41 protein-coding genes, 1 tRNA gene and 1 riboswitch (1 of these 43 running past the window's edge) are annotated in these 57,671 nt (G+C 71.5%); of the genes, 16 read left to right on the plus strand and 26 right to left on the minus strand.

What is annotated here, in order from left to right; all coding sequences use genetic code 11:
• Window positions 1–479: 479 nt before the first annotated feature.
• Window positions 480–3,032: an MMPL family transporter gene (locus tag BCD48_RS47940; RefSeq protein ID WP_083419920.1), complete on the minus strand. Its 2,553-nt coding sequence runs from the start codon at window positions 3,030–3,032 to the stop codon at window positions 480–482.
• A 792-nt stretch (window positions 3,033–3,824) separates the two neighbouring features.
• On the opposite strand from BCD48_RS47940, the gene BCD48_RS39720 reads away from it, so the two are divergent.
• The gene (locus tag BCD48_RS39720; RefSeq protein WP_071053564.1) at window positions 3,825–5,228 is read left to right on the plus strand and encodes a hypothetical protein; all 1,404 of its coding nucleotides are present in this window, start codon (window positions 3,825–3,827) and stop codon (window positions 5,226–5,228) included.
• Window positions 5,229–5,370: 142 nt separating this feature from the next.
• On the opposite strand, the gene BCD48_RS39725 is transcribed toward BCD48_RS39720, so the two are convergent.
• The 10 genes from BCD48_RS39725 to fbaA form a co-directional block, all read right to left on the minus strand.
• Window positions 5,371–6,282, minus strand: a complete 912-nt coding sequence (locus tag BCD48_RS39725) for a phosphoribosylaminoimidazolesuccinocarboxamide synthase (RefSeq protein WP_071053565.1) — start codon at window positions 6,280–6,282, stop codon at window positions 5,371–5,373.
• Between the two features lie 28 nt (window positions 6,283–6,310).
• Window positions 6,311–7,618, minus strand: coding sequence for an adenylosuccinate lyase (gene purB / locus BCD48_RS39730; RefSeq protein ID WP_071053566.1), 1,308 nt, complete (start codon window positions 7,616–7,618; stop codon window positions 6,311–6,313).
• Entirely contained in the window at window positions 7,615–8,154 is a 540-nt protein-coding gene (purE, locus tag BCD48_RS39735) for a 5-(carboxyamino)imidazole ribonucleotide mutase (protein ID WP_071053567.1), read from the minus strand. The genes purB and purE overlap by 4 nt, the downstream gene beginning before the upstream one ends.
• Before the next feature lie 103 nt (window positions 8,155–8,257).
• Entirely contained in the window at window positions 8,258–9,619 is a 1,362-nt protein-coding gene (gene purD / locus BCD48_RS39740) for a phosphoribosylamine--glycine ligase (RefSeq protein ID WP_241842353.1), read from the minus strand.
• A 207-nt stretch (window positions 9,620–9,826) separates the two neighbouring features.
• Window positions 9,827–10,756 carry a hypothetical protein gene (locus BCD48_RS39745; protein ID WP_241842349.1) on the minus strand — a complete coding sequence of 310 codons (930 nt, stop codon included), beginning with the start codon at window positions 10,754–10,756 and terminating at the stop codon, window positions 9,827–9,829.
• Window positions 10,757–11,086: 330 nt separating this feature from the next.
• Complete coding sequence (locus tag BCD48_RS39750) at window positions 11,087–12,370, minus strand: adenylosuccinate synthase (RefSeq protein WP_071053569.1); 1,284 nt, start codon at window positions 12,368–12,370, stop codon at window positions 11,087–11,089.
• A gap of 323 nt (window positions 12,371–12,693) precedes the next feature.
• Window positions 12,694–13,122, minus strand: a complete 429-nt coding sequence (locus BCD48_RS39755; protein WP_071053570.1) for a DUF3151 domain-containing protein — start codon at window positions 13,120–13,122, stop codon at window positions 12,694–12,696.
• Window positions 13,123–13,451: 329 nt separating this feature from the next.
• On the minus strand, window positions 13,452–14,201 hold the full coding sequence (locus BCD48_RS39760) for a transglycosylase family protein (RefSeq protein ID WP_071053621.1): 750 nt from the start codon (window positions 14,199–14,201) through the stop codon (window positions 13,452–13,454).
• A gap of 19 nt (window positions 14,202–14,220) precedes the next feature.
• Window positions 14,221–14,375, minus strand: a riboswitch (cyclic di-AMP (ydaO/yuaA leader).
• Between the two features lie 644 nt (window positions 14,376–15,019).
• A complete protein-coding gene (locus BCD48_RS39765; protein ID WP_071053622.1) occupies window positions 15,020–15,694 on the minus strand; it encodes a transglycosylase family protein in 675 nt (224 codons plus the stop codon).
• Between the two features lie 1,843 nt (window positions 15,695–17,537).
• Window positions 17,538–18,566, minus strand: coding sequence for a class II fructose-bisphosphate aldolase (fbaA, locus tag BCD48_RS39770; protein ID WP_071053571.1), 1,029 nt, complete (start codon window positions 18,564–18,566; stop codon window positions 17,538–17,540).
• A 460-nt stretch (window positions 18,567–19,026) separates the two neighbouring features.
• On the opposite strand from fbaA, the gene BCD48_RS39775 reads away from it, so the two are divergent.
• The 4 genes from BCD48_RS39775 (at window position 19,027) to BCD48_RS39790 (ending at window position 23,677) form a co-directional block, all read left to right on the plus strand.
• Complete coding sequence (locus BCD48_RS39775; RefSeq protein ID WP_083419922.1) at window positions 19,027–19,722, plus strand: DedA family protein; 696 nt, start codon at window positions 19,027–19,029, stop codon at window positions 19,720–19,722.
• Between the two features lie 483 nt (window positions 19,723–20,205).
• Entirely contained in the window at window positions 20,206–21,444 is a 1,239-nt protein-coding gene (locus BCD48_RS39780; RefSeq protein ID WP_071053572.1) for an NAD-dependent epimerase/dehydratase family protein, read from the plus strand.
• On the plus strand, window positions 21,441–21,983 hold the full coding sequence (locus BCD48_RS39785; protein WP_241842350.1) for a GNAT family N-acetyltransferase: 543 nt from the start codon (window positions 21,441–21,443) through the stop codon (window positions 21,981–21,983). The genes BCD48_RS39780 and BCD48_RS39785 overlap by 4 nt, the downstream gene beginning before the upstream one ends.
• Before the next feature lie 626 nt (window positions 21,984–22,609).
• Window positions 22,610–23,677: a nucleotidyltransferase domain-containing protein gene (locus tag BCD48_RS39790; protein WP_071053573.1), complete on the plus strand. Its 1,068-nt coding sequence runs from the start codon at window positions 22,610–22,612 to the stop codon at window positions 23,675–23,677.
• Window positions 23,678–23,981: 304 nt separating this feature from the next.
• On the opposite strand, the gene BCD48_RS39795 is transcribed toward BCD48_RS39790, so the two are convergent.
• Window positions 23,982–26,237, minus strand: coding sequence for an MMPL family transporter (locus tag BCD48_RS39795; protein WP_083419923.1), 2,256 nt, complete (start codon window positions 26,235–26,237; stop codon window positions 23,982–23,984).
• A 397-nt stretch (window positions 26,238–26,634) separates the two neighbouring features.
• On the opposite strand from BCD48_RS39795, the gene BCD48_RS39800 reads away from it, so the two are divergent.
• From BCD48_RS39800 to BCD48_RS39810, 3 genes are read left to right on the plus strand one after another with little or no spacing between them, the layout of a single operon-like run.
• Window positions 26,635–27,072 (plus strand): hypothetical protein, encoded by a 438-nt coding sequence (locus BCD48_RS39800; protein WP_071053574.1) that lies wholly within the window; start codon window positions 26,635–26,637, stop codon window positions 27,070–27,072.
• Window positions 27,072–27,869 carry a hypothetical protein gene (locus BCD48_RS39805; RefSeq protein ID WP_071053575.1) on the plus strand — a complete coding sequence of 266 codons (798 nt, stop codon included), beginning with the start codon at window positions 27,072–27,074 and terminating at the stop codon, window positions 27,867–27,869. Before BCD48_RS39800 ends, BCD48_RS39805 begins: the two co-directional genes overlap by 1 nt.
• A 14-nt stretch (window positions 27,870–27,883) precedes the next feature.
• A complete protein-coding gene (locus BCD48_RS39810) occupies window positions 27,884–28,846 on the plus strand; it encodes a hypothetical protein (protein WP_071053576.1) in 963 nt (320 codons plus the stop codon).
• Window positions 28,847–29,149: 303 nt separating this feature from the next.
• On the opposite strand, the gene BCD48_RS39815 is transcribed toward BCD48_RS39810, so the two are convergent.
• Window positions 29,150–30,139, minus strand: coding sequence for a pseudouridine-5'-phosphate glycosidase (locus BCD48_RS39815; RefSeq protein ID WP_071053577.1), 990 nt, complete (start codon window positions 30,137–30,139; stop codon window positions 29,150–29,152).
• Window positions 30,140–30,455: 316 nt separating this feature from the next.
• Here BCD48_RS39815 and BCD48_RS39825 point away from each other — a divergent pair, with 316 nt between their 5' ends.
• Entirely contained in the window at window positions 30,456–31,223 is a 768-nt protein-coding gene (locus tag BCD48_RS39825; RefSeq protein ID WP_131804203.1) for a hypothetical protein, read from the plus strand.
• A gap of 137 nt (window positions 31,224–31,360) precedes the next feature.
• Here BCD48_RS39825 and clpB read toward each other — a convergent pair whose 3' ends face one another.
• The 7 genes from clpB to BCD48_RS39860 form a co-directional block, all read right to left on the minus strand.
• On the minus strand, window positions 31,361–33,994 hold the full coding sequence (gene clpB / locus BCD48_RS39830; protein ID WP_071053580.1) for an ATP-dependent chaperone ClpB: 2,634 nt from the start codon (window positions 33,992–33,994) through the stop codon (window positions 31,361–31,363).
• Window positions 33,995–34,179: 185 nt separating this feature from the next.
• The gene (locus BCD48_RS39835; protein ID WP_071053581.1) at window positions 34,180–34,653 is read right to left on the minus strand and encodes a helix-turn-helix domain-containing protein; all 474 of its coding nucleotides are present in this window, start codon (window positions 34,651–34,653) and stop codon (window positions 34,180–34,182) included.
• 201 nt (window positions 34,654–34,854) lie between these two features.
• Window positions 34,855–35,520 carry a heat shock protein transcriptional repressor HspR gene (locus tag BCD48_RS55200; RefSeq protein ID WP_083419924.1) on the minus strand — a complete coding sequence of 222 codons (666 nt, stop codon included), beginning with the start codon at window positions 35,518–35,520 and terminating at the stop codon, window positions 34,855–34,857.
• A 133-nt stretch (window positions 35,521–35,653) separates the two neighbouring features.
• Complete coding sequence (gene dnaJ / locus BCD48_RS39845) at window positions 35,654–36,814, minus strand: molecular chaperone DnaJ (RefSeq protein WP_071053582.1); 1,161 nt, start codon at window positions 36,812–36,814, stop codon at window positions 35,654–35,656.
• Window positions 36,815–36,976: 162 nt separating this feature from the next.
• A complete protein-coding gene (gene grpE, locus BCD48_RS39850; protein ID WP_071053583.1) occupies window positions 36,977–37,723 on the minus strand; it encodes a nucleotide exchange factor GrpE in 747 nt (248 codons plus the stop codon).
• Window positions 37,720–39,552, minus strand: coding sequence for a molecular chaperone DnaK (dnaK, locus tag BCD48_RS39855; RefSeq protein WP_071053584.1), 1,833 nt, complete (start codon window positions 39,550–39,552; stop codon window positions 37,720–37,722). The genes grpE and dnaK overlap by 4 nt, the downstream gene beginning before the upstream one ends.
• Before the next feature lie 526 nt (window positions 39,553–40,078).
• A complete protein-coding gene (locus BCD48_RS39860) occupies window positions 40,079–41,308 on the minus strand; it encodes a nuclease-related domain-containing protein (protein WP_071053625.1) in 1,230 nt (409 codons plus the stop codon).
• Window positions 41,309–42,358: 1,050 nt separating this feature from the next.
• Here BCD48_RS39860 and BCD48_RS39865 point away from each other — a divergent pair.
• The 5 genes from BCD48_RS39865 (at window position 42,359) to BCD48_RS39885 (ending at window position 49,197) form a co-directional block, all read left to right on the plus strand.
• Window positions 42,359–44,590 (plus strand): (Fe-S)-binding protein, encoded by a 2,232-nt coding sequence (locus BCD48_RS39865; protein ID WP_071053585.1) that lies wholly within the window; start codon window positions 42,359–42,361, stop codon window positions 44,588–44,590.
• A gap of 242 nt (window positions 44,591–44,832) precedes the next feature.
• The gene (locus BCD48_RS39870; protein WP_071053586.1) at window positions 44,833–45,723 is read left to right on the plus strand and encodes an ABC transporter ATP-binding protein; all 891 of its coding nucleotides are present in this window, start codon (window positions 44,833–44,835) and stop codon (window positions 45,721–45,723) included.
• A gap of 1 nt (window position 45,724) precedes the next feature.
• Window positions 45,725–46,594, plus strand: a complete 870-nt coding sequence (locus BCD48_RS39875) for an ABC transporter permease (protein ID WP_071053587.1) — start codon at window positions 45,725–45,727, stop codon at window positions 46,592–46,594.
• 410 nt (window positions 46,595–47,004) lie between these two features.
• Window positions 47,005–48,147 (plus strand): ABC transporter substrate-binding protein, encoded by a 1,143-nt coding sequence (locus BCD48_RS39880; protein WP_071053588.1) that lies wholly within the window; start codon window positions 47,005–47,007, stop codon window positions 48,145–48,147.
• A 147-nt stretch (window positions 48,148–48,294) separates the two neighbouring features.
• On the plus strand, window positions 48,295–49,197 hold the full coding sequence (locus BCD48_RS39885) for an IclR family transcriptional regulator (protein ID WP_071053589.1): 903 nt from the start codon (window positions 48,295–48,297) through the stop codon (window positions 49,195–49,197).
• Between the two features lie 189 nt (window positions 49,198–49,386).
• On the opposite strand, the gene BCD48_RS39890 is transcribed toward BCD48_RS39885, so the two are convergent.
• Entirely contained in the window at window positions 49,387–51,756 is a 2,370-nt protein-coding gene (locus BCD48_RS39890) for a glycoside hydrolase family 65 protein (RefSeq protein WP_071053590.1), read from the minus strand.
• Complete coding sequence (locus BCD48_RS39895; protein ID WP_083419925.1) at window positions 51,753–52,637, minus strand: beta-phosphoglucomutase family hydrolase; 885 nt, start codon at window positions 52,635–52,637, stop codon at window positions 51,753–51,755. Before BCD48_RS39895 ends, BCD48_RS39890 begins: the two co-directional genes overlap by 4 nt.
• A 127-nt stretch (window positions 52,638–52,764) precedes the next feature.
• Between BCD48_RS39895 and dcd the strand changes: the two genes are divergently transcribed.
• Both dcd and BCD48_RS39905 read left to right on the plus strand, forming a co-directional pair.
• Entirely contained in the window at window positions 52,765–53,361 is a 597-nt protein-coding gene (gene dcd, locus BCD48_RS39900; RefSeq protein ID WP_071053591.1) for a dCTP deaminase, read from the plus strand.
• A 272-nt stretch (window positions 53,362–53,633) separates the two neighbouring features.
• Window positions 53,634–54,335 carry a hypothetical protein gene (locus tag BCD48_RS39905; protein WP_071053592.1) on the plus strand — a complete coding sequence of 234 codons (702 nt, stop codon included), beginning with the start codon at window positions 53,634–53,636 and terminating at the stop codon, window positions 54,333–54,335.
• Between the two features lie 167 nt (window positions 54,336–54,502).
• Here BCD48_RS39905 and BCD48_RS39910 read toward each other — a convergent pair whose 3' ends face one another.
• The 4 genes from BCD48_RS39910 to nirB form a co-directional block, all read right to left on the minus strand.
• Window positions 54,503–55,255, minus strand: a complete 753-nt coding sequence (locus BCD48_RS39910; RefSeq protein WP_071053593.1) for an SDR family NAD(P)-dependent oxidoreductase — start codon at window positions 55,253–55,255, stop codon at window positions 54,503–54,505.
• Window positions 55,256–55,622: 367 nt separating this feature from the next.
• Window positions 55,623–55,693: transfer RNA gene (locus tag BCD48_RS39915), tRNA-Gly, on the minus strand.
• A gap of 175 nt (window positions 55,694–55,868) precedes the next feature.
• Window positions 55,869–56,294 carry a Rieske (2Fe-2S) protein gene (locus tag BCD48_RS39920; RefSeq protein ID WP_083419926.1) on the minus strand — a complete coding sequence of 142 codons (426 nt, stop codon included), beginning with the start codon at window positions 56,292–56,294 and terminating at the stop codon, window positions 55,869–55,871.
• Window positions 56,291–57,671: the 3' portion of a nitrite reductase large subunit NirB gene (nirB, locus tag BCD48_RS39925; protein WP_083419927.1), read on the minus strand. Its footprint extends 1,277 nt past the window's final position; the window shows 1,381 of its 2,658 coding nt (coding positions 1,278–2,658); its start codon lies beyond the right edge, outside the window; its stop codon occupies window positions 56,291–56,293. The genes BCD48_RS39920 and nirB overlap by 4 nt, the downstream gene beginning before the upstream one ends.

Below are 57,671 nucleotides of genomic sequence, written 5' to 3' on the forward strand. Positions count from 1 at the left end.
ATGGCCGCCGGCGGAAGGTGCGAGACGTTCGCAATGGTCTCGTTCTTGACCTTTCCGTCTTCCCGGAAGGTACGCCGCACCAGATGCGACACGTACTCCCGCGGCTCGCCGGCCGCGTTCGTCTGCCGACTGACAATCCGGTCCACGTGCATAGCACCCGTTTGCCTCGCCACGAGTCGATGATCCCATCCAGCAAGATCCCGATCAAGCAACCTACTGACTACACTTCGGACAACACAGGCCAAAGTGCCAGGCTGTGCGCGTAGCGATCTTCGAGCACTCGCAAGTTCGGGCTAGGACAGGGCTAGATCCCGATCAGTCGGGTGCTGCCTGTCGCGACTGGTAGCCAATCGGTGGGGACCCCGCGGACAGCTCGGTGCAGAAGCAGGAAGTCTGAGACACCGCGAGATGTCTTGCGGGACATGGCTGTGCCCGCCCTGCCGCGGGGGTCGGCAGGGCGGGCACAGGATCGGGGCTGGCTAGTGGGTGCGGGAGTGGGCCGGGAGTTGGCGGGTCTGCTGGGTGGGAAGGGTGGTCGCGGGGAACTCGTCGGTGTCGGTCGCGGCCGTGGGGGTGGAGCCGGCCTTGGGGCGCCAGACGCGGTCGCCGAGCAGGGTGAGCATGGCGGGCATCAGCAGGACCCGGATGACGGTCGCGTCGATGAGGATGGCCGAGCCGAGGCCGATGCCCAGTTGCTTCATGCTGACCTGGGACAGCGTCGCGAAGATCGCGAAGACTGCGACCATGATGACCGCCGCGCTGGTGACCACGCCGGCGCTGCGGCGCAGGCCGGCGAGCGCCGCCGACCGCATGTCCAGCCCGGCCTCGCGGGCCTCGCGGACCCGGGAGAGCAGGAACACCTGGTAGTCCATCGACAGGCCGAACAGGATCACGAACAGCATCAGCGGCATCCAGTTGGCGATGCTGCCGGTGGCCGTGAAGTTGAGCAGGCCGTCCGCCCAGTGATGCTGGAAGATCAGCACCAGCAGGCCGTAGGCCGCGCCGACGGAGAGCAGGTTCAGGCCGACCGCGAGGGTCGCGACGATGGCGCTGCGGAACGCCGCCAGCAGCAGCGCGAAGGCGAGCAGCAGCACGAATCCGATCACCAGCGGGGTGCGCCCGCCGAGCTGGTCGTTGAAGTCCAGCGAGCCGGCGGCCATGCCACTGACGTCAGCACGCGCACCGGGGGCCTTCTCGATCGTCGCGGGCACCAGGTCGTCGCGCAGCGTGTGGACCGCGTCCATCGACGCGTCGTCGGTGCCGCCACCGGCGATCGGCATGAGCACGCGGGCGACCGTCTTGTCGGCGCTGACGTCGACGACGACGGGCTCGAAGGCGACCTTGCCCGCGACGGCCCTCGACCGCAGGTCGTCGATCGCCGCGGTCACGGGCGCCGAGGTGACGTCGGGCGCGGACACCACGATCACCGCGGGCGTCGGCCCGCCGGGGAAGGCGGTGGTGAGCCGCTGGTAGGTCTTCATGACCGGGATGTCCTTGGGCAGGTCGTCGAGCCCCTGCTCCGCGGTGTGCATGCTCAGCATGGGCAGGGCGAGCAGGATCAGCAGGCCACCGGTCACGGTCGCGACGATGCCGGGGTGGCGCATCAGCCGGTCGAGCAGGCGGACCCGGCCGTTCTTCCCGGCCGCGTCGAGGAGTGCGGCGCGCTCGGCCTGGGCCACCCGCTCGGCGTGCTCCGCGGCGACGGCGGCGCCGAGGACCTCCGTCAGAGCCGCGTCCGCGATCTCGCCGGACTGCCGCTTCGAGTGACGCGCGGTGCGCCGCGCCGCCCGCCGGGCCCGCCGGGAGCGGGGCGCGTCCGGCGCGGCCGGGCGCTTCCACGGCAGCCGGCCGAGCTCGACCCGGTCACCGAGGAGGGACAGCAGCGCGGGCAGCACGGTGACCGAACCGAGCAGCGCGACCAGGACGACGATCATCGTGCCGACCGCGATCCCGGTGAAGACGCTCATCCCGGTGATCATCAGGCCGGCCAGCGACACGGCGACGGTCAGGCCGGAGACCAGCACGGTGTGACCGGAGGTCTCGGACGCGATCGCCAGCGCCCGCTCGGGGCCGTGGCCCTTGGCACGCTCCTCGCGTTCGCGGCGGATGTAGAACAGCGCGTAGTCGACGCCGACGGCGAGCCCGATCAGCAGCATGACCGACGTCGCGATCTCGTTGGTCGGCATCAGGTGGCTGACGAACGCGACGACGCCTAGCGTGCCGACGAACGCGGTCATCGCCAGCGCGACCGGTATCAGCGCGGCGATCAGCGCGCCGAACACGATCAGCAGGATGGCGATGGTCACCGGGATGGCGGACCACTCGGCGCGCTGGAAGTCCTTGCCCATCGTCTCGTCGAGGGCCTTGTCGGCGCTCGCCTGGCCGAACTGCTCGACCGTGAGCCCGCTGTGGGCGGCGGCGACCGAGGCGACGGTGTCCATCACCGGCTCGATGCGGTCGGTCGCGGTGTCGGGGTCGCCGGTGAGCTCGAAGGTCACCAGTACGGACCGGCCGTCCGCGGAGACCAGGCCGCGGTCCTCGGTGGCGCCCTGCGCGGCGATCGGGGCCCGCACGTCGGTCACCTCACTGGTGGCCGAGATCCGCGCGATGACATCGGCGATCGTCGCCCGAACCTCCTGGTCGGCCAACGGGCCGCCTGTCGGCGCGGTCGGGAGCTGGATGAGGACGTTCTCGCTGTCGCGGTCGACGAAGCCGGCGTCGCGCAGGGTCTGCTCCGCGCGGCCGCTCTCGCCGAGGCTCATGTCCTCGTCCTTGAGGGTCTTCGTGCCGATCATGCTGCCGATCATGATCACAGCGACGACGGCGAGCAGCCAGCCGGCGACGGCGAACTTGCGGTGCCGCACGCTCCAGCGCGCGGCCCTGGCGGCGATGTGGTTGGCGTGACCGTCGGCGTTGACGCGGCCCGCGTCACCGCTCGGCCGGCGGGTGGACCCGGCGGCGGAGCGCGCCAGGGCCTGGGCGGAGTGATCGGCCCGATGGCCGTCGGGGTGGTGGGAAGCGCGACTGGGCATGCGTCAACGTTCCCGGAACGGGCACGCAAGGTCACTGGAGCGAACCGCCGACCCTGGGGTCAGGCCAGCCTGTGGGCCATGGTGGGTCACCACCGCCGGTTGGGGGTGGGGCCAGCCCCACCCCCAGCCCGGCGCGCCGGGTGACGGGCATCCGCGGCCGGGCCCGTGACCAGCTCTTTCGGCCGGCGCACCCGACGCGCGGGCGACGACGCGAGTGCGCCTGCCTCAGGGGCAGGAAGGCGCCGCCCAGCTGCGATCGCCCGCCCCAGACGGGTGTCAGAACGCCGACAGACATCCCATCGGCTCGGATGTCCAGCCGCGCGGTGGGCCGCGACGCCGTTCCATCGACCAGTAAGCGCAACTCAGCCACAACTGGTGACAGCGCATCGGCGCGGTGCCAGCCCAGCCATGTCGTCAGCCCGGTCCCAGCTCTACCACCGCCATATGCCAGGGCCCGGCACCACGCGGGGAGGGCGCTCAGCGCCCGACACGGGGCGAGCGCGCCCAGCGCCTCGCCCCGACAAGTGGCTGGCGGCGGCCGCTCCTGCCTCGGTAACGGCCGAGCCGTGCGTGTCGATCCTTCAGAAGGCCGATCCTTCAGAAGTTCGACGGGTAGCCGCCGGCTAAGCCCCGTCCGCCGTCGGCGGGTGGCCCACAGCGCTTCCCCCGGCGGCCTGGAACCGGGGGCTCGGACCGGTGGGGCGGTGAACGTGCCTGTTCCAGCGGTGGGTACAGTTTCTGTACTTGGCAGGGCTGGGGGTGCCTGGTAATCCCGTGACGAAAACTGCGACTGTGTTCCGATGGAACGACTTCCCGCGGCGCGACCGGTTCTGGCTCGAGGTCGAGAGCACCTTCGCGGTCGCGACGGGCCCGGCCGAGATGCCGTCGGTCGAGGCCGTGCGCGCGGTGGTCCGGCATCTCGCGGCGATCGATCCGGCCAGCCGGTTCACGCGTCGCATTGATGCCGTCAGGGGGGCCCGTGTTCCCATTCCGTTCGCGCGGCGCGAGCGGTTTCTGTCGGCCGTCGTCGTCGGCCTTGACGACAGCCCGGCGGCTGTGGGCGAGCCCGCCGAGGATTCCGGTCCCCTGCTCGCCCGCCTGGCCGAGATCTGCGAGGAGGGTCTCGGTGACCTTCCCTTCCGGATCTTCGTCGGCCAGCGCTGCTCGTTCTTCGTGTTCTCCCATCTCCTCGGCGACTACACCTGCCTGAAGTTCTGGGCGGGCGTGCTGCGCCACGCGCTGGAAGGCAGCCGTCCGGTCGACCTGGTGGAAGGCGGGACGCGGTACCCGCTGCCACGTGCCCTGGGCGAGACCTACGGCCGTCGGCCGGCCCTGCTCAGGGGCCTCGCGGCGTCGATGCGTGAACAGCACGGCGTCCCAGCCAGCCGGCTAGGTTTCCTGGGCGGCGAGCAGTCCGAGGTCGGTGAACGGCGACCGGCCCGTGCCGCGGCGGGGCCGCGCTCGGCGGCCGGGGGCGTGGGCAGGCTGGTCGAGCGTTCCAAGGCGGGCTACATGGCCGCCCTGCGCGAATGGCGGGACCTGTACGCCCCTGGCGTGTCCGTGAACAGCGTGCTGTTCGCGGCGACTATCGCCGCGTCGGACGCGGCTGGGCTCGCCCGGCCCGACGACGGCGTCCACCTCCCCTGCGACCTGCGGCGCTATCTGCGGGCCGGCGCACCTGACTTCGGCAACTTCGTGGAACGGCTGACCATCTGGCCGGACGACCCGTCGTCACCGGAATCGCTCGGAGCGGAGCTGCGCCGGGCGACCGAGGTGGGCCAGCCGCTCGCCAGGCACGCCATCCAGATCGCGAAGACCTGGCTGCCCCAACCGCGTGAGGCCGCCGCCGTCCAGACCACCGCCGCCGTCCAGACCACCCCGGCGCCGACGTCGCCTGACCTGCGGCCGTGGCTGGTCAGCTGGGGCCGGGTGCCCGAGCTGGAACGTCTCCGGTGGCTCGCCCCGCCGGAGGGACGTTTCTTCGCCAACGCGCGCTCCGGTGGCAAGGACGAAGGCATCTCCTTCATCTACGTCGACCTCGAGGGCGTGCTGCACGTGCGGGCGCAGTTCGACGAGCGACACCACGACCCGGCGCTCGTGAGCCAGGCGTTGAGTCTCCTGTGCACCGACCCGATCAAGGTACTGGACGGCGGTTCCCGCCGGCGGACTCGCTCGGGTGAGGCAGGCGTCGCGTAGGCACGGGCAGGCCCGGTGTCTGGTTGGCGCCTTCATGGCGATGGCTCGGGCCGAAGCCCGAGCCATCGCCATGCTCGCCCCATCGCTGTGCTTGTCGTCACCGTGGCGAGAGACTGACAGACAGGTCAGTGACGCTCCTTGCTCAGGAGGTCGACAGGTAGTCGTCGAACGAGATGCCGGTAAGACGCTCGTACGCCTCGACGTAGCGCGCCCTGGTCGACGCGATGACGTCCGCCGGCAGCTCGGGAGCCGACGTGTCGCGGTCCCAGCCCGAGTTGACCAGGTAGTCCCGGATGAACTGCTTGTCGAACGACGGCTGGGCGCCGCCGGGCGACCACAGGTCCGCCGGCCAGAACCGGGACGAGTCCGGGGTGAGCACCTCGTCGCCGAGCCGCAGCACGCCGGCCGAGTCATGGCCGAACTCGAACTTCGTGTCGGCGAGCAGGATGCCGCGTTCGGCCGCGAGGTCGCTCGCCCGGCCGAAGATCTGCAGGGTGAGCTTCTCCAGCTCGGCGGCGAGCTCGTCGCCGACCCGGCTCGCCGCGTCGGCGCGGCTGATGTTCTCGTCGTGCTCGCCGATCGGCGCCTTCGTCGACGGCGTGTAGATCGGGTGCGGCAGCTTCGAGCCGTCGACGAGGCCCTCGGGCAGCGGATGGCCGCTGACGGCGCCGGTGCGTCGGTAGTCCTTGAGCCCGCTGCCGGTCAGGTAGCCGCGGGCGACGCACTCGATCAGGGCCATGTCCAGCCGGTGGCACAGCATCGACCGGCCGCGCAGCTGCTCCCGGTAGGGAGCGAGCTCGGCCGGGTACTCGTCGACGTTCGAGCTGATGACGTGCGACGGAACGAGATCGGCGAGCTGGTCGAACCACCACAGCGTCAGGCCGGTCAGCACCGCGCCCTTGTCGGGGATCTCCGTCGGCAGGATGACGTCGAACGCGGAGATCCGGTCGCTCGCGACCAGGAGCACCGCGTCCTCTCCGACGGCGAACAGCTCGCGGACCTTGCCCGAGCCAAGGTGGGTCAGCCCGCCGAACTCCTCATGCGTAAGTGGCATGATCTCTCCAGGTTCCTGGCTAACGCCGTCAGCTCAGCGCCGCGAGTCGGTCAAAGACAGGGGCCAGCCGCTCGACGTAGCGTTCGGGGCGGCTTACCTGGCCGAGGCGGGCTTCGTCGAGGGGCAGGCCACGGTCGGCGGCGTGCTTGCGCAGCGTCTCCCGGAACGGGACGCCGGTCTGCCAGGTCTCCATCGCGGCGGCCTGGGTGATGGCGTAGGCGTCCTCCCGGGACAGGCCGGTCTCGACCAGTTCCAGCAGCACGGCGGAGGTGTAGACCAGTCCGCCGGTGGCGTCGAGGTTCTTGCGCATCCGGTCGACGTCGACGACCAGGCCGGTCACCAGCCGGGTTGTCAGGTTCAGCAGGTAGTCGACGCCGGCGGACGCGTCCGGCAGCGCGATCCGCTCCGTCGAGGAGTGCGAGATGTCCCGCTCGTGCCACAGCGGCACGCCCTCGAGGACGGGGACGTACTGGGCACGCACGATCCGGGCAATCCCCGCGATCCGCTCGGACATGATCGGGTTCTTCTTGTGGGGCATCGCGGACGAGCCTTTCTGGCCCTTTCCGAACGGCTCGGACAGCTCACGCACCTCGGTGCGCTGCCCGTGCCGCACCTCGAGGGCCACCGCCTCGCACACCGTCGCGATGCCGGCCAGCGCCGCCACCCAGCTCGCTATCCCATCGCGCAGCACCACCTGGGTGGCCACCGGCGCCGGGGTGAGGCCCAGCTTGTCGGCGACGTAGCGCTCCACGTCCGGGTCGATGTTCGAGTACGTCCCCACCGCTCCGGAGATCTTGGCGACGGCGACGTCGGCGCGGGCGGCGCGCAGCCGGTCGCGGCAGCGGGCGACACCGAAGGCCAGGTCCGCGACCCGGTGGCCGAAGACCGTCGGCTCGCCGTGGATGCCATGGGTGCGCCCGACCCGCAGCGTTGACCGGTGCGCGAGCCCCAGGTCGCGCAGCGCCGCGACCAGCGCGTCCGCCTTGGCGAGCAGGATGTCGGTCGCCTCGACCAGCTGACAGGCCAGCGCCGTGTCCAGCAGGTCGGACGACGTCATCCCGAAGTGGACGTAGGCGGCGGCCGAGCGGGGCTCGGTCTGGTCGGCCCAGGCGGTGAGGAACGCGATCACGTCGTGCTGGGTGACGGCCTCGATCTCGGCGACCGCCGGCGGCGTCGGGGCGGGCGCGGCCCGGACCGGCTCGACCGCGTCAGCGGGAATGCGCCCCGCGGCGGCGTGCGCCTCCATGACGAGCACCTCGACCTCGCACCACAGCTCGTACTTGTGCGCCTCCGACCAGACCCGGCCCATCTCGGGCAGGGTGTAGCGCTCGATCATGCCGACGCGCCGGCGGGCGAGGCGGCCGCCGCGACGCGGGCGAGCCCGTCCGCCGCGGCACGCTCGAAGTCGTCCTTGTAGGTGACGAGCTTGCCGGCGAGCTCCTGGTCCGAGAGCGCCAGGATCTGGACGGCGAGCACGGCCGCGTTGGTGGCGTTGTTCAGGCCCACCGTGGCCACCGCGACGCCCGGCGGCATCTGGGCGATGGCGAGCATCGAGTCCATCCCGTCGAGCGCGCCCCCGGAGATCGGGACGCCGATCACCGGCAAAGTGGTGAGCGCGGCGACTGTGCCCGGCAGCGCCGCGGCGAGCCCGGCGCCGGCGATGACCACCTGGATGCCGCGGCTGCGCAGGCCCTCCACCCAGTCGGCCAGCGTGCGGGGCGCGCGATGCGCTGAGAGCACGGCCTCCTCGTGGGCCACGCCGAACCGCGCCAGGGTCGCGCCGGCCTTGCTCATCGTCTGCGCGTCCGACGCGGACCCGTAGACGACCGCGACCCGTGAACGGGCGGTGGGGGATTCGGGGGGGCTAGACATGCTGCTCACTTCGCTCCTCGTCGTCGGGGAGGACTCCGGTTCGACCACCGGCACGTACTCCCGGGCGGCTGTACTGCTCGGGACTGCTCGGGGCGATGGCCGCCTAACCAGGCTCACCCGGCCCGACCGGCCCACCGGACACGCCCGGCCCACGCGGGCCGTCGGCCGGCCCGGGCTGGTCGGTCCGCTGGGTGACCGAGCCGGCGCGGCGGACGTCCGCGGCGTGGCGCAGCCGCGCCGGGTCACCGATGTCGGTCCGGTAACGCGCGCCGGGCAGCGAGATCCGGCTGACGGCCTCGTACGCCGATCCTCGCGCGGACTCGAGGTTGGAACCGATCGCCGTGACGGACAACACCCGCCCGCCGGCCGAGACCACCCGCCCGTCCGCGTCGAGCCTCGTCCCCGCGTGCAGGACGTCCACCCCGGTGAGCCTCGCGGCGGCATCGAGGCCGCGAATCGGGTCGCCGAGCCGCGGCGTGCCCGGGTAGCCGGCGGCGGCGAGCACCACGGTGACCGCCGCGCCCGACCGCCACACCGGCGGGCGGCGGCCCGTCAGCACGTCGGTCAGCGGCGTGGTGAGCAGCGCGAGGATCGCCTGCGTCTCCGGGTCGCCGAACCGGGCGTTGAACTCGACCACGCGCGGCCCGCGCGCGGTGAGTGCCAGGCCCGCGTAGAGCAGGCCCGCGAACGGGGTGCCGCGCCGGGCCATCTCGGCGACCGTCGGCCGGATGACCGTGGTGACCACCTGGCCGGCCAGCCCGCGTGAGGCCCAGGGAAGGGGAGCGTAGGCGCCCATCCCGCCGGTGTTCGGACCGGTGTCGCCGTCTCCGATCCGCTTGTGGTCCTGGGCGGGCAGCAGCGGCACCACGGTGCCGTCCTCGGTGACGACCGCGAACATCGACACCTCCGGGCCGTCGAGGTACTCCTCGATCACCACTCGGTCGTCCGGCCCTTGGAGGCAGCTACGGACGGCGGTGACGGCGGCGTCGCGGTCCTCGGTGACCGTCACCCCCTTGCCGGCGGCCAGCCCGTCGTACTTGACGACGTAGGGCGGGCCGAAGGTGTCCAGGTCGGCGAGCGCCGGCTCGACCTCGGCGTGGTCGCGGGCCGCGGCTGTCGGCACGCCCGCGGCCCGCATGACGTCCTTGGCGAACGCCTTGCTGCCCTCCAGCCGCGCCGCGGCGGCGGACGGCCCGAAGCACGGCAGGCCGCGGGCGCGCAGCTCGTCGGCGGCGCCGCCGACGAGGGGGACCTCCGGGCCGATGATCGTGAGCTCGGCGCCGACGGACTCGGCGACGGCGGCCACCGCCTCCGGGTCGGCGACGTCGAGCGGGCGGGGCTCGGCGATGTCGGCGGTGCCGGCGTTGCCGGGCGCGCAGACGATCGAGCCGACGCGGGGGTCACGGGTGAGCGCCCGGCACAGCGCGTGCTCCCGCCCGCCCGAGCCGACCACAAGGACCTTCATGCCCACGCCGCCACCTCTGGGAGCACCCGGCCAGGCGGTCGTGGGCGTCGTACGCCGTGCGTCATCGGTCCGTCGGTCCTTTGCCAGTCGGGGTGCGGCCGCCGCGGGCCGCCCCTGGGGACCGGTGACGCTGGTCGGCGGGGGACCTCAGGCCCGCGCCGCACCATACCCGGAAACCGACCTGTCCCCTGATTCCCCGACGCTCGCCTAAAGCCCGATTCCCGCCCTCCAGAGCAGCCGGGCCATCCCGTCTACCAGGTGGAGGGCACAGCGGCGGGCGTCGACCTCGGCCATGCCCTCGACGATCGACGGCGCGTCGACCGGCCAGACCCGCACCTGCCGGCCGACCACGGTCAGCGGGGCCGGCAGGTCCCGGCCCTCGAACGTCCGGCCGCCCGGCTCGACGAACAGGTGCAGCGACCGGCCGGCCGAGGGGAAGCTCTCACACCGCCAGTAGAGCAGCGGCCACGCCGTCAGCTGGCTCCTGCCGTGCCAGTGGCTGGGCGGCCCGCCGGCCGGGGGGCGCCGGTCATGGCGGTCGGCGCCCCGCGGGGGGTTCCCGGGGCTCCTCCTGGACCGGCGAAGGCCGGGGTTCCTGTCGGATGGGCGGGGCCGGTCCGGCGGGTCGGCCGGCTGGTCCGCCGGCGAGTCGGTGGCCGAACGGGCCGCTCCCGCCGGATCGACGAGCCCGAGCGGGATGGCCAGGTCGTCGGCGGTGCGCAGCGCGGCGCGCGGCCGGCCCTCGGCGCGATGCCTGGCTCCCGCCAGCCGCGGAACGTCCCGCACCACCCGCATCGTCACCGGAGGCATCAGCTCCGCCTCGGCGCACAACCTGAGGAACGTGGCCAGCTGCGCCTCGACATGGGTGGCGATGGCGGCCGAACGCTCCCGACGCTCCGCCTCGGCCCGCTGGGCGCTGCGCACCCAGTGGCTGCCGCGCAGCAGGACGTCGGTGAGCGCGTCGGGCAGCGCCTCGCCCGTCGGGGAGAACCCGACCGGCCACGCGTCGGCATCCACGTCCGCGCGGTAGCTGCCCGGCCTGACCTGCCAGAAGAGCTCCGCCGGCCCGGCGGGGACCCTGTCACTGGTCCGGGCGGGGCCGATCCCGCCTTGACGGCCGTCGATGGGGGCCAGCACTGCCGGCGTGCCGGAGGTAGGCCTGAAGCTGGCTTCCCTCCGTGCTTCCGGCGGTCCTGGAGTGGGTTGCGGCTCCTCGGACGGGCGGGCGACCACGTGATCCACCTCCCGGCGACTGCGCAGCGTGACCAAGGAAGCGTGACCCGTCACGGGCCGTGCCGCAACCGGGCGGGCGTGGCGCTGGTGATCCGTCAGTGATCCTGGGGACAACGGCCCGCCGGGCGTGCGAAGGAAGATCATTTTCGCACGCCCTTTGGCCCTCTAGTGATCCTGGGGACAACGGCCGCCGGGCGTGCGAAGGAAGATCATTTTCGCACGCCCTTTGGCCCGTTAGAGGAGGTCGCGTAGGACGAGTGTCTGGTCGCGGCCGGGGCCGACGCCGATCGCGGAGATCGGGGCGCCGGACATCTCCTCCAGCGCCCTGACGTAGTCCCGCGCCTCGGGCGGGAGCTGGTCGAACGAGGTGGCGCCCGAGATGTCCTCGTGCCAGCCGGGCAGCTCCTTGTAGATGGGCTTGGCATGGTGGAACTCGGTCTGGGTCATCGGCATCTCGGACATCCGCGTGCCGCCCACGTCGTAGGCCACGCACACCGGCACCCGGTCGAAGCCGGACAGGACATCCAGCTTTGTCAGGAACAGGTCGGTGAGCCCGTTGACCCGCACCGCGTAGCGGGCGATGACCGCGTCATACCAGCCGGTGCGCCGGGCGCGGCCGGTCGTCACCCCGAACTCGCCGCCGACGCGGCGCAGCTCGTCGCCGACCTTGTCGTCGAGCTCGGTCGGGAACGGGCCCGAGCCGACCCGGGTGGTGTAGGCCTTGATGATCCCGATCACGCGGGTGATCCGGGTCGGGCCGATGCCCGCGCCGGTGGCCGCGCCGCCGGCGGTCGGGTTCGACGAGGTGACGAACGGATAGGTGCCGTGGTCGACGTCGAGCAGGGTGCCCTGCGAGCCCTCCAGCAGGACGACCTTGCCGGCGCGCAGCGCCGAGTCGAGCACAAGCCCGGTGTCCGCGATGTGCGGGCCGAGCTGCGCGGCGTAGTCCAGGTACTCCTCGACCACCACGTCAACCTCGATCTTGCGGCGGTTGTACACCTTGGCGAGCACCTGGTTCTTCTCGCGCAGCGCCAGCTCGAGCTTCTGGCGCAGGATGCCCGGGTCGAGCAGGTCCTGCACGCGGATGCCGGTGCGCGCGACCTTGTCGCCGTAGGCCGGGCCGATGCCGCGGCCGGTCGTGCCGATCCGGGCCTTGCCGAGGTAACGCTCGGTGACTCGGTCTAGGGCCCGGTGATGCGGCATGATCAGATGGGCGTTCGCGCTGATCATCAACCGGGATGTGTCGATACCACGGGCGCGGAGCCCAGCCATCTCCGACAGCAGCACGCCGGGGTCGATCACGACACCGTTCCCGATCACCGGGATGCAGTCGGCACGCAGGATTCCGCTGGGGATGAGGTGCAGGGCGTACTTCTCGTCGCCTATGACCACCGTATGGCCGGCGTTGTTGCCGCCCTGGTAGCGCACGACGTAGTCGACGGCGCCGCCCAAAAGGTCGGTCGCCTTTCCCTTACCCTCGTCGCCCCACTGGGCTCCGATCAGGACAAGCGCAGGCACGGGGCAAGACTGTACTAAGAACGAAGCCCGACCTTCCCCACCGATTGGCTAAGTGACGGCCTGGTGTCTGGCTGTGCGTTCGATGCCCGACCCGTCCCGGTAGCCAATCGCCGACCTCCCAGATCGCTGACCTCCCAGATCGGCTCCCAGACCTCCCCGATCGGCTTCGCCAATCGGGCAGGGACCCCGGATCCGGCAGGGACCCTGTCGCCAATCGGGCAGGGACCCCGGATCCGGCAGGAACCCTGTCGCCGGTCCGGCAGGAACCCCGGGGACCCCTCGGGCAACTCGGCGCGGAGGATTCGGCCCCGCGGGCCCGACGATCAGCCGGCCTGCCCGAGCTGGCCGGGCGCGGTGGGGTCGCTGTCGGCCAGGAACGTCCCGATCCGCTCGACCTCGGCGGTCTCGCCGATCGCGGCCGCGGCCTGCCCGAGGGCGGCCAGCGCGCGCAGGAATCCCTGGTTCGGCTCGTGCGACCAGGGCACCGGCCCGTGCCCGCGCCAGCCCGAGCGGCGCAGCGCGTCGAGCCCGCGGTGGTAGCCGGTGCGCGCGTACGCGTACGCCTCGACCGGGCGCCCGCCGTCGAGCGCCGCCTCGGCCAGCACCGCCCAGGCCGCGCTGGATGTGGGGAAACGAGCGGCCACGTCGCTGGCCGCCGCGCCCTCGGCGAGCGCCGCGGACGCGGGGTCGAACGGCAGCAGGGTAGCCGGCGGCCCACCCAGAAGATCGGCACGCCCGGACGGAGTCGTCATACCCCAACCGTAATCGCCCCGACCCGCCACCCAAGGACCGGCCCGCGCCGCGAGCCTGACGCCGTTCTGGCAAGCGAGGCACTCGACCTAGCCCCAAGAAGATGACGGCCCGTCCCGCAAGCGTGGTGCCGTTCTGGTGAGCGAGGCACTCAACTCAGCCCAGGGGGGTGACGGCGCATCAGCGCTGGCGCCAACCCACCCACGTCGCCAGCCTGGAACCAGCCCAGCCACCGTCATACGCCTGTGCCCGGAACCACGCTCAAGGGCGCTCCGCGCCCGCCAGGCTGACGCAGCGGTCAGACGCGCAGCGGCTGAGCCGCGCGGCAGCCTCAGCCTTGGACGGTCGCGTTCCAGATGTTCTCGCCGACGACGCCGGGCTGGCCGTCGCTGACCTTGGTCAGGTACGAGTAGAGCGCGGCGACGCCCTGCGACTGCGGGCCGAACTTGCCGTCGACGGTGAGCGAGAAGCGCTGGTCGCGCATCTGCTGCTGCCAGACGTACGCGTCGGCGCGCACCTTGCCGCCGTCGGCCGAGGAGATCGTGCCGTGGAAGCCCGACTGCTGGACCTCCGAGCGGGCCCGGTCGAGCGTCATCGGGGGCTCGACCGGCTGGACCGCCTGCTGGACCGAGCCGCTGGAGGCGGACGACGAGACGCCGCCGACCGGCCCGTTGTTGGTCAGGCCGAGCTTCTTGGAGCAGGCCGGCCACGGGGACCAGCCGCGGGAGTTGTACAGCCGGTATGCCGCTTCGTCCTGGACGGCAGGTGGCGCCTCGCTGGGCAGGCCGGAGTAGCCGAGGCCCTGCCAGGTCCGCTGGTCGAACTGGTAGGCGCCGTAGAAGCCGTTCCCGGTGTTGATCGAGTAGTTGCCGCCGGACTCGCACTGGCGCAGCCGGGCGAAGTCGTCCGGGGTGGCGGCGCCGGCCGGTATCGCGGTGACCGCGAGGCCGCTGCCCACGAGCGCCGTGACCGCGCCGGTGGTGCGTAGCAGGCGGGCGGTCGACGACGGGCCCTGCTGGGCGCGGTGCCGGCCTCCCGTCCTGTAGGCGGGCCGGGCTTCGCCGGTCTGCTCAGACGGCATGTCGGTCCTTCCCTGCGCCTGCGGGGTGAGCTGTCGGGTTCGGGCCGGGAATGCCCGGCCGGTCGTCACCTCGCGCTCCGCCGATGGCGTCGCGTCCGGGCTGACCGGCTTCACCCCAAGGACGCGACTGTCGCCACGCCCGGAAATGGGTCCCCCGCTCCTGCCCAAGCGGATCCGTGCCCCGCGATAGAGGGGCCATCTCCACACGCGGGTGGGGGCAGGACTTGGCGTCCGCCCGCGCGACTCACCCAGGTCGGGCGAGTAGCACCGGACTGTAGCGAGCCCGCATCCTTCGCCGCAAACCGGGGTCGCCCCAGTGAACGGGGCGGCCCCGGTTCGCGACTGCTCCAGCGGTGGCGCCAGCCGCTCGCTGACGCCGCCTGGCCGGCACGCCGGCCGGCAGCAGCGCGATCATGATGAGGCTCGCGCGGCTTTCAGCCCTGTGGCCGGCGCGGCGGCCCAGCGGCGAGGCAGCGGCCGGTCGTCTACCGCCAGGTCCCCTTGCCCACCGACCAGCCGGCGGGTCAGAGCCGTATGCCTCCGACTGGCGGCCAGAGGCGGGGTGGGAAAGGGGTCCCGTCGCCGACGTGGGCAGCGGTCGGTGGGGGCCGATCGCGGCGAGGTTCCAGCGGCGGCGGGTCGACTGACCTCGCGGGGCCGGCCCGGGAGGGAGGTGCCGGGCGGGTGGCCCAGGCCGAGGCTCTTCTTCAGGGACCGGCGTCAGCCGATCTCCGGGAGTTCCGTCAGCGACAGTGGCAGAGCCCTGCGCGGCCGGAGGCCTCGGCAAGAAGGTCAGACGGGCGGTGACGCCTGACTGCTCAGGCGAAGGTGGCGGCCCAGGTCTTTGGACCGACGACGCCGTCGACGGCCAGGCCCTTGGCCCGCTGCAGCGCGCGGGCGGCCTCGGCCGAACGCGGCCCGTAGTGCCCGTCGACGGCGAGCGAGTAGCCGATCTTGTTCATCTGGGCCTGCCAGGACCGGACATCGGCGCGGTACTGGCCGGCCAGCGCTGTCGTGAACGGCAGGCGCGCCGTGGTCGAGGAGATCGCCTGGGTCACGAGGGGCGCCCTGGGGGCTGAGCGGGAGGCCTGGCTGGCGCCGGGGGAACTGGCGCCAGGCGCGAGCTGGTCCGGGCCCATCCCGCGGCCGCAGTCCGGCCACTGGCCAAAGCCGGAGCGCTGCGCGAGCCGCAGCGCCGCTTCGTCCTGAACCGCGGGTGGCGCGGCACTCGGCAGTCCCGAATATCCGAGGCCCTGCCACGTTCTCACAGAGAACTGGTACGCGCCGTAATATCCGTTGCCGGTATTGATGGAATAGTTTCCGCCGGACTCGCACTGGCGCAGTTCTGCCCAGGTGGATGAGGCGTTCGCGGGTGTCGCGACGGCGATCGTGCCACCCACGGCCGCGGCGATGACGGGAACGGCCGCGAGGGTCTTGCGTAGCCGGCGTGCCGGGGACGTGATGGCCCGCCGGGGCTCCCGGGACTGGCGGATCGGCCCCGCCGATTCGGCGGGTTCGGGGCTGACGGAGACGCGCACGCTCGTGGTGCCGTCTGGCGGACAGTCGGCCAATGGCGGAACGAAACGCCCGCCGGGCATGCGATGTCGACCAGGGGTACTTGTTTCGGACATGCGTGGTTGCCCTTCCCCACGCCTGCGAGGTGAGCTGTCGGGTTCGGGCTGGAAAGAGATTGCCCGGCCGCGCGACATGTTCGGCTGTTGGGCTGACGCGCTAGGTCCTGCGCATCAACGAGTACAGCGAAAGTCGGTCGGCTTCACCCCTAGGACGCCTGTTGAGGGCGAGGCTGGCGTGGCGCGCTGTCTGGCCACGCAGGCCGTCGCCCTATTGAGCCTTTTCCGTCACCACTTCGGCTCCACGGGTCTCGTCGGTCCCGATAAGGCTGGCGGAAAAGGTCGCTGTCCAGGATCTCTGGTCAGGCGTCCGGATTCGGTTCCCCCGTTCCTGCCGCTGGTTAAAAACTCGCCGGGCGGGGGCAGGATTCGGCGTGCCGCCCGGTGGGTGCCTGTCCTGTCGCCAGGCACGGCGAAGACCATAACCACATTCCTCGGGGTGACGGCAAGCATTGAAATAGGCACGTGAAGAAGGCCACACCGGCGTGTCGCTGCTTGAAATCTGCCCGAAACGATGTTAGCGCGCGCATACGCGCGCTCATCTTTCCTACCCGGTGCCGTGGTCGGTGATTTCTTGCTCCGCGTCGAAGATCTGCTGACTGGCGGTTTCGCCCCACAACGGGCGGGACCATCCGTGCCGGAGGGCCACGCGCGGGTCTGGTGTCGTCCGCGTGTCGCGTCGAAAAATAAATCTACCATTCTGCCGCCCGAACGGCCCCTTCGATGCATGCCCGGGCGAAATGCGATCCTCGCTACACCCGTCGGGACACACCCGGTTGCTGTACATTCGGTAGTCAAATGATTACTTCTGGTTAACTATTGCGGTTGCGACCGCTAGATGCCGTACCCCGCGGTGGTCTACCGACGGTGGCGCTCAGTGGTCCAGAAGTCGCCGATGGGTAGTCGCCCCGTTCGGAGCGGTACCGGGTCGGGCGGGAAGGTTGTTGTTGGTTCGCTCCGTGCGGGCGGCGCGCTCCGGCCCCGTACTCGCTTCGCTCCCACGGGACCTCCGCGCGCCGTCCTCCTCCGCTCACGGGCGTTCCGGCGACCTCCGCTGCGGCCCGACCACGTCGCTTCGCTCGTGGCCGGGCCTCCGCGGAGGCGCGCCTCCGCGCCAGCTCGGTTGCCATGCGCTGGAACGTCACCAATCCTCGAACAGCCTCTGTTTGCGGGCACTTCGCTGCGCTCGTGGGCGGTGCTCGCGCCTGATGGGGTAGGAAGCGCTAAGTCACAGAACGACTTCGGCCCGGGGCTGCCAAAGTGGCGGCCCCGGGCCGAAGGTGTGACTTCGAGCTCAAGATGATCTAGAAACGGTCAAGCGCGACGTAACCGTGCGGCGCGGAGGCTTCCGCAAGGCTCTGGCTCACGCCTGGATCGAGTGGGTCTTGGTTGGTGACGTTCAGCGATAGGTGACCGTGCGGCGCGGAGGCGCGCCTCGCGGAGGCCCGTCCACGAGCGAAGCGACGTGGCCCCGCGGGGATGGTTCTGGATCGGGTCGTTGTGGATTGGTGACGTTGAGCGGCGGGTGACCGTGCGGCGCGGAGGCGCGCCTCGCGGAGGCCCGGCCCACGAGCGAAGCGAACTGGGTCGGGCCGCAGCGAGGTCGCCGGAGGGCACGTGAGCGGAGGAGGACACGGCGCGGAGGTCCCTTGGGAGCGAAGCGAGTAAGGGGCCGTAGCGCCGTGCCCGCACGGAGCGAACCAGATTAAATGGCCTGGCCGGCGCTGCGCAGGTCCTCGCAGGCCTGCGCGACACGCTTGGCCATGTTCGCCTCGGCGGCCTTGCCCCAGGTGCGGGGGTCGTAGGACTTCTTGACGCCGACCTCGCCGTCGATCTTCAGGACGCCGTCGTAGTTCTTGAACATGTGGTCCGCGACCGGCCGGGTGAACGCGTACTGGGCGTCGGTGTCCACGTTCATCTTGACGACGCCGTAGTCCAGCGCCTCGCGGATCTCGGAGAGCTCCGAGCCGCTGCCGCCGTGGAAGACCAGGTTGAACGGCTTCGCGTCGGGGCCGAGCCCCAGCTTGGCGGCCACGTGCTGCTGGCCGTCGCGCAGGATCGTCGGGCGCAGCTTGACGTTGCCCGGCTTGTAGACGCCGTGCACGTTGCCGAAGGTGGCCGCCAGCATGTACCGGCCCTTGCCGCCGGTGCCGAGCACCTCGGCCGTGCGCCACATGTCCTCGGGCGTGGTGTACAGCTTCTCGTCGATCGCGCCGACGACGCCGTCCTCCTCGCCGCCGACGACGCCGATCTCCACCTCGAGCACGATGTTCGCGGCCTTGCAGTCCGCGAGCAGCTCCTCGGCCAGCTTGAGGTTCTCCTCCAGCGGCACCGCGGAGCCGTCCCACATGTGCGACTGGAACAGCGGGTCGCGGCCGGCCCGCACCCGCTCCTTGGAGATGGCGACGAGCGGGCGCATGTAGGCGTCGAGCTTGTCCGCCGGACAGTGGTCGGTGTGCAGGGCGATCTGTACCGGGTAGGCCTTGGCGACGTGGTGCGCGAACTCGGCCAGTGCCTCGGCCCCGAGCACCATGTTCTTGACCGTCGCCCCGGACAGGTACTCGGCCCCCCCGGTGGACACCTGGACGATTCCGTCGCTGCCGGCCTCGGCGAAGCCGCGCAGCGCGGCGTTCAGCGTCTGTGACGACGTGACGTTGATGGCGGGGTAGGCGAAGGCATTGGCCTTCGCCCGGTCGAGCATCTCGGCGTAGACGTCTGGGGTCGCGATGGGCATCGAAAGCTCCTGTCAAAGGCGTCGGGCCACCGAGCGGGCGGACACGGCCGGCTCGCCGGCCGGCGGCCGTCATCCCCTGGCGAGCCGGGCAGTGATGGACGGCGCGCACCGGGGCGTGCCGGGACCGCGCGTTGCGGGCTGTGTTGCGCGAAGGGTATGACGCGAGGCGGTCCGACGGGAGCCCGTTGCCGCCGACATCGCGCGTGCCACCGTGACTCGTGACTACTTACCCTTCGATCCGTCATCTTGGCAGCGACCGCGCCGACCGGGTGTCGAGCGACCCGCCGCTTGGCGCGTCCGCACGGCGCGGGCGGTCGCGCCCGCCGCATCTCGCCCACCCGGTCGACATCCGCCCAGGTCGGCCGCAAGAGCACCCGTTTCCCGTCCATACCCCCGGATCCGAACCCGGCGCGCAGCGTCCGACGGCCGAGGCGCTCGGCGTCCCCGTCAGACTGAGGTCATGGATGTCGACCGTCTATCCGGCCTGACCCTGTATCTGACCGTGTTCGCGATCGTCTTCCTTGAGAGCGGCGTGCCGATCGCGTTCTGGCTGCCGGGAGACGCCATGTTGTTGGCGACTGGGCTGATGGCGGCAGATCCGGCACACCGGGTGTCACTGCCGGTACTTGCGGCCGGCGTGACCGTGATGGCGGTCGCGGGAGTCTGTGTTGGCTATGTCACCGGGCGGCGGCTCGGCCGGCCCTGGTTGGAACGCCGACACAGAAAGCTGCTCGAACGGACCGAGGCGTTCTACGAACGCTTCGGTCCGGTGACGCTCGTGGCCGCCCGATTTGTGCCGTGGGCGCGTACGTTCGCCCCGATCCTTGCCGGCGCGGTGCGGATGCCGTGGTCGCGTTTCCTGGCGGCGGCCGTGATCGGCGCGGTGATCTGGGGGACCGGGCTGCCCGCTCTGGGCTACGCGGCGTCGTCGCTGCCCGGGCTGGAGGAGTCGGCTTCCTGGCTCGCGCCGGCCGTCGTGGTCGTCTCGGTCGTGGCCGGCCTGTCCGGCGAGCTGCTGCGGCGCGCGGCCCGGCGCCGCGCGACGACGGCCGGAAGCGTCGAGGAAGGAAAAGGAGAGAAGGAAGAGGGAAAGGGAGAGAAGGAGAAGGAGGAGCCGGCCAGGCTCACGCCCGTCGAGGGCGGCGGCCGGTCGTAGCGCACCCATGACTACAACCGTCTAGTCACGCAGCCACGCGCAACCCCATACTGGCGACGTGTCAGCGCAGCCTAGCTACCGTTGGTGACCGCGCATCAGCGCAGCGCCCGGGGTCCCGCCGGATCCGGGGTCCCTGCCCGATTGGCGACAGGGTCCCTGCCGGATCGGCGGAGCCGATCTGGGAGGTTAGCGATCGGGGAGGTCTGGGAGCCGATCTGGGAGGTCTGCCGGCCACCTCGTCAACCCAGACCTAGCCCAGCAACCGCCATATACCAGGGCCCGGAACCACATGGGGAGGGCGCCCAGCGCCCCGGACCTCCCAGATCGGCTCCGCGAAGCGTCCGGCGCGGGACCGCCGTGCTGAGATCCGGGTGTGCTGTCATGCTGCATGCTGAGACGTGATCCGGACTCCGGCCGCGGGTACCGCGTGCCCGGATGGCCGGGATGGCCTCGCCTGCGAGGTCACTGTCAGGAGGGCTGACGTTGGCTCGGGTGGTGGTCACCGGCGCGGCCGGGTTCGTCGGCGGGGCGGTTGCCCATGCCCTGCGTGGTCGCGGGGATGAGGTGGTCGCGCTCGACGCGGCCCGCGGCCCTGGCGTGGTTGCCGCGGACGTGAGCCGGCCAGGCGACTGGGAGAAGAAGCTCGCCGGCGCCGACCTGGTGGTCCACGCGGCGGCGGCAGGCATGGGCGGGGTCGGCGAGCTGCCGCCGATCCGCGGCGGCCGGCCGGTCGGCAGCCCGAGGATTCCGCTGGCTCGGATGCGCCAGGTGCTGCTCGGCGGGACGGCGACGGTGCTCGACGCCGCCGCCCGCGCCGAGGTGCGCCGGGTGATCCATCTGTCCTGTGTGTCGGTACTCGGCCCGGACATCGCCGACGGCATCGACGAGACCGCGCCGGTGGGGCTGACCGGCGACCCGCGCGCCGACACCCTGGCCGCCGCGGAGCAGTCGGTGAGCGCGGCGACGGCGTCCGGCCTGTCCGCGACGGTGCTGCGCCTCGGCGACGCCTACGGCCCGCGGGCCGGCCGGTGGACGGTGTGGCCGGTGCTGCTGCTGCGCGCGGGCCGGTTCGTCCTCCTTGACGGCGGTACCGGATGGCTCAACCCCGTCCACATCGACGACGTGGTCGCCGCCGTGATCTCCGCCGCGGACTCGCCGCGGGCGGGCGGCGAGATCCTGCATGTGACGGGCCCGGAGCCGTGCACGGTCGCCGAGTTCGTCGGTTACTACAGCCGGATGCTGGACCTGCCCGCGCCTCGCTCCGTGCCGGCCAAGATGTACGGCGCGCTGGATGAGGCGGCCGTGGCCGTCGGGCGCCTGCGGGGCCGGGTCGAGTCGCGCCGTGTCCCGCGGCCGGGCTCCTCGGCCACGGCGCCCCGCGCCGCCGGCCGGAGCACCCGGCCGGCCGGCGGCGCGCGGGAGCCGCTCGGAGACGCCGCCGGCGGCCAGACACTCGGCCCGTCGGCCAGGTCGGCGGCCCTGGGGATCGTGCGCGGCCTTGGCGCCCGGCTGGTCGCCGGTGTCGACCCGCGCGGCCGGATGGACCTCGGGCCGCTCACCGTGGCCGACGTGACCAGGACCGGGAGGTGCTCCGGCGAGCGGATCACCGCGCTGACCGGCTGGGGCCCGCGGGTCGAGCTCGCCGACGGCATGAGCCGCACGGAGGCGTGGCTGCGTGAGCGCGGCCTGCTCGGCGTCAGCGAGCCATCTCGGCGTGGGTGAGTGTGGGCGACGACGGCCCGACGCTGATGACGCCGCGGCTACAGGCGTTGCCGGTGACGCTGTGGAACGCGGGCTACGTCGCTGAGGAACTGGCGCGCAAGGTCGCGCTCGCGGCGCGCCCGGCTCCGGGGCTCGGAGTCGGTGGCCTGTTCGCCGGCCCGGACGCGCGCGGGACGGCCGAGCCGGCGGCATTGCGCCGCGAGCTGCGCCACCGCGCGGGCGCCGGCCGTGCCGCGCTGACGTGGGTGGTGCGCGACCACGACGGTGTGGCCGTCGGCCTGCTCGGCGCGGACACCCGGGCGCGCCGGGCCGCGGTCGCGGTAGTGATCGGCCCGGACGAACGCCGGTGCGGATACGGCGCCGAGATCGTCCGGGCGTTGGCCAGCTGGCTGGAGGCGTATCGCCTGGCGCTGGTGGAGACGCGGGTGCGCGCCGACGACCCCGCGTCCGAACGGCTGGCGATGGTGACGTCCTTTCAGCCCACCAGGGTCGTACTCGCCACCGGCTGGCGGCTTTGGTGCCGTCCGCCGTCCCGTTGATCCTTCGCGGCACCTGGCGCGCGGCGGCCGGGTGGCGAGAGGACGCGCGGCCGGCCCTCATGGGTAGCGCACTAGGTATAAGGCCCTGGCGACGTGGCCGCGCGGCCCTCGCCGCGCGGCCCTCGCCGCGCGGCCCTCGCCGCGCGGCCCTCGCCCCTCGCCTCTCGGGTGGCGGTCGCCCCAAGTTGCCCGAAAGTCCCGAACTCGCGCCGACAGGGACAGACATCCGTAACAGGGCGTAACGGCGCGACGAGGGCGTGGAGCTCACTCGCACCCCTCGCTCATGGGGCGCGGCACAGCGCGAGAAGCCCGGCTCCCCACGCCATTGCCGCAGGTCAACGCCGCGTCTCCCGTTTGTTCTTTGGCCTGCGCGCAGGGGGGGTGCGCTGCTAGGTTGTCGGCTACCCGACAACGTCTGGGGTCTTGTTTCGTCGCCGGTGCGTAGCTTCTGGCCACTCGTAGGGTGTCCCGGCTGTTCGCGCGGTGACGGTCTGAGGCACCATGGCAGTGATGTCACGACCGGGCAGGCCTCCACCGTCCGGTCGGGTGTCCGCGTCGATGAGCATGTCGATGTGTGTCCGGGAGGGGAGCCCGACGGTCGGCGCCATGCGCCGGGGAGGTGCACCATGAGCGTGGATTCCCCACACCCGGTCTCGTCGCAGACCCCGCCAGCCGAGGTCACCTACGACCATCTGATCATTCCGCCGCACTGGCGTCGGCCCGACGAGTCGATCCCCGGCGCGCCGAACTCGCTCTTCCCCGTCGACGCGCCCGCGGCGCCGGCGCAGACGACGAGTGGCCCGCACACGGGCGCGATGACCGGCCCGCTGCTGGTCGGCACGACGGCGCGCGCTTTCGCCAAGCTCGATGACATGATCCGGCTGAGCTCCGAGGACAAGGCCGTGATCGACGCGCGCAGGGACGAGGCCGAGCGGGCGCTGCGCGCGATCTTCCCGCCGCGCTGCGCGCTGCCGCTCGTCGGCGTCGCCACCATCGGCTCGGCCGGCCGGGACACAATGATCCGCCCGCTGGACGAGGTGGACATCTTCGCGGTGTTCAGCGCCGCGGCCGGCGCCTGGAAGCGGTTCCGCTGGGACTCGCGTGACCTCCTGCTGTGCGTGCGGGGCGCGATCGGTGGCGACCGGGTGCAGACCATCGGCACCCGCGGCCAGGCGCTGCGCGTCGTCTACGACTCGCCGCCGGACGTGCACCTCGTTCCCGCGTTCGACCATCCGCGGGCCGGCTATGTGATGCCGGACCGGGTCGGCGGCTGGCTGCCTACCCGCCCTGAGCGGCACGCCAGCTGGACCGAGGACCTGGGCCCTCGGGTGATCTCCGCCGTGCGGTTGCTGAAGGCGTGGAACCGGGTCTGCGGCAGCCACCTGCGTTCGTTCCACATCGAGGCGCTGGCCGGGACCGTGCTCGCCGGGCGCGGCCTGAACACCCGCCAGGCGTTGACCACCGTCTTCCGGTATATGGAGGAGGTCGGTCTGTCGGTGGCCGACCCGGCGGACGTCGGCGGCGACCTGTCGACCTACCTGCGGCCGGACGACCTCGCCGCGCTTGGCGAGTCGATCAGGCTGGCGCGTTCCTACGCCGAGAAGGCGGTCGTCGCGGAAGCCGACGGCAGGCATGAGGAGGCTGTCGCCTTCTGGGCCGCCATCTTCGGCCCGGAGTTCCCGACCTTCGGCTGAGACATTGGTTCGCTCCGTGCGGGCACGGCGCTACGGCCCCTTACTCGCTTCGCTCCCAAGGGACCTCCGCGCCGTGTCCTCCTCCGCGAACGGGCGCTCCGGCGACCTCCGCTGCGGCCCCCCTACGTCGCTTCGCTCGTAGGCAGGCCTCCGCGGAGGCGCGCCTCCGCGCCCAGCTCGGTTGCTTGCCGCTGTGACGTCACCAACCCGAAGACGACCACGTTCGCGGGGGTCACTTCGCTTCGCTCGTGGCCGGGCCTCCGCGGAGGTTCGGTTGCGACCGGGGTGAACGGCCCCGGCGTCGTCACCCGCGGTGGGTGAGGTGCGAGGGTGTGTGGTCGTTTGGCGGGGTGATGGGAGGCAGGTTGGTCGTCGTCTCGTCCGACGTGCGGCGGCCGAGGCGGCTGGGCCACCACATGGCGGCCCCGATGTCCAGGGCGAGCGCCGGGACCAGGATCGAGCGCACCACGAGGGTGTCGAGCAGGACTCCGAAGGCGACCAGGAAGCCGATCTCGGCGAGCTGCACCAGCGGGAAGATGAACAGCACCGAGAACGTGGCCGCGAGCACCACCCCGGCCGACGTGATGACCCCGCCGGTGACGGCGAGCCCGCGCCGCACCCCGGTCCGGGCGTCGGTCCGGGCGGCCTCCTCCCGGACCCGCGTCATCAGGAAGATGTTGTAGTCGACCCCGAGCGCCACCAGGAAGATGAACCCGAACAGCTCCAGCGACGGGTCGGAGCCGGGAAAGCCGAAGACGTGGGTGAAGGCCAGCGCCGACACCCCGAGCGCGGCCAGGAACGACAGCACCACGGTCGCGATCAGCAGCGGCGGCGCGACCACGGATCGCAGCAGCAGCCCGAGGATCACCAGCACGACGGCGAGCACAAGCGGGATGATCAGCTGACGGTCGCGCACCGAGGCCTCGTGGACGTCGAGGTTCACCGCCGTGTTCCCACCGACCAGCGCGTGCGCGCCCGGCACGGCGTGGACCCGGTCCCGCAGCCGCTCGATCGTCGCGAACGAGGCGGCGCTGTTGGGCGAGTCGGAGAGCACCACCAGGAACTGCGTGAACCCGCCGCCACTGTTGCTTTCCACCGAGGCCGCGACGCCCGGGGTCGCGTCGATCGTCGTGCCCAGCTCGTCGTCGGCGCTGGAGGCGCCGATGACATAGGTGGGCTCGCTCGCGCCTGGCGGGAAATGCGCCTCGATGATCCGTTGGCCGACGACCGAGTCGGTGGACTTCCGGAACGCGTCCTGCTGGCGCAGCCCGGTGTCGAGCGCGACGATGCCGACCGCGAGCGCCGCCAGAACCGCGGCCGTGACCAGGCAGACCAGCCGGGGGCGGCGGGCGATCGTGGCGCCGATCCGCGCCCAGGCGCCGGTCATGGACATATCCACGGTGTTGGTCCCGGCCACGGCTACGGCCACGGCCACCCCGCCGGCCACCTCGGTGGGGACGGCGGCCAGCCTGGGGACGAATGGCCAGAACAGCCGCCGCCCGCAGATCACCATCGCGGCCGGCAGCAGTGTCATGATCGTGATGAACGCGATGGCGATCCCGACCGCGCCGACCGGGCCGAGCCCGCGGTCCGAGTTCAGCTCGCCGAGCAGTAGGCAGAGCAGGCCGATGATGACGGTGCCGGCCGAGCCCAGGATCGCCGGGCCCGCGCGCCGCACGGCGACCCGCATCGCGTCGGCCGGCGCGGCGTACCTGGTCAGCTCCTCGCGATAGCGGGCTATCAGCAGCAGGGCGTAGTCGGTCCCGGCGCCGAACACCAGCACCCGCAGGATGCCGGCGCTCTGCCCGTTGACGGTCAGGCCGGCATGGCGCGCGAGCAGGTAGGTGGCCGCTCCCGCGGTCTGGTCGGCGGCGCCGACCGCCAGCAGCGGCACCAGCCAGAGGAACGGGCCGCGATAGACGATCAGCAGGATCACCGCGACGACGCCGGCCGTGACGAACAGGAGCGTGCCCTCGACCTCACTGAACAGCGTGTAGGTGTCCACGATGACGCCCGCGGGACCGGTGACCGACGTCTCGAGGCCCGGCGGGGCCAGCCCGCGCACAGTCGAGCGCATCTGGTCGATCCGGTCGGCGAACTTGTTGGCGTCCTTTGACTGCTCCATCGGGACGATCAGTAGTGAGGCCCGCCCGTCCGGGGAAGGGACCGGCGGGGGGAGCTGGGTGGTCCCGAACGGCGCGAGCCGGGCCGCCGCGGTCTGGACCGCGGCCTGGTCTCGCGCCGTCAGCGGGCCGTCCGCCCGGGCGAACACCACCACCGCGGGGATCGCGTCCCCGCCGGGGAGGTTCCGCTGGGCGGCGAGCACCTTGGTGGACTCCGCGTTCGGCGGCAGGAAGGCCGCCGCGTCATTGGTCTGCGCGTCGTCGAGGCGCGAGGCCAGCGGAGTGGCCACCAGGGCGAGCGCCAGCCACAGCAGGACGATGACCCAGCGCGTCCCCCGCCCGGTCATCAGCCCCACCAGGCGCTCCACGCCCCTCACCCGCGTCTCGTCGGTTGCCGACGAGCCCTCAGGGCGAGCAGAGGCCCCCAACTGGCGCATCCCAGACCCCCCTCGAAGCGCCCCCACCCGAGCCGCCCGGGCTGGCCCGGGCGGCTCGGCAGCGTCACCCGGTGCGTCCTCGCGCGGCACGTTACTAGCCGGTTCCGACATTTCGCCCAGATCGCTCGACCCGGTCCGCCGCGCCGCGATCCGGGCCGACACGCCGCCGGCCACGCGGCGACACGCCGCTCCGAGGGAGGATCGTCGCAGCACCGAGCCGTCCGCGCCGCCTGATGTTGCCGCCCGCCTACGTACGCGGCTCGGCCGGCTCGGCCGGGTGATATCCGGTGTATGCGCAACCAGACTGCCGTTGCCCATACTTCGGCGGGGAAGACCACGAATACCTGAGATAACGGCCAACTGAATAACATCGGTCACCCAGGATTTGGCTGGCGGAGTGGGATTGGCGCACTGGAGTCAGGACGAGACTCCGATCGCGGTGGCGAGCGGAGCCCAACTCAATACCCACGACAGCAGCGTCGTGGTGATCTCCGGCGCGCGGATCGTGCCGTCCGGCCTGCATGGCCGCCACGTCAAAGACCTGAGCGACCCGCGCTTCGATGCCTGTGTGCGGCAGGTCGTTGTGGGCGAGTTCATCGAGGGCGCCCAGGATGAAACCGTCGAAGCCGACGAAGTTACGGATCGGCAGGTTCCGGTTCCGCCCGGAGCGCTGGCGCCGCGAGGGCCGGCCGCGGCCGCGGCCGCGGGAACCCCCGCGAGCCCGAGCTGGGGCGGCTCCCTACGCTTCGGTCGGGGGCGTTTTGTCGGGGAACAGGCGGTCCTGACGGGAGCGACTGGTCTCACCGGCCGGGGCATGGGGGATGGGGACAGCTGATGCGGTCGAGTCGGGAACGGACGCGGGTAATGGCCGCGGCGGGCGCGGCGGCCCTGTCGCTGGTGTTGGCGGGGTGCGGGCTGGGCTCGGACTCCGGAGACGGCGCGGCCGCGACGGAGCAGCCGTCCGCCCCGGCGGTGAGCGACAGCCCGGCCGCGGTGGCCACGACAGTGGCCACGACGGCGGCCGCGGCACCGCTTCGGGCGGCGGACTTCACCCTCACCAACGGCTCGGGCTTCACCGGGTTCGCACCCGCGAACGGCGCCACCGGCGCCGATGCGGGGGCCGCGCCATTCGCCGCGTTGGCGTCCTGCCTCGGGATATCGGCCGCCGACGCGGCGGACAGGTCGACCGACCGCGCCGAGAGCGCTCACCTGACCAACAGCGGCACGGGTATCACCCTCTGGTCGGACGCCCAGATAGCGCCGGCCGGCCAGCTTGACCGCGATGCCGGCCTGCTGCGCCACCCGCGCTTCGCCGACTGCGTGACCGCCCAGACCAAGAAGGACGCCGGCGCCGCGCTTGCGGCGAAGTACGGTGCGGACGGGGTCTTCGACACGGAGGCGGTGACCCGTGACGACGTGCCCCTGCCCGCCGGCGCGCTGGCGCGCACCTCGGTGGTCGTGCTCGCCGGTACCGCGAATGGTGGCCAGGCCCAGCTTTTCTACGACACCATCTACCTGGGGTCGGGCCAGGTGGAGGCACAGCTGCACCTGGTCGGCTCGATAGATCCGCCGAGCGAGGATCTGGTCAGCGTGGCCGCGGCCCAGCTGGCGGCCAAGCTCGGCCCGAGGTAGGTGGGGAGGGCGCCGTGGCCGGACCGGCAGGGACGCGACCATCGGGACGTGCCCGGCGCGTCGGCGGCCTCATCGTCGCGTTGATCGTCCCTCTCGTCCTGGTCGGGTGCACGGGCGGTAGCGGGAGCCCGCCCGGCGACGTCGCGACGCGGCAGGCCGGCGGCACCGCCCCGCCCCCGCCTCCGTCGCCAACCGCGTCCGCGAGCGCGTCGACGGAGGCTGGGTCCGGCTCGCGGCTCGACCTGCGCGCCGTCAACTTCGTGCTGACCGCCGGGCCGGACACGCCCGGCTTCGCCTCGGAGCCCAGCTCCAAGGACGACTACGAGGAGACGCCGGACGACGACTTCGCCAAGTGCCTGGGGATCGCGGCCGCCGACCTCCAGGACACCTCCACCGACACGGCCTACGGCCCCCAGCTCACGGATGCCGCCACGGGCCTGTCGATGAGCTCGATTGCCTCGATCGTCCCTGCGGGCACGCTCGACCGGGACGTGAAGCTCCTGCGCAACCCGCGTTACCCCCGGTGCGTCGCCGAGTCGTTCCTGGCACAGCAACGCGCCGACGCCCCCTCTATGGAGATCGTCTCGGCCGGCGTCGGGCCCGAGCTGCCAGGCGTCCTGGGCAGCACCTCGCTGGTCTTCCGGGTGAAGGTCGAGGACCTGGCGCGCGCCGGGGGCGGGGCGGGTGGCGGCGTCGTCACCGCGTTCAGGCCCGGCGCCGCCGGCGCCGCCAGCGGTCCCGGCGGTCCTGACCGCCTTGTTGGCACGGCGACGGACGACGGCTCCGCCACCCTGGCGGCGCGCCCGGCGGCCGAGCGCGCGCCGCTGACCATCGAGATCTACTACGACGTGTACTACGCCGGTAAGAGCAGGGTGGAGACGATGGTCCACGTGGTGGGCTACGTACACCGACCGGACCCGAGCCGGATCGCGCCCGCCGTCGCCCAGGTCGTCGGCAAGATCGACCGGCAGGGCTGACGCCCGCCGGGCCGGAGAGGCCCGCGGCCCGGCGGGCGACTGCATCCAGGCCGCGTGCGCGCTGGACCTAGTGCTGCCTCAGGCAATGTCGGCCCGGCCGACGGGTCGGGCGGAGCGGCGGGCCGGCCACTCCTCTCCCGCGCGTGGCAGGCGCCCGGGGGATCCCGGACGTCCTGTCAGACGTCAGGGTCACCAAACGGTGCTTGGTCGTGGCCCTGACGTCTGACAGGATTCCCCGTGATGTCGGACAGGATGGGCGCGCGGCCGCACGTGCGCGCAGGGCGAACGTTGCCGGGCAAGGCATTAGGCCGCGTTTCCGCGGTCCTTGGCCCAGGCCGTCGCGATCTTGGCGGCGACCCGGACATTGCCCCGGACCACCGCGAGGTTCACCTCAAGGCTCCTGCCCGCGGTCTCGCGGTGGAACGCGGCGAGCAGGAACGGGGTGACGGCCTTGCCGCGCAGCCCGGCGCGTCCCGCCGCGGCGAGCGCGTCGGTGAGCACCCGGTCATGCAGCTCCCGGTCCAGCGCCTCGGGTTCGGCGACCGGGTTCGCGACCACGACCGCGCCCGACGTGCCGAGCCGGTCGGCGGCGGCCATCACGGCGCTCACCTGTTCCGCGTCGTCGACCCGCCAGTCCAGCCGATGACCGGTGCTCGGCAGGTAGAAGCCGGGGAAGTCCGCCGTCCGCCAGCCGAGCACCGTGACACCGAGCGTCTCGAGCCGCTCCAGGGTCGCGCCGACATCCAGGATGGACTTCACCCCGGCGCAGACGACGGTGATCGGGGTCGCGGCCAGCGTCGGCAGGTCCGCTGACTCGTCATAGCTGACGGTGCCGAGCCCGGCGGGCGGGCCGTCGTCGCCGGACCCGTCCGATCCGCCGAGGGCCTCGTCGCCCGCGGCACGGTGCACCCCGCCGAGGCCGCCGGTCGCGAACACCCTGATCCCGACCCGTGCCGCGAGCCAGGCCGTCGAGGCGACGGTGGTCGCGCCGGTGCGCCCGAGCGCTCCCGCCGGGGCGAGGTCGCGCACCGACAGCTTCAACACCTCGGACCCGTCGCCGGTGATCCGTTCCAGGCCGGCGGCGTCGAGCCCGACCGTCGGTACGCCGTCGAGCACGGCGACGGTCGCTGGTACCGCCCCGCCCGCGCGGACCAGCTGCTCCAGCTCGCCGCCGACCTCCCGGTTCCGCGGCGCCGGCAGCCCGTGCGCGAGCAGCGTCGACTCCAGCGCCACCACCGCCCACCCGTCGGCGAGCGCGTCCTGTACCTCGGCGGACACCTTGATATCGGGCATGGCCCGACCATAGTGGCTGGGTTCCGGTGGAAGCACCCTGGACGGCCGATACCGGCGGGGCGGACCGCGCCGAACTCGTGGTGGCCGGTGCCGGGTATTCGTGGTGGCACGATTGTCGGGTCGCCGAATTCCTTCTCGACATTCTCTTCAGGGTGCTGACGGACGCCGCCGCCCGCGCCCTGACCTGCCGAATGTCAGTGATCACTGGATTCATCGCGAAAGGATGGCCGAGCATGTCCTGGTGCTGACACGTGCGTCGGGCGGGTGACAACAGAAAATGGTTAACTTTCTCGCCAGCGCCATTAACCTGAATCACATGAACACAGCGGTTATGAGTGGCCGTCACCGTAATGGGCGGCGTTTTCTTCCGGTCGCGCTGACCGCCGCCGCGGCGGTGCTCGCGACCACGCTGGCCGCGTGCCAGGGCGACGGCCCCTCGGCGGTCGCCCCGGCCAGCGCCAGCGCGTCCGCCAGCGCGGCACCGACGGCCGTCGCGACGCCGTCGCGGGCTCCGCTGCGCGCGGCCGACTTCGCTCTCGGCGTGGGCCCGGCGACCAGCGGCTACACGATGGAGCCGGACCCCGACCAGGGCGAGAACTCGATCCTGGGCGGACCGATCGCCGACTGCCTTCAGCTGACGCAGGCCGATCTCGGCCCGGCCGCCACGGATCACGCCAACGGCCCGGTGTTCACCGACGACGAGGTCGGCACGAACGTCCGCTCCTTTGCCTCGGTGTTCGCGTCGGCCGACACCGTCGCCGCGCACCGCGACCTCATCCGAAACGACCTGTTCCCCGGCTGCTGGGGCAAGGCACTCGTCGACGAAACGGACTCGGACGATTTCTCCGCGACCCTGACGCACACGCAGACCGCGACGCCTCCGCCCGGGGCGACCGACCGGATCCAGATCGAGCTGGACACCTACTCGGACGGTCAGGAGATCATGATGTACTGCGACATGGTGATCATATTCACTGGTCGTGTGGAGACCGCGATCTTCGTCGTGAACCCGTTCGAGCCGATCGACGAGACCACTCTGACCGGCCTGACCTCCCAGGTGGAACAGAAGGTCGCCCAGCAATAGCGCAAGGTCCCCGGCGATGACGCGGGGCGATGGCAGGCTTGCGTCGGCAACGGCGCCGACGTGCACGGGCCGGTGGGACAGCGTCGTCCCACCGGCCCGTGGCCGTCTCGGGCCAGCCCGCGACCGGGCTTGCCTGGTCAGAGAGTCTTTCGGGGTGCTCCCGCCGTGACCGCCGGGTGGACCGTCAGGCCGCGGCCGTCGGCGGCCACGTCGACGACGACCTCGTCGCCGTCGTGCACCTGGCCGCCCAGCAGCTCGCGCGCCAGCTGGTCGCCGATCGCGGTCTGCACCAGCCGGCGCAGCGGGCGGGCGCCGTAGACGGGGTCGTTGCCCTTGTCCGCTAGCCAGCCCTTGGCGGCGTCACTGACCGTCAGTGTGATCCGGCGGTCGGTCAGCCGCCCGCGCAGCCGGTCGAGCTGCAGGTCGACGATCCTGGTGAGGTTCTCCTTGTCGAGCTGGTCGAAGATGAGCACCGCGTCGAGCCGGTTGACGAACTCCGGCTTGAACGCCTCGCGTACCGCGACCTGGACCATGTTCGCCCTGGCCTCCGGCGACAGCGTCGGGTCGGCGATGTACTGCGAGCCCAGGTTGGACGTGAGTACCAGGATCGTGTTGCGGAAGTCGACGGTGCGGCCCTGGCCGTCGGTCAGCCGGCCGTCGTCGAGCACCTGCAGCAGCACGTCGAAGACATCCGGATGGGCCTTCTCGACCTCGTCGAGCAGGATCACGCTGTACGGCCGGCGCCGGATCGCCTCGGTCAGCTGGCCGCCGGACTCGAAGCCGATGTAGCCGGGCGGAGCGCCGATCAGCCGGGCCACCGAGTGCTTCTCGGCGTACTCCGACATGTCGATGCGCACCACCGCGCGGTCGTCGTCGAACAGGAAGTCCGCGAGCGCCTTCGCGAGCTCGGTCTTGCCGACGCCCGTCGGGCCGAGGAACAGGAACGAGCCGGTCGGCCGGTCCGGGTCGGAGATGCCGGCGCGCGCACGGCGCACCGCGTCCGAGACGGCCCGCACGGCGGCGTCCTGCCCGATCACCCGGGCGTGCAGCTCGTCCTCCATCCGCAGCAGCTTGGCCGTCTCACCCTCGAGCATCCGGCCGGCCGGGATGCCGGTCCAGCTCGCGACCACCTCCGCGACGTCGTCCGGCCCGACCTCCTCGTTGAGCATCGGCTCACCGCCCGCGGAGCCGTCCGCCTTGCCGCCGAGGCCCTCGGTGGCCGCGGCCAACCGCTTCTCCAGCGCCGGGATGGTGCCGTACCGCAGCTCGCCGGCGCGCGCGAGGTCGAGGTCACGCTCGGCGATCTCCATCTCCCGCCGGCCGTTCTCCAGCTCCTCCTTGACCTTCTGCACCTCGCCGATGGCGTTCTTCTCCCGCTGCCAGCGGGCCGTGAGCGCCGTGAGCTCCTCCTGCTTGCCGGACAGCTCACGGCGAAGCCGGTCGAGGCGGGCCTTGGAGGCGTCGTCGCTCTCCTTGGCCAGCGCCATCTCCTCGATCTCCAGCCGGCGCACCGCCCGCTCGAGCTCGTCGATGGCGACCGGCCGGCTGTCGAGCTCCATCCGAAGCCGGGACGCGGCCTCGTCGACCAGGTCGATCGCCTTGTCCGGCAGGAAGCGCGCGGTTACGTACCGGTCGGAGAGGGCAGCGGCGGCGACCAGGGCGGCGTCCGTGATCCGCACGCCATGATGGACCTCGTAACGCTCCTTGAGGCCGCGCAGGATGCCGATGGTGTCTTCCACCGACGGCTCGCCCACCAGGACCGGCTGGAAGCGACGCTCCAGCGCGGGGTCCTTCTCGATCCGGTTGCGGTACTCGTCGAGGGTGGTCGCGCCGATCATGCGGAGCTCGCCGCGGGCGAGCATGGGCTTGAGCATGTTGCCGGCGTCCATCGCCCCCTCGGCGGCGCCCGCGCCCACGACGGTGTGCAGCTCGTCGATGAAGGTGATGATCTGGCCCTCGGCCTCGCGAATCTCGTTCAGGACCGCCGTCAGCCGCTCCTCGAACTCGCCGCGCAGCTTCGAGCCGGCCACCATCGAGCCCAGGTCGAGCGAGACGATCCGCCGGCCGCGCAGCGACTCGGGCACGTCGCCCGCGACCACCCGCAGCGCGAGGCCCTCGACGATCGCGGTCTTGCCGACGCCCGGCTCGCCGATGAGCACCGGGTTGTTCTTGGTCCGCCGCGAGAGGACCTGGATGACCCGGCGGATCTCGGCGTCCCGGCCGACGACCGGGTCGAGCTTGCCGGCGCGGGCGCGCTCGGTGAGGTCCAGGGAGTACTTCTCCAGGGCGCGGTACGAGCCCTCCGGGTCGCGGCTGGTCACCCTGCGGGCGCCGCCGCGGACCTTCTCGATGGCGCCGCGCAGCGCGTCGGCCGTCGCTCCGGCGGAGACGAGGAGACGCCCCGCCTCGCCGCCCTCCTCCGCCAGCGCGATCACCAGATGCTCGACCGAGGTGTACTCGTCGCCCAGGCGGGCGGCCTGACGCTCGGCGTTGTCGAGCACGGCGACCAGCTGACGGGACAGCTGCGGGGGCGAGACGCTCGCGCCGGTGGCGTGCGGCAGCCGGCTGACCGCGCTCTCGGCTCGCTGGCGGACCGTGTCGACGGACACCTCGGCCTCGGCCACCAGCGCGCTCGCGACGCCATCCTGCTGCGCGAGCAGCGCGGTGAGCAGGTGCAACGGGTCGACAAGTGGCGACCCGTCGCCGGTGGCGCGGGAGATGGCGGAGGACAGCGCCTCCTGGGTGCGGGCGGTCAGCCGGTCAGCATTCATCTACTTCCCCACGGTCCTCGGCGGTCAGCTACACCGGCGACGTCGGTGCGCCCGACGTCGCCTGCGCTGAGAATATCTGAGTCTACTCGGCTCAACCTTGAAGGAGGGTTGGTTGTTCCTCCGGACGAGCACCATTCGTCGTTACCGGAGGTGGCGGCGTGTCTCAGCGGCGAAGCGTGGCAGGGTCACGAGCGGGTGGGTTTGGGCGTCGCGGTCAGGTTGTAGAGATCATCCTCCTCCGCGTCCGCGGCCATCTGGTCGAGGGTCTGGCGGCGTTCGCGGCGGGTGCGGTCGCGGTAGTCGAGGATGTCGCGGAGCATGACGCGGCGATGGCGACCGCGCATGGTGTAGGGGATCTCGCCGTCGGTCAGGAGTCGGACCAGGGTCGGTCTGGAGATGTTCAGCAGGTCCGCGGCCTCTTGGGTGGTGAGCATGGTGTTGTGCGGCGCGATTGTGATCGCCAGCCCCTGCGACAGGGCCGCCACGACGTCGCGCAGAACGCCGTATAGCTCGTCGGGGATGTCCATCTGCGAGCCGTCCGGGCCGACCAGCTGAGCCCGCGCGGGCTCCTCGACCCGGGCGAGCCTGCGGGCGAACCGAGCGAGGTCGGATCCGTCAGCTGGCGGGAGGACGGTTCTTTCGCGAATCATGGCAGCCATGAGTCCAGGCTACGTCTAATCGAAAAAACCGCAAGCAAGGGGTTGAGCTGGAATCCGGGGCTGACGCCGGCTCCAGGTGGGGTCCCAGCCCTGTTCCGCCTCGTCCAGTAGGGCACCTGGCAGCTGCGCGAACGGCCCGGGCGACCGTGGGGCCGCGCCGGGCCGGTGCGATGGGGCGGAAGGGCTAGGCCGCGCTGGACGTCAGCGACGAGGGCCCGGACGCCAGACGACGATCGCGCCGCGGTCCACCGGGACCAGGTCGCGGCGGTGGCTGGCGTGCGCCTCGGCGACGCGGCGGTCGGCCTCGACCCGGGCCTTCGCCAGTTCCTCGTGCAGCTGGCGGACCTCGGCCTGCAGCGCGAGCACCTGGGTGCCGAGCCGGAGGATCTGGCGAATGCCCTCCAGGTTGACGCCCTCCTCCTGGGAGAGCCGCTGGACCTCGCGCAGCAGCGCGACATCGCGCGCGGAGTAGCGCCGGCCGCGCCCGGCGGTCCGCCCCGGAGTCACCAGGCCAAGCCGGTCGTAGGACCGCAGCGTCTGCGGGTGCATGCCCGCGAGCTCGGCCGCGATCGAGATCACGTACACCGGCGCGTCGTCGTCGTGCGCCGGGCCGGGAATGCCCGGCAGTGGGTAACGCGGCCGCTCAGCGGCCCCGCGGTCTGTCGGCGGGCCCCCGGGTACCGAGCCGGACAGCGGTCCGCCGTGGGCACCGGCACCACCGTGGGAGCGTTGACGCCCGGCGGCCCTGCCGCCCCGGCGGCCGGCCGCGCCAGGGCCGTCCATGCCGGTCTCGTCCCCGCCGGCCGCGCGGTGTCCAGGGACACCCGGCGTCGGCGGGTCGGAGGTGCGGTGCGCTCTTGAGTTCATCTGCCTGCCTCACTTCCCCCTGGTCGACGGGCGCCGCCGACCGAAGTGCCTCCCCCGGGGACTGGCAATAATCACCTGGTCGTGCCCGCCCCCGCGGGCACCACCCATGAGCCGCGGCCTGCTCGGCCGCCGGTCAGATCTGGCCGAACTGCTCGAGAAGGGCCTCACGCGGGTCACCGGGGTGTGCCAGCGCGAACTCCTGCAGAGCGGTCCTGGCCTTCGGGGACAGATCGCTGGGCTTCGGGACCGTCACCTCGACGGTGACGATCAGGTCGCCGTGGCCGCCGTCCGTCTTCGGTACGCCGCGTCCCTTGGCCCGCAGCCGCCGCCCGCTGGACGTGCCGGGCGGCACCTTCACGGTCAGCGGCGCGCCGTCCAGCGTGGGCACCTTGACCGACGCGCCCAGCGTCGCCTCGGAGAAGGTGATCGGCAGCGTGATGGTCAGGTTCGGGCCCTCGCGGCCGAAGACCGGATGCGGCTGGACGTGCACGGTCACCTCGAGGTCGCCTGGGCTGCCGCCGCGCTCGCCTGGGCTACCGCGTCCCCGGACCTTCAGCCGTTGGGCGTCGGCGACACCGGCGGGAATCCGGATCCGCTGCTCCCGGGCGCGCCGTCCACTGCCCTGGCAGTCCGGGCACGGGTGCTCGATGATCTGGCCGACGCCCCGGCACTCCCGGCACGGCTCGGAGAGCGCGAACCCGCCCTGCGAGCGGGAGATCACGCCAAGCCCGCGGCAGACCGGGCAGGTCCGTGGCATCGTCCCCGGCCGGGAGCCGACACCGTTGCAGGTCGCGCAGGTCGCGGCGCCCGGGATGCGGACCGTCGCCTCCAGGCCGGTCAACGACTTCTCGAACGAGATCGTTACCTCGGCCTCGATGTCGGTGCCGCGACGCGGCCCGCGGCCCTGCGAGGACCGCTGGAACATGTCGCCGAAGCCGCCGAGCAGGTCGTCGAGGTTCACCCCGCCCTGGGTGCCGAAGCCGCCGTAGCCGCCGGGGCCACCGAAGCCGGGGCCGCCCGGGTTGGGAACGCCTGAGCCGCCGGGGAAACGGCCCGACTGGAACAGTGCCCTGGCCTCGTCGTACTCGCGGCGGCGGCGCTCGTCGGAGAGGACGTCGTAGGCTTCGGAGATCTCCTTGAAACGCGCCTCGGCCTTGGCGTCTCCCGGGTTCTTGTCCGGGTGCAGCTCGCGGGCGAGCTTGCGGTACGCCTTCTTGATGTCCGCAGCCGGCGCGTCCTTGGGAACGCCGAGAGCGGCGTAGTAGTCCTTCTCGACCATGTCGCGAACACTCACGGCGCCCCTCCTCTCTTCATGAGACGGGGCGCGGGGCGCCCCGTCGTCGGACGCCCCGCGCCCGACCTGTACCTGCCGGCAGGCCCGCCGGACCGGCGTAGCCGGTCCGGCGGGAACCCCGGGGCTCCGGAGAGGCCGGGGGCGCGGGCTGCCCGATCTCTCTCACCTGTCAACGCTGGGGCCGCCGCCCCCCGGGCCGGGAACGCTGCCCGTGTCGTCAGGGGGCGGCGCGTCCGCGGTGTCCGCGGCCGCCGGCTCGGCCGGCGCCTCGGGCTCGTCGACCGGCTCGGCCACGGCGACCTGCGCCACCCGCAGGACCCGGCCGCCGTACGAGTAGCCGGCCCGGAAGACCTCGACGCAGGTCGGCGAGCTCACATCGCCGCGGTACGAGTGCATCAGCGCCTCGTGCTGCAGCGGGTCGAACTCGTCGCCGACGGCGCCGAACCGCTCCAGCCCGACCGCCTCGAGCGCGGTCTCGAGCGACTCGGCTACCGCCTTGAAGGGCCCTTCCAGATCGCCGTGGTCACGGGCGCGACCGATGTCGTCGAGGGTGGGCAGTACCGCGCCGAGCACCCGGCCGGTCGCCTGCTCGGCGATCAGCTGGCGGTCCCGTTCGACGCGGCGCCGGTAGTTGTCGTACTCGGCCTTCAGCCGCTGCAGGTCCGCGGTGCGTTCCCGGACCGCGGCGTTCAGCGACTCGACCAGCGCCAGGGTCTCGGCGTCCGGACCGGGCGCGCCGGCCCCGCCGGCGGCGGAGGCCGCCGCCGGCGAGGAACCGGCGCTCGCGCCCGTACCCGCCTGGGCGCGGATCTCCCCGCTGTTGGGGTCGATACGCCGACGGTCACGGACCACGACAGGAGGCTCCTCGTCTCGGCCCGAGGCCCGGCCCGCGTCGTGGCCAGAGCTCACTGCTTGCCCTCCTCGTCGACGATCTCGGCGTCCACCACGTCGTCGTCGGCCGGGTTGGCCGCCGTCGGGCCGCCGGCGGCGCCGCTCGCCTGCGCCTGCTCGTACATCGACTGGCCCATCGCGGTGCTGGCCTTGCCGAGCTCCTCGGTCGCCGTCCGGATCGCGGCGATGTCGGTGCCCGCGACGGCCCCGCGCAGCGCCGCCAGCTTCTCCTCGACGTCGGTCTTGATGGTGGCGTCGATCTTGTCGCCGTTCTCGGCCAGGAACCGCTCGGTCGAGTAGACCAGCGACTCGCCCTGGTTGCGGGTCTCGGCCTCCTCGCGGCGGGTGCGGTCCTCCTCCGCGTACTGCTCGGCGTCGCGGATCATCGTCTCGATGTCGTCCTTCGGCAACGCGGAGCCGCCGGTGATCGTCATCGACTGCTCCTTGCTGGTGCCGAGGTCCTTCGCCGAGACGTGCACGATGCCGTTCGCGTCGATGTCGAAGGTGACCTCGATCTGCGGCACGTTGCGCGGAGCCGGCGGCAGGCCGGTGAGCTCGAACATGCCGAGCTTCTTGTTGTAGACCGCCATCTCGCGCTCGCCCTGGAAGACCTGGATCTGCACGGACGGCTGGCTGTCCTCCGCCGTCGTGAAGATCTCCGAGCGCTTCGTCGGGATCGTGGTGTTCCGCTCGATCAGCTTGGTCATGATGCCGCCCTTGGTCTCGATGCCAAGCGACAGCGGGGTGACGTCGAGCAGCAGGACGTCCTTGACCTCGCCCTTGAGCACTCCGGCCTGCAGGCTCGCGCCGACGGCGACGACCTCGTCCGGGTTGACGCCCTTGTTCGGCTCCTTGCCGCCGGTCAGCTCGCGGACCACGTCGACGACGGCCGGCATCCGGGTGGAGCCGCCGACGAGCACGACGTGGTCGATCTGGCTGACCTTGATCCCGGCGTCCTTGACCGCCTGCTGGAACGGGATCTTGCAGCGGTCGATCAGGTCCTGCGTCATCCGCTGGAACTCGGCCCGGGTCAGCGTCACGTCCAGGTGCAGCGGGCCCTCGGCCGAGGCGGTGATGTAGGGCAGGTTGATCGAGGTCTGCGTCGACTGCGACAGCTCGATCTTGGCCTTCTCCGCGGCCTCACGCAGCCGCTGCAGGGCCATCTTGTCCTTGCCGAGGTCGACCCCGTGCTGGCCCTGGAAGGTCTTGATCAGGTGGTCGGCGACCCGCTGGTCCCAGTCGTCACCGCCGAGGTGGGTGTCGCCGTGGGTGGCCTTGACCTCCACGACGCCGTCCCCGATCTCTAGCAGGGACACGTCGAACGTGCCACCGCCGAGGTCGAAGACCAGGATCGTCTGCTCCTTCTCGCCCTTGTCCAGGCCGTAGGCGAGCGCGGCCGCGGTCGGCTCGTTCACGATCCGCATGACGTTGAGGCCGGCGATCTCGCCCGCCTCCTTGGTCGCCTGCCGCTGGGCGTCGTCGAAGTACGCCGGGACGGTGATGACCGCGTCGGTGATGGTGTCGCCCAGGTAGGCCTCGGCGTCCCGCTTGAGCTTCTGCAGGATGAAGGCGCTGATCTGCTGGGGTGTGAAGTCCTTGGTGTCGACCTTCATCTTCCAGCTGGTGCCCATGTGGCGCTTGACCGACCGGATGGTGCGCTCAACATTGGTGACTGCCTGCCGCTTGGCGACCTCGCCGACCAGGACCTCGCCGTTCTTCGCGAAGGCCACGACCGACGGGGTCGTGCGCGAGCCCTCGGCGTTCGCGATGACCGTTGGCTCACCACCCTCGAGCACGCTCACGACGGAGTTCGTGGTGCCGAGGTCGATGCCGACCGCTCGTGCCATGTCTGTGTGCCTCTCGATCTGATGGCACCGCCGCACGGAGTTCCTGCCGGATCAGGATAGTCGATCTTGGAGGTCGTGCCGTGTGCGGAGCCGCCGTTAAGTGTGCTGTTGTACTTGCCGTCCGTGGGACGAGGCCCTCGGACGGCCGAGTCCCTGACCGGGCGTAGCTCGACGCCGGGTGCCTGGAGCGGTCGAGCCGCTCCGCGGCGAGGCCCGGAGCCGCGCCCGGCTGGGAGCCACGGCCATCGAAAGCCGACTGGGTGTCAGCTAACACGGTGAGCCACTCGGGTCAGGTGGGTTGAGTGTAGATGACTCAGGATCGCCGCTGTCAGAATAGCTCGTCGAAGCTGAGTCACGTTGGCTCAACCTTGCGGAGCCGACTTCTCTTCCCGGTTCGCTACCTGGCGGACCCGACCCGTCAGACGCGCGACGGCGCGCGGCCTGAGTGGCCGCGCGCCGTCGTGAGGGCTGGGAGTCCGGGACCGATGAGAGTCCGGACCGCTGAGGGCCCGGGGCCGAGACGGGTCTACCCCTTGGTGCTGTCCGAGCCCTTCTGGGGAGCGGGCGGCTCCTGCTCGGGACGGACGGTGGCGAGGCTCCGCCGGCCGCCGGGCGGCCGGGGGGCGCCGGCTCGCCTGGCGCCCCGCAGCGGCGAGACGATCCCGTCCGGCGGCTCGGTGGCGCGGGGCGGCGGTGGCGCGGTGTCGTCGGCGGTGTGAATACCGATGTCGTATGCGCCGGAGTCGTCGTCGAGCAGGCTGAGGTCGCCGTCGATCTCGTCCCCGCCGGTGGGGATGCCGGTCCTGGTGAAGCCGTCGGCCTGGCGGGACAGCTGCGCCTCCAGCGAGGCCAGCCGGTCGAGCAGGTCGGAGGCGTCGCCGTCGCGTTCCCGGATGGTGTGCAGCGTGTCCATCAGCATCAGCCACTGGTCCCGGTGCAGCGTGACCTGCTCGATGGACCGGTTGTCGATGAACGCGGGGAACAGCGTGCGCGCGGCCGCCACGACCTGTTTGACCTCGGCCGGGTTGAGCCGGCGCGGCCGGCCACGGGCCCAGTCGACGATCGAACGGATATTGATGATCGTGACCCCGTTGACCGCGCCGTCCTTCCACAGCACGTCCGCCTCGACCATCACCAGAACCGCGTTCACCGGGATCTTCACCAGCGGAACCTCGGCGCGCAGCTCGGTCTTGATCTGCTCGGCGAGGAAGGCCGCCCGCTCGATCGCCCCGGTGAGCGGATCACCATCGATGCTGGCGATCTTCTTGGTGTACCGGACGACGCCCTTGCCGGCCTCGCTGCCGAGGATCAGTACCCCGGCGGGGCCGACGAGCAGGTGGCCGACGACCGCGTCGGCGCTTGGCACCCGCATGTCGTGCATGACCACCCAGCCGTGCCGGCGCAGCCGGGCAAGGGCGCGCGCCGTCTTGCGTTCCGCCTCGGCGCTCAGGCGCAGAGTCTCGATCTCGCTGTCGCCGCCGAACGCGGACAGGACGATGACCGCGCTCCATCCGGCGACGATCAGGACGAAGATGCCGAACGCGAAGCCGCCCGGCAGGTCGACGCCGAACGCCAGCACCAGGCTGACCAGCAGGGCGACCGGCACGGACTTGGCCAGCGAGCGCGGGAGCACCCGGCCGAGCCGGTCGCGCCGCACCAGCGCCCGATGCTCACGGGCACGCCGATATTCGGAATAGTGGAACTGACCGGGGCGCCCGGTCTTGTTCGCCGTCGCCGCCCTGGTGATCGTCGCCATCGTGCCCACCGTGGTTCGCAGGGGTGTTCAACGGAGGTTGGAGCGCGCGTCGGCGCGCGGCACCACATGGCCGGGCAGCACGCAGCCGAACAGCACGCCGCTGGCGTGGTTCATCTTGCGGCCCGTGGAAGTGCGCGCACAAGCCTCAACTGGCAGGAACGGGCTGCGCCAAGAGCCGAGGTGTTGCCGCGCCGAAGGCTATCGCCACGAGGGCCGGCGGTCGTGCCGGCTGGCTGCCGGCCAGGCTGGCACCGGTCGGCGATCATGGCCCCGTTCCCTCCCTGGATTGCAGCCTCTCCCTGGGTCGCCGCCGCCCCGATGCTGACCCGGACCTACCAGATCGCTGATCCGGCAGGCGCTCCGAGGGGCGCGGCGTTGCGCGAGCCGCAACCGCGGGCGACTGGCCCCGGTTCACGGCGAACCACGACCCGGCGGCCGGCACGCCGACGGCCCGGTGCCGTTGACGGTCAGACGCGCCACGTGGCCAGGGTGGGACGGTCAGTGCAGAGAGTGCTGATTTCGGGACTGCTGTGCGACCGAGCGTAGCAGCGGGCCGAGGGGTGGCGTGGCTGAACCGTCAGAAGGGCGCTGGCGCGCCCGCTGACGTTCAGCCTGTCGGGCGCTGGGCGCCCTCCCCACGTGGTGCCGGGCCCTGGCATATGGCGGTGGTAGGGCTTGGACCGGGCTGACGACGTGGTCGGGTTGGCGCTGCGCCGATGCGCTGTCACCAGATATGGGTGAGTTGCGCTTTCTGGTCGCTGGTCGCTGGTCGGTGTCGCGGGCGGCCGCGTGGCTGGGCATCCGAGCCCACGGGATGTCTGCCGGGGGTGGGCGCCCCCTGCGTGTTCCGGACCGTGGAGGGCATGTTCGAACTAGGCCCCGATCAGGCCGGGGAGGGGAACTCGTGCTAGACGGACCACGGCGTGGCAGGGTCGGGGATACCGGGGTGGCCGCGGGGTAAGCGGCTGGTGGCGAGGGACACTCCGGAGCACAAGTTACCGAGCAGTACGAGTAGGCTACGGCCCGTTCGCGGAGCCATAGGAGGAGCTAGTGAGAATCGCGATCGGTGGGGCGATCACGCTGATCGCCCTTGCGGTGGCCGGAAGGCGATTCTTCTGGCTGTTCACGTTGATCCGGACCGGACAGCCGGCCCAGGGGCGCCTTGACGACCTTCCGACCCGGGTCTGGAGCGAGATCAGCGAGGTCGGTGGCCAGCGCAAACTGCTCAAGTGGTCGGTGCCCGGGCTCGCGCACGCCTTCACGTTCTGGGGCTTCACCGTCCTGATCCTGACGATCATCGAGGCTTTCGGCGGCCTGTTCGACGACGACTTCCACATCCCGCTGTTCGGGCACTGGGCCGGCATCGGGTTCCTCGAGGACTTCTTCGCCGTCGCCGTCCTGGCCGGCCTGATCACCTTCACGATCATTCGGATCCAGCGGGCGCCGAAGCGCCTGGAGCGCAAGTCGCGTTTCTACGGCTCGCACCTCGGCCCTGCCTGGGTAATCATCGGCATGATCACCGCGGTCATCGTCACCCTGCTGATCTGCCGCGGCGCCCAGTGGAACACCGGCAACCTGCCGCAGGGTCAGACCAAGTGGGCCTTCGCCTCCTACGCCGTCAGCCGGGCCTTCTCCGGCCTGTCCCACGACGTGAACGAAGGCATCGAGACGGCGTTCCTGCTGCTCAACCTCGCGGTCATCATGGGCTTCCTGGTGCTGGTGGCCTACTCCAAGCACCTGCACATCTTCCTGGCGCCGATCAACGTCATCCTCAAGCGGGAGCCGAAGGCGCTCGGCGCCCTGGGCACCACGCCCGACATCGAGTCGCTGATGGAGGAGGACGACCCGATCATCGGCGCGGGCAAGGTCGAGGACTTCTCCTGGAAGGCGATGCTCGACTTCTCGACCTGCACCGAGTGCGGCCGTTGCCAGAGCCAGTGCCCGGCCTGGAACACCGGAAAGCCGCTGTCCCCGAAGCTGATCATCATGGACCTGCGCGACCATCTGTTCGCGAAGGCCCCGTACCTGCTGGCCGGGAGCACCGCCGAGGAGCGCGACGCGGCCGCCGAGAAGCTGGCAGAGAAGAAGGCCGTCACCGGCGTGTCCGAGGACGCGTCCGAGGAGCACGCCGTCCACCACGTGCCCGAGTCCGGCTTCGGCCGGGTGCCCGAGCCGGGTAAGGCCCAGGCGGAGCGCCCGCTCGTCGGCACGGAGGAAGAGGGCGGGGTCATCGACCCCGACGTGCTGTGGTCCTGCACGAGCTGCGGCGCCTGCGTCGAGCAGTGCCCGGTGGACATCGAGCACGTCGACCACATCGTGGACATGCGCCGCTACCAGGTGATGATCGAGTCGGCGTTCCCCTCGGAGGCCGGCGTGATGCTGCGCAACCTGGAGAACAACGGCAACCCGTGGGGCGTCTCGCCGCGCAGCCGTACCGAGTGGACCGCTGGCCTGCCCTTCGAGGTTAAGATCATCGGCGAGGGTGAGCAGATCCCGGAAGACGTCGAGTACCTCTTCTGGGTCGGCTGCGCCGGCGCCATCGAGGACCGGGCGAAGAAGGTCTCCCGGGCCTTCGCCGAGCTGCTCGACATGGCCGGCGTCTCGTTCGCCATCCTCGGCTCGCAGGAGTCCTGCACCGGCGACCCGGCGCGGCGCCTCGGCAACGAGTACCTGTTCCAGGAGATGGCCAAGGCCAACATCGAGCTGCTGAACGAGACGGGCGTCAAGAAGATCGTCGCGACCTGCCCCCACTGCTTCAACAGCCTGTCGAAGGAGTACTCGGCGCTCGGCGGCAACTGGGAGGTCATCCACCACACCCAGCTGCTCGGCAGGCTCGTCGAGGAGAAGAAGCTCGTGCCGCTCACGCCGGTCGAGTCGTCGGTGACCTACCACGACCCGTGCTTCCTCGGCCGGCACAACAAGGTCTACACCCCGCCGCGGGAGATCCTCGAGGCCATTCCGGGCATCCGTGGCCAGGAGATGCACCGCTGCAAGGACCGCGGCTTCTGCTGCGGCGCCGGCGGCGCGCGGATGTGGATGGAAGAGAAGATCGGCACCCGGATCAACACGGACCGGGTGGAGGAGGCCCTTGGCCTCGACCCGGACGTCGTGTCGACCGCGTGCCCGTTCTGCATCGTCATGCTGTCCGACGCGGTGACGGAGCAGAAGCTCGCGGGCAAGGCGAAGGAGACCGTCGAGGTCCTCGACGTCTCCCAGTTGCTGGCCCGTTCCCTCGCGCCGTCCACCGACGGCGCTGGAGCGGAGCCGGCTACCACCGGCTGACCCGCGGCCGGTGGACCCGGCGGCGAACCGAACGGATGGGCCCGGCGCGAGAAGCTCGCGCCGGGCCCATCCGCGTTCGGCGGGTGGGCTACCCGCTCCCGAACTTTCATATAGGGGTTGATGTGGTTGGGTGATCGGCCTACAGTCGGTTCAGCATTTTGACCAGGCGGTCGAAGTACTGAACCGAGCGTTCGGAACAGTGAACGGATCGTCTGGCAGCCACGCTGACAGGGCGGTGTTCCATGACTGTTCAGGCGTCGTCGGAGGCGGGTGGGCCTGCTTTAGCCGGCCTGGGCCCGAGGCCAAAGATCCGAGCCGTCGGCACGGAGCGGGTGTTCGGCCGCGGGGCCAAGGCCGTCCACGCGCTCGGCCCACTCGACCTCACGGTCGGCGACGGGGAGTTCGTCTGCGTCGTCGGGCCGTCGGGCTGCGGGAAGTCCACCTTCCTGCGGATCGTCGCCGGCCTGGTACGCCCGACCGGGGGAACCGTCGAGGTGCGTGCCGGCTCCCCGAACCCAGCCGCGATGATCTTCCAGGACTACGGCATCTACCCGTGGAAGACGGTCGAGGCGAATGTCCGGTTCGGTCTCGACGTGCGCGGCGTGCCGCGCAAGGAAGCCCGGGAACGGGCTCGGATGTGGCTCGAGCGGATGGGGCTCGGGGAGTTCGCGTATGCCTACCCGCGCCAGCTCTCGGGAGGTATGCGCCAGCGGGTGTCGATTGCCCGGGCACTCGCCGTCGAGCCCGAGATCCTGCTGATGGATGAGCCGTTCGCGGCGTTGGACGCGCAGTTGCGCACCATCCTGCAGGACGAGTTGCTCGCCATCTGCCAGGCGGAGCGGCGCACGGTTCTCTTCGTGACCCACAGCCTGGAAGAGGCGATCGTGCTGGGCGACCGGGTCGTCGTCATGAGCGCGCGGCCGGGCCGGATCCTCGCCGAACGGGTACCGCCCTTCCCGCGGCCGAGGTCCGCCGAGGTCCGAGAGTCCGCCGAGTTCGCCGCGTTCCGTGGCGAGCTGTGGACGCTGCTGCGCGGCGAGGTCGAGACCGGGGCGCCTGGAGCGCCTGGAGCCGCCACGACCACCGCCTGGGACGGCGTGGCCAGGCCACCCGCCGCCGCGAAGGGAGCCTGAGATGGCGGGGGCGCAGACGCAGGTCCTCGCGGCCGAGGAGCTTCTCGTCCGGGCGCCTGGGCGTGCCGAGCGGGACCCGATCGGCACGGCGCGCCGGCGCGCCGTCGTCGAGATCGGTCTCGCCGTCGGCGTGCCGGTGGTGCTGCTCGGCCTCTGGCAGGCGGCCAGCGGGCTTGGCTGGGTCGACTCGCGGCTCTACCCGTCGCCCACCGACATCGTCCGGACCGGCGGCCAGATGCTCGGCCACGGCAAGCTGTGGGGCGATATCTGGCATACCACCTTCCGTGTGCTCGCCGGCTTCGCCCTCGGCACGCTGGCCGGCGTGCTGTTCGGGCTGGCGATGGGCTCGGTCCGGCTCATCCAGGTCGCGCTGGAGCCGACCCTGGACGCGTTGTACGTCGTGCCCAAGCTCGCGCTGCTGCCCATCTTCCTGACGATGTTCGGCCTTGGTGAAGGCCCGAAGATCGCGCTCGTGGCGGTGACGGTCTTCTTCTTCGTCTGGATCTCGACGATGTCGGCGATCATCGCCGTGGAGGATGGCTACCGCGAGGCGGGCCGTTGTTTCGGGGCGAACAGATGGCAGATGTTCCGCCATGTGCTCGTCCCGGCCGCGCTGCCGCAGATGTTCGTCGCGATGCGGGTCGCGGCCGGTGTGGCGTTCCTCGTCATCATCGCGGCGGAGTTCATCGTCGGCGACAACGGCCTCGGCTATCTGATCTTCCAGTCGCGGACGCTGTTCATCAACGACCAGATGTTCGTGGGCATCGTGGTCGTCGCGATCGAGGGTGTGCTCTTCGCCGAGCTGGTGCGCCTGGTCGGCCGTCGGGTTACCAGGTGGGCGCCCGCCGACCACGAACGCGCTCGCGGCTAGCGAACCAGCCGCCCTGGCCAAGTCGCCCCCTGGAGCTGGCAGTCGCCCGCGGGGGCTGGCGCACCGGTCCAGCGTCCCGCCCTCGTCCCGGTCCTCGTCCACCTCTTTGATCTGCATCTGACACATCGTCGTCGCGGCGCCGGCAGGCCTGCCCACCGCGCCGGTCGACGACGCCCTGAGACATCCGCGGGCTCGTCGCTCAACGCCTCTCCTGTCCTCTCCTGGCTCAGCTCGCTGCTCGGCTCATCGCCGAGGCCAGCCTCGGCACCGGTGCACCCCGCCCGCCGCCCGCCTGGCCCCTGTCGCCGCCTACCCGGCGCGCCCGGCGCCTGCCCCCGCCCTGGCTGGTCATCCCAGCCGGTCGCCGTCGCGTTCCCGCCCCGATCTCCCCACCTTCAGGAAGGACCCTGATGAGATCCAGACGACGTGTATCGCTGCTGCTCTTACCCGTGCTTTCGGCCGTCATCGGGCTGACCGCGTGTGGTGGCGGCGATGGCAACTCGACGTTCACGCCCGCGTCGGCCGCGCCGATCGTGGCGGTCGCCGGCTGTGAGAACGGCTGGACCAACCCGACCGACCTTTCCCCCACCCGCAAGCCGGCCCGCTGCGCGGCGAACGCGCCGGCGCCGGACCCGTTACCGACGAAGACCAAGATCGTCGTAACCGCCGCGACGCCGAAGGCGGAGTTCATCGCGCCGATCCGGTGGGCGATCGACAAGGGTGAGTTCGCCAAGGAGAACCTGGACGTCGAGCTGCGCCAGGTGCCGTCCGCCGACGGTCTCAACCTGCTCGCGCAGGGGCAGACCGACGTCATGGTCGGAGCCCCCGACGGCGCCTTCTTCAACGCGGTCAACCAGGGCTTCGGGATCCGCTGGGTGATGGGCAACTTCTCGGCGCCGACCACGAGCAAGACCGGCGTCTGGGCCCGCGATGTGGACGGCCGGCCGGCGACCTTCGCGGACCTGAAGGGCAAGACGTTCGCGAGCGTCCTGGGCAGCGGCAGCCCGGTGATGTACCCGATCGTCCAGCAGGCCGAGAAGTCGGGCCTCACCTTCAGCGACCTGAAGTTCAAGACGCTGCCCGCGGCCGACCTGGTGACCGCGCTGCAGAACGGCGGGATCGACGCCGCCTGGGTTCTCGACCCGCTGTGGATCCAGCTGGTCGGCAAGCCGGGACTGACGTACCTGGGCGGGCAGCCACCCGGCGAGCCGCTCGGCGGCGTGCTCTTCGGCCCGAAAGTCCTCGGCGACAAGCGCGCCGCGGGCGTCGCGTTCACCCGCGCGGTCGTCCGGACGATCAACACGGCGTTCGCCGGCGACTACAAGTCGGACCCCACGTTCGTGGACGAGCTCGCCAAGGTGGTCGAACTGCCTGCCAGCCAGCTCACCGCGACGCCCTCGCTCACCACGGACTGGGAGATCCGCTCGGGCACGTCGACCCGGCTGCAGGACGCGATGATCAAGAGTGGCGCACTCAGCTACCAGGCGCCCCTGGAGGAGTCCAAGGTCGTCGACCGGTCGTTCTACGAGGCGGCCGTCGGCCACAAGGCATAGGAACCGCGTCCACTGCCACTGCCCGGCCCGGTGGGCTCGTCGAGCTCACCGGGCCGGCATCCGGCCCCACGCCCCCGGGCCGCTGGCCCAACCCGCCCGTGGTGCCCGGCCCGGTCAGGCCGGTCATCGAAGAAAGGTGAGGCCTAGATGGCGACGTCGAATCCGACCCTGCGTGTGGTTGGGCTCCTTGACGTGCTGGTTCGCTGTCCGCACCGGGGTTTCGGCCTCTCCGAGCTCGCGCGTGAGGTCGGTATCAGCAAGGGAACCTGCCTGGCGATCGCCGACACCCTCGTCGAGCACGGCTATCTCGTCCAACACGCGAAGACGCGCGCCTACCGGCTCGGCCCGGCGCTGATCACCGCGGGCCAGGCTGTTCTCAGTGGTTTCGTCGACCTGAGGCCCGCGCTCGGCGCGCTGGCCCGGGTGACGGCCGAGTTCGACGTCTCCTGCTCGGTGCTCGCGGTCGACAACGACCAGCTCGTCGTCCTGGAACGCGTCGGCAACCCCGACCCGACCTACGGCCTGAGCCAGGTCGGCGCCCGGATGCCGTTCGCGCCGCCCTGGGGCGCGCCGTTCGTCGCCTGGGGCCGGGCGACAGACGTCGACGGCTGGCTCGACCGGAGCCTCGTGCCCCTGTCCGAGGAGACCAGGAGGGCGCTGCGGCGGGCGCTGCAGGCCGGGCGGCGCCTCGGTTTCATCGCCACCAGGGAGATCCCGCCGACTCACCCGGCAGCCGTCGACCTTCATCGCATCCGGGCCACCGCGGGAGCTGTGGACCTCGCCGCGCTGCGCCGCCTCGCCGCCGCGCGCCTGTCCGAGGTCGGCTACTTCGTTGACGACCTGGATACTGCGGCGACCTACCAGGTCAACCACATCGCCGTCCCGCTCCTCGGTTCGGACGGCCGTGTCCTCGCCAGCCTGCTCGTCATGATGTTCGGCCGCCACGTCACCGGCGATGAGATCCGGCGCATCGGCACCCGCCTGGCCGAGGTCGCCGCCGACGTCGTCACCCTGGTCACCCGCCCCCGCGTGACGCCCGAGTCCTTCTAGAGGGCCAAAGGAGGTGCGAAAATGCTCCTCCTTCGCACCTCCGGAGGCCCCCGTCCCCAGAAGCACTAGAGGGCCAAAGGAGGTGCGAAAATGCTCCTCCTTCGCACCTCCGGAGGCCCCCGTCCCCAGAAGCACTGAAGGGCCGCCGAGTGGAGCTGGACGAGCCGCCGCCGTTGGCCGGCGGCGCCGTCAGTCCTCATCCGTGGTACCGGGGTGGTGGAAGAAGAGGGGCTCGCGGCCGGCGGGCTGGTGTGGCTGCTCGGTGGGGGCGATGGGCGGGATCGGGAAGGTGGCCGGCTTGTCCGGCTCCAGGAGGAAGGGCTCGCCGTGGTGGGTGAGGGTGATGTCCTTGCCGTCCTGGACGGAGTAGGTCGCCGACGTGCGGTGGACCTCGACGCGCAGGTGACGGCCGCGCACGCTCAGGCCGAAGGACAGCCGGGAAAGGCCCTCGGACAGGCGCGGGGCGAAACCGAGGACGTTGCCCTGGTCGCGCAGCCCGCCGAAGCCCTCGACCAGGACTATCCAGGCGCCCGCGAGCGAGGCCATGTGCAGGCCGTCGGACGTGTTGTGCTCGATGTCGTGCAGGTCCATCAGTGCCGCCTCGCGCAGGTAGGCGTGCGCGAGCGCCAGATGGCCGCACTCCGCCGCGAGCACGCCCTGCACCGAGGCGGACAGTGACGAGTCCCGGACGGTCAGCGCCTCGTAGTAGGCGAAGTTGCGCAGCTTCTCCTCGCGGGTGAACGCGTCGCCGCGGCGCTGCATGGCGAGCACCAGGTCGGCCTGCTTGACGACCTGCCTGCGGTACAGGTCGAAGTACGGGAAGTGCAGCAGCAACGGGTACTGCTCGGGCCTGGTCTTCTGGAAGTCCCAGATCTCGTGGCCGGTGAACCCGTCCGACTGCGGATGGACGCCCAGGTGGTCGTCGTACGGGATGTACATGTCCTCGGCCGCGTCCCGCCAGGAGGCGGTCTCCTCGGCGTCGACGCCGAACTCGTACGCCCGGTCGGGATGCCGTTTCGCCGCGTCCGCGGCCGAGCGCAGGTTCCGCTGCGCCATCAGGTTCGTGTAGACGTTGTTGTCCGAGATCGCCGAGTACTCGTCGGGCCCGGTCACCCCGTCGATCCGGAACCGGCCGTCGAGGTCGTGGTGACCCAGCGAGCGCCACAGCCGGGCGGTCTCGACCAGCAGTTCCAGCCCGACGGACTTTTCGAACTCGTAGTCCTCGGTGACGTTGACGTAGCGGGTGACGGCGTCGGCGATGTCGGCGTTCACGTGGAAGGCGGCGGTGCCGGCCGGCCAGTATCCGGAGCACTCCTCACCGCTGATGGTGCGCCACGGGAAGACGGCGCCGCGCAGGTTGAGCTGCTGGGCGCGCTCCCGCGCCTGCTTCAGGGTGGAATGCCGCCAGCGCAGCGCGTCGGCGGCGGCTCCCGGCTGCGTGTAGGTCAGCACCGGCAGCACGTAGCCCTCGGTGTCCCAGAACGCGTGGCCGTCGTAGCCCGGTCCCGTCAGCCCCTTCGCCGCGATGGCGCGGCGCTCGGCGCGCGCGCCGGCCTGCAGCACGTGGAACAGCGCGAACCGGACGGCCTGCTGGACCTCGGCGTCGCCGTCCACCTCCACGTCCGCCCGCCGCCAGAACTCGGCCAGGTAGGCGCGCTGCTCGTCGAGCAGGCCGTCCCAGCCGGTCTCCTTCGCCGCGACGAGCGCCGCCGCCGCCTGGTCCCGCATGGCCGGCAGCGACCGCTGCTGCGACCAGCCATACGCCATGAACTTCACGATTCGTAGCTTCTGCCCGGGTTTCAACACGCCGGTGACGGTCACCCGTCCGGAGTTCGGCTCACTCTCCGACAGCACGCCCAGCGCACCGGGGCCGTCGATGACGTGGTCCATCGCCGCGGCGACCCGGATCTTGCTGTGTTGGGTCACGTGCACGAGCTCGACGCTGCAGTCCCGGGCAAAGTGCAGCTCCGGCACCAGCGGGGACTCGAGTACCGCCGCGGCGCGCGGGTCACCCGTGCGCACCGGAAGCGTCTCGTTGGCGACCAACTCGGACTGGACGACCACCCGTGGCGCGTCGGTGACCGACTCGACCTCGTAACAGATCGCCGCGACCGCTCGCTGGGAGAACGAGACAAGCCGCCGGGAGACCACCCGTATCACCTGGCCGGCCGGTGACTCCCACTCGGCCTCGCGCACCAGTACCCCGGCGCGGAAGTCAATCGAACGCCGATGTGAGCGCAGCTCGCCGTAGCGGACGTCCAGCGGCTCGTCGTCGACCATCAGCCGGATCAGCTTGCCGTTGGTGACGTTGATGACGGTCTGTCCCGACTCGGGATAGCCGTAGCCGGCCTCGGCATACGGCAGCGGGCGCAGCTCATGCACCGAGTTCAGGTAGGTGCCGGGCAGGCCATGTGGCTCGCCTTCATCCAGGTTGGCACGCAGGCCTATATGGCCGTTGGAAAGCGCGAACAACGACTCGGAGCGAGCCGGATCCTCCATATTGAGACCGGTCTCGCGCAGCCCCCACGGGTCGACCGTGTAGCGGGCGTCCCCGATCATCGGCCGCGTCCGGCCCGCGACGCGGCCCTGCCCCTGGCGCGGCCACCCGCCGCGTCCGTCGTCGACGGTGGGGGCGGTGGGTAGGCGTCGGCCAGCAGGTCGCCGAGGTCGGTGACCACCACGTCCGCGCCGTGCGCGCGCAGCGCGTCCGCGTGCCCGTGCCCGACCCGGTCGAGCCCGACGACGTAGCCGAAACCGCCGGCGCGCCCGGCCGCGACGCCGGCCTCCGCGTCCTCGAAGACCGCCGCCCGCTCGGGTGGCACGCCGAGCTCCCGCGCCGCGGCGAGGAACGTGTCGGGAGCCGGCTTGCCGGCGAGCCCGCGCTGGGCGATGGTCTCGCCGTCGACGCGTACCTGGAGCAGGTCAGCGAGCCCGGAGGCCCGGGCCACCTCGCCGGCGTTCGCGCTGGACGAGACGAGCGCTCGCGCCTTCCCGGCGCCGGCGCAGGCCTCCAGGTAGGGCCGTGACCCCGGGTATGGCTGGACTCCATCCTCGGTGATCTTGTTCAGGACGAGGATGTTCTTGCGGTTCCCGAGGGCGTGGACCGTGAGGGCGGACGGCGGGTCCCCGTCCGTGCCCTCGGGCAGGTGGATGTCGCGTGACGCCAGGAACGAGCGCACCCCGTCGAGCCTCGGCAGCCCGTCCACGTAGCTCTCGTAGTCCCGCTCGATGTCGAAGGGTTCCTCCGGGTCGCCGGACCGGGATGCCCAGTTCTCCAGGAAGCCGTCGAACATCTCCTTCCAGGCCCGTGCATGGACCTCTGCCGTGCTGGTGAGCACGCCATCGAGGTCGAAGAGGCAGGCGTCGATGTGAGGGGGTAGTCCGAGCAGGGCTCCGGCCCCGGTTTCGCGGCGCCGCAGCCGCGCGAACGGCAAACGCATGCTTGCCGTCTACCCCACTGGCGTCGGTCACTACCGCGCCAATCTGGACGAACCTCGCCCAGGACGGTGAGCCCACCCGCACCGTGTGGGCGCGAGCCCGCCGCACGGGGCAGGTAGTTTGCAGGACGTGTTGTTGTCCGACCGGGACATCCGGGCCCAGATCGCCGCCGGCCGCGTGTGCCTCGACCCATACGACCCGCGCCTGATCCAGCCGAGCAGCGTCGACCTGCGCCTCGACCGGGCGTTCCGGGTCTTCCAGAACCATCGCTACAGCCACATCGATCCGGCTGTCGAGCAGGAGGACCTGACCGAGCTCGTCTCCCCCGAGGGTGACGAGCCGTTCGTGCTGCACCCGGGCGAGTTCGTGCTTGGCTCCACCCTTGAGGTCATCACGCTGCCGGACGACCTGGCCGGCAGGCTCGAGGGCAAGTCCAGCCTCGGCCGGCTCGGCCTCCTCACCCATTCGACGGCCGGCTTCATCGATCCGGGCTTCTCCGGCCACGTCACGTTGGAGCTCTCCAACGTCGCGACCCTGCCGATCAAGCTCTGGCCCGGCATGAAGATTGGCCAGCTGTGCCTGTTCCGCCTCTCATCCCCGGCCGAGCACCCCTATGGAACCGCCATCTACGGCTCCCGTTACCAGGGCCAGCGCGGCCCCACCCCGTCGCGCGCCTACCGCGACTTCACCCGGGCCTCGGTCCCTCCGGTAGACGGGCAGGCCTGACTCCTGGTGACCCGGGATGACCAGGGTGACCGAGAGCGGCCGCCGAGCTTGAAACAGGCGACGGGCTGGCCGTCCGCGGACCAGCCTGATGGCCCGGCCAGGCCCCTCGCACTATTCCAGGCCCGGTTTCAAATAATCGGTAAAGAATCGGTCGCGCACCCGACAGAGCTCTTTGTGGTGAAATTTATGTCGGGTTTCTAGCCTTCTTTCCCATGACCACAAGGAACGAAATCGAATCCCGCCCGAATGGGCGGCGTGTTCTCCGGGCGGCCGTGACCGCGACCGCGACGGCGGCGGCGCTCGTCACGGCGCTGACCGCGTGCGGGAGCGGCGACTCGTCGGCCCCGGCGAGCGCTGGCGGCGGCGCCGCGACCGTGTCGGTGCCCGCGGCCGCACCGCTGCACCCCGCCGACTACGTCCTCGTCGCCGGGCCCGCGACCAGCGGCTACTCGATGGAGGACAACACCGACACCACCGAGAGCTCCGTCTTCCAGGACCCGGTCCCCACCTGCATGCACCTGTCCAGCGCTGATCTGGGACCGGCGTCCACCGACCACGCGAACGGCCCCGTCTTCAGCGACGACGACGGCACCACGATCCAGTCCGGCGCGCGGGTGTTCGCGAGCGCGGACACGGTCACGGCGCACCGCGCGCTCACCCAGCGCCCGGACTTCCCCGGCTGCGTGGGCGAGGCGATCGTCAGCCAGCTGTCCAACAGGGACAGGGAGGAAACAACCGTGACGGTGAAGAGCGCTCAGGCCGGCACGCCGCCGACCGGCGCCACCGCCCTGACGCGGCTCGACCTCGCGGTCAGCTCCGACGGCCAGAGCCTTGAGGCCAACGTCGACCTGGTCAGCGTCTTCGCTGGTCGCGTCGAGTCCGTGATCCTCATCGTCAGTCCGGCGGGACCGGTCGACGACGGCGAGCTGAACGGCCTGACCGGTCAGGTGTTGGCCACACTCGCCAAGCAGTGACCTGATCGACCTCGGCCCGACAGCGTGCGCGGGCCCTCGACCCGGACAGGTCGCGGCGGCGGTGGCAATCAGACGGCCATCAGACGGCCATTCTGATTCCGCGTGTCGGGCCGGGGCATTCGCGGGGGCGCGTCTCGGTGGCGCGGTGTGACTGTGCGCGGGCCCGGTCAGCCGCCGGCGGTCCAGCCGCCGTCGACGACCAGGTAGGAGCCGGTCATGTAGGAGGCGTCGTCGGAGGCGAGGAAAGCGGCGACGGCGGCGACCTCGTCCGGGTGGCCGGGGCGGTTCATCGCGGACTTCGACGCGGCGTGCCGCGCCAGCTCTGGAAACTTCTCCTCACCCATGAGGGTCATTCCGGTCGGGTAGATGAACCCGGGGCAGATCGCGTTGACCCGGACATTCTGCTGGCCCCATTCGCGGGCCGCCGTCCGGGTCAACGAGAGAATCGCGGCCTTGCTGGCGCCGTAGGCACCAGAGGTGGGCGATGCCACCAGCGCGCCGACCGAGGACCAGTTGATGACGGAGCCGCCGCCGCCCGCGACCATCGCGGGAATCGCGTACTTCATGCCCAGGAAGATGCTCTTGAGGTTGATGGCCAGCAGCCGGTCGAACTCGTCCTCGTCGACGTCCGGGATCAGCGCCTGAGCCACCCCGGCGACCCCGACGACGTTGCACATGACGTCGAGCCGGCCGAACCGCTCGGTCGCCTCGCGTACCAGCGCCTCGACGTCCGCCGCCCGCGTGACGTCCGCCTGGAATGGCACGATCGCCTCCGACTCGGCCGCGGTCTCCTTCTCCGCGCCGCTCAGGTCCGCGGCGATCACCGACGCCCCCTCGCTGGCCAGCCGTAACGCCGTCGACCTGCCCTGTCCGATCCCAGCCCCGGTGACAATCGCGACCCTGCCCGCCAGACGCCCCATGATCTCCCCTTCACCGACCACCCGTGGCCCGGCAGCCTATGTGGGTGAGCGTTCGCTTTCAACGGACGCCAGGGCAGGGGAGGTATGACCCGCGACGGGGAGTCCGCCGGGCTATGCGTCGGGCGCGGTGTACACCCTGGCCCCGGCGACGAACGTCTGCAGCACCCGGGTGTTGCCGATGTCGGTTGCTGGACCGGCGAACGGATCCCGGTCAGTCACCCGCGACTACGCCCGGCGCGCACAGGATGACGCCCCCAGCGCCAATGAGCAGGCAGGGCCGCGTGTGGGGTCCGGGGCTCGGCGCCGGAGCGGGATAACGGGCCTCGGCGAAGTTGACCAAGGTCAATGAGCAGGCGGGGCCGCCGGGAGCGGGTGACGGGAATCGAACCCGCGTTGCAAGCTTGGGAAGCTCGTGTTCTGCCTCTGAACTACACCCGCGTGGTGCTGCCTTCGCATCGTAGCGGATCGCTCGGGTGGGGTGGGTGAGACGTCGCCGGGCGCTGGAGTGCGTAGACCAGCGGGGCAGACTGACGCGGACCTGGCCCGGCAATGGCGTGGCGGTCGTCGGGACTCGGGGACGCGCCGCCACGCCACTGATCTGGGCCGCGGCCCCTTACAGGGTGAGCTCGATCGTGCCGTCGACGGCGAGCCGGACCGGGTAGCAGCCGATCGGTGGTGCCCCCGAGGTGGACTCGCCAGTGGCCAGGCTGAAGACGTGGGCGTGCAACGGGCAGATGACGACGCCCGCGTCGGCCTGGCCGTCGGCGAGCGGCCCGCCCGCGTGCGGGCAGACCGCGTCGACGGCCCGCAGGGTGTCGCCGCGCAGCCGGAAGACGGCGATCTGCGCGTCGCCGACGGCGTACACCCGTGCCTCGCCGACCGGAATCTCGCGCAGGAGGCCAAGCCGGTGCACGGCGCCGGTCCCCGTCAGCGCCGGCCGGGCTGATTTCGCCTCGGTTCCGACCGGACTGCCCTTGTCCCGGCCGGAACCGGAGGCGTCGGCGGGAGTGGCCGTAGCGACGGAGCTCTGCGCGCTCATCGGACGGGGACCTGGGGAAGGGTGATGAGCGGCAGGGAGGTGCGGAACTGGCCGGCGGTGGCCGGCTGCTCGCGCTCCAGCCAGGGGTCGACGTAGGCGTCGATCGACTCCTGGATGCGGGCGTCGAGATCGGCGGCGATGCCCTCCGCGTCGTCGACGATGACAGCCCGGATCTTCTCGATGCCCACCCGTGGGACGAACGTGTACGTCCGTTCCAGCCACTTCGCGTTCTCGCGGTAGTACTGCAGGAAGCGGCCCGTCAGCATCATGACCTCCTCGGGGCTGCCGACAGTGGCCAGCAGGTCGCCCTTGCGGACGTGCGCGCCGCCCGCTCCGCCGATGTAGATCTCCCAACGACCACCGTCGATCGCGACGACGCCGACGTCCTTGATCAGGCCCTCGGCGCAGTTGCGCGGGCAGCCGTTGACCGCCAGCTTGAGCTTCCCGGGGCTTTCCAGGCCGTGGTACCGCTGCTCGATCGCGACACCGAGAGCGGTCGAGTCGCCGACCCCGAAGCGGCAGAAGTCCTTGCCGACGCAGGTCTTCACCGTGCGGAAGCTCTTGCCGTACGCGTGGCCGCTCGGCATGTCCAGGTCGGCCCAGACCTTCGGCAGGTCCTCCTTGCGCACGCCGAGCAGGTCGATGCGCTGGCCGCCGGTGATCTTCACCATCGGGACGTCGTACTTCTCGGCGACGTCGGCGATCCGGCGCAGCTCGTCCGGGCTGGTGACGCCGCCGGCGATCATCGGGACGACCGAGAAGGTGCCGTCCTTCTGGATGTTGGCGTGGACACGGTCGTTGATGAACCGGCCGTCGCGTTCGTCGATGAAGTCGCTGCCCCAGACGATGCGCAGCAGCGACGTCAGCGCCATCTTGCTGGCCGCGTCCTCCTTGCCGTCGGGCGCGAGGGCGGCGAAGACCGCGGACACCGACCGCAGGTTCCGCTCACGCACGGCCGCCATCAGCGCCGGCTTGTCCAGAGGAACACCGGGGACGTACCAGTTCGCCGAGAGGTCCTCCTCGACCTCGCCGTCGGCCGCCCACTCGACGATCTCCTTGACGAGCAGCTTGCACGAGCCGCAGCCCTTGCCGGCGCGGGTCGCGTTCATGACGCCGGGGACGGTCTTCATCCCGCCCTTGACGCAGGCGACGATCTTTCCCTTGCTGACGCCGTTGCAGTTGCAGACCTGGGCGTCATCGGCCATCTCCGCCGCTCCGACCTCGGCCGCGGGCAGGCCGATGTCGAACAGCAGTTGCAGCCGCTCGTCCGGCAGTGGCAGGCCGTTGTCGAACGCCTGGATGAGCGAGGCCGACTTGGCCGTGTCGCCGAGCAGGGTGGCGCCGACGAGCTTTCCGTCGCGAATGATGACGCTCTTG

The organism is Pseudofrankia coriaricola (genome assembly GCF_001854805.1).
Classification (GTDB): domain Bacteria; phylum Actinomycetota; class Actinomycetes; order Frankiales; family Frankiaceae; genus Pseudofrankia.

What these genes read in the sequence shown, in the direction of transcription:
- BCD48_RS47940 (WP_083419920.1), bottom strand. Translation starts at nt 3,032, where the DNA reads ATGCCCAGTCGCGCTTCCCACCACCCCGACGGCCATCGGGCCGATCAC.
- BCD48_RS39725 (WP_071053565.1), bottom strand. Translation starts at nt 6,282, where the DNA reads ATGCCACTTACGCATGAGGAGTTCGGCGGGCTGACCCACCTTGGCTCG.
- purB (WP_071053566.1), bottom strand. Translation starts at nt 7,618, where the DNA reads ATGATCGAGCGCTACACCCTGCCCGAGATGGGCCGGGTCTGGTCGGAG.
- purE (WP_071053567.1), bottom strand. Translation starts at nt 8,154, where the DNA reads ATGTCTAGCCCCCCCGAATCCCCCACCGCCCGTTCACGGGTCGCGGTC.
- purD (WP_241842353.1), bottom strand. Translation starts at nt 9,619, where the DNA reads ATGAAGGTCCTTGTGGTCGGCTCGGGCGGGCGGGAGCACGCGCTGTGC.
- BCD48_RS39755 (WP_071053570.1), bottom strand. Translation starts at nt 13,122, where the DNA reads ATGACGACTCCGTCCGGGCGTGCCGATCTTCTGGGTGGGCCGCCGGCT.
- BCD48_RS39760 (WP_071053621.1), bottom strand. Translation starts at nt 14,201, where the DNA reads ATGCCGTCTGAGCAGACCGGCGAAGCCCGGCCCGCCTACAGGACGGGA.
- fbaA (WP_071053571.1), bottom strand. Translation starts at nt 18,566, where the DNA reads ATGCCCATCGCGACCCCAGACGTCTACGCCGAGATGCTCGACCGGGCG.
- BCD48_RS39775 (WP_083419922.1), top strand. Translation starts at nt 19,027, where the DNA reads ATGGATGTCGACCGTCTATCCGGCCTGACCCTGTATCTGACCGTGTTC.
- BCD48_RS39790 (WP_071053573.1), top strand. Translation starts at nt 22,610, where the DNA reads ATGAGCGTGGATTCCCCACACCCGGTCTCGTCGCAGACCCCGCCAGCC.
- BCD48_RS39795 (WP_083419923.1), bottom strand. Translation starts at nt 26,237, where the DNA reads ATGCGCCAGTTGGGGGCCTCTGCTCGCCCTGAGGGCTCGTCGGCAACC.
- BCD48_RS39805 (WP_071053575.1), top strand. Translation starts at nt 27,072, where the DNA reads ATGCGGTCGAGTCGGGAACGGACGCGGGTAATGGCCGCGGCGGGCGCG.
- BCD48_RS39815 (WP_071053577.1), bottom strand. Translation starts at nt 30,139, where the DNA reads ATGCCCGATATCAAGGTGTCCGCCGAGGTACAGGACGCGCTCGCCGAC.
- BCD48_RS39825 (WP_131804203.1), top strand. Translation starts at nt 30,456, where the DNA reads ATGAACACAGCGGTTATGAGTGGCCGTCACCGTAATGGGCGGCGTTTT.
- clpB (WP_071053580.1), bottom strand. Translation starts at nt 33,994, where the DNA reads ATGAATGCTGACCGGCTGACCGCCCGCACCCAGGAGGCGCTGTCCTCC.
- BCD48_RS39835 (WP_071053581.1), bottom strand. Translation starts at nt 34,653, where the DNA reads ATGGCTGCCATGATTCGCGAAAGAACCGTCCTCCCGCCAGCTGACGGA.
- BCD48_RS55200 (WP_083419924.1), bottom strand. Translation starts at nt 35,520, where the DNA reads ATGAACTCAAGAGCGCACCGCACCTCCGACCCGCCGACGCCGGGTGTC.
- dnaK (WP_071053584.1), bottom strand. Translation starts at nt 39,552, where the DNA reads ATGGCACGAGCGGTCGGCATCGACCTCGGCACCACGAACTCCGTCGTG.
- BCD48_RS39860 (WP_071053625.1), bottom strand. Translation starts at nt 41,308, where the DNA reads ATGGCGACGATCACCAGGGCGGCGACGGCGAACAAGACCGGGCGCCCC.
- BCD48_RS39870 (WP_071053586.1), top strand. Translation starts at nt 44,833, where the DNA reads ATGACTGTTCAGGCGTCGTCGGAGGCGGGTGGGCCTGCTTTAGCCGGC.
- BCD48_RS39875 (WP_071053587.1), top strand. Translation starts at nt 45,725, where the DNA reads ATGGCGGGGGCGCAGACGCAGGTCCTCGCGGCCGAGGAGCTTCTCGTC.
- BCD48_RS39880 (WP_071053588.1), top strand. Translation starts at nt 47,005, where the DNA reads ATGAGATCCAGACGACGTGTATCGCTGCTGCTCTTACCCGTGCTTTCG.
- BCD48_RS39885 (WP_071053589.1), top strand. Translation starts at nt 48,295, where the DNA reads ATGGCGACGTCGAATCCGACCCTGCGTGTGGTTGGGCTCCTTGACGTG.
- BCD48_RS39890 (WP_071053590.1), bottom strand. Translation starts at nt 51,756, where the DNA reads ATGATCGGGGACGCCCGCTACACGGTCGACCCGTGGGGGCTGCGCGAG.
- BCD48_RS39895 (WP_083419925.1), bottom strand. Translation starts at nt 52,637, where the DNA reads ATGCGTTTGCCGTTCGCGCGGCTGCGGCGCCGCGAAACCGGGGCCGGA.
- BCD48_RS39910 (WP_071053593.1), bottom strand. Translation starts at nt 55,255, where the DNA reads ATGGGGCGTCTGGCGGGCAGGGTCGCGATTGTCACCGGGGCTGGGATC.
- BCD48_RS39920 (WP_083419926.1), bottom strand. Translation starts at nt 56,294, where the DNA reads ATGAGCGCGCAGAGCTCCGTCGCTACGGCCACTCCCGCCGACGCCTCC.